Raw genomic sequence first — 57,318 nt, 5'->3', positions numbered from 1 at the left:
TCTTGTAGCCGCCGGCGAGATCCATCGTGAATGGGTGCCAGTTCAGCTTGTCCACGCTCACTGAGCCGTCGGCGTGGGACGTGACGTCGGCCCAGACCAGCTGGCCGACGTCGGACAGCGGGGCGCAGCACTCCTCGTCCTGGTTGGAGATGTAGTTGCCGGCCGAGTACGACACCCACATCCCCTTGCCCCCGACTCCGCCGGAGAGCTTCTCGACGGGCTGAGGTACATGGGGGTGAGCGCCGAAGAGGATGTCGACCTGCCCGCTGTCGGCCAGGGACTGGGCGTAGGAGACCTGCTTGTCGTTGGGCGTGGTCTCGTACTCCTCACCGAGCTGGGAGTGGACGACGACGAGGTCGGCACCCGCCGCACGGGCCGACGTCGCCGCCTTCGTGATGGCGCCGACGTCGTTGAGCGACACCGAGTAGCCGGTGGGATCCTCCAGGCCGTTGAGGTCCATGGTCGTGGAGATCTGGGCGATGGTCACTGTGCGCCCACCCCGCTCAAGCTCGTAGAGCGCGAAGGGCACCGAGGCGTCCTGTCGGCTCCGGTAGGTGCCAGCGTGGCCCAGCCCGTGAGCGTCCAGGGCGTCCAAGGTGGCCACGACCCCCGCCTCTCCCCGATCCGCAGCGTGGTTGGAGGCGGTTGCGCAGCCGTCCCACCCGGATCTCGCCAAGGCGGCCACGACCTCGGCCGAGGTGCCGAAGGAGGGGTAGCCCGAGTAGACCCCGTCCGGAGCGACAGGAACCTCCATCCCACACAGGGCCAGATCCAGGCCCTCGACCCAGGGGGTCTCAGCAGCGATGTTGGCGGTGATGTCCCCTGAGGCCCCCGGGGTGGACTCCATCACCGGCATGTGCATGAGGACGTCCCCGGCGTAGCCCACGGTGAAGTGCACGTCCTGTGAGCCGCCGGTGCTGGCGGAGGCGGACGGAGTCGGCGACTGAGCCGGCACGGAGTGGTCAGTGCTCGTCGCGCAGCCGCTCACCGCGGCGGACGTGATGAGAACGGCGGCGGTCAGGAGGATGGGTCCTCGTGACCTGCGGGCGAGACGTGCCGAGCGTGGCGAAGACGAAGGCAGAGGAGCGGCTGAGTACATGGTGATGAACGTAAGAAGTGGACCTTAATGACGTGTGCACGGTTCGTGCTCGTTCCGGCGGCGCGAGGCGGACGTGTCGAGACGTCGGCGTGAACCGTGGGTGAGAACGGATCTTATGCCGCGTGTCGTATGTGGTGGCGTCGTAGCGCGTACGGCGGAGGTGAGCAGATACGAGGCGGTCGAGAAGATGGATCGAGGTTTCTGCGTCGACTGGAGGCCGTCCGCGACTAGGCTGACCCTGATGAACGCCCCGACCGCCCCGGACGGCGCTGCGCAGTCAGAGCAGGCGCCGCTGCTCAACATCGCCAACGTCCTGACGGTGCTGCGCCTGCTGCTCGTGCCCGTCTTCATCTGGCTCTCCCTGCTGCCAGGGGATCGGGCCAGGCTCGCCGCAGTCGTGGTCTTCGTCGTGGCGGCCTTCACGGATCGCCTGGACGGCCAGCTGGCGCGCTCGTGGGGGCTGGTGACCTCCTTCGGCAAGATCGCCGACCCGATCGCGGACAAGGCGCTGACCCTGTCCGCCTTCGTCCTGCTGAGCGTCAACCACCGGCTGTGGTGGTGGGTCACCATCCTCATCGTCGTGCGCGAGCTCGGCATCACGGTCATGCGCTTCTTCATGCTGCGCCGCGCCGTCATGGCGGCCTCGCGCGGCGGCAAGATCAAGACGACGCTGCAGATGGTGGGGCTGGTCGGGCTGCTCACACCCTGGTCCATGCTCCTGCTGCCCGCGGGCCCGGCCACGTTCCTGACCAAGGCGGCCTACGTCATCGTGGCTGCGGCGCTCATCGTCACGGTGGTGACCGGCCTGGACTATGTCCGCCAGGCGGTGCGGTTGAGCCGTCAGGACGGACGGAGCGACCAGTGACCTCCCCGGGGCGCAAGCCGTGGTGATCGGGGACGTGCAGGGCGCCGAGGGCCGTATCCGCGTGGCGACGGCCCTGCTGCAAGCTGCCGCGGATCGCGGAGTGAGTCTGGCGATCGCCGAGTCATTGACGGGTGGGCAGGTCTCCTCCAGCCTGGTGGAGGTCCCCGGCGCCTCCCGTGTGCTCGTGGGGGCGGTCGTGGCCTACGCCACTCGGATCAAGGCGCAGGTCCTCGGGGTCGATGCTGCGCACCTGGAGCGGACCGGGCCGGTGGACCGCGATGTCGCCCTGCAGATGGCGCACGGAGTGCGCAGGCTCCTCGGGGCCGATCTGGGGCTGGCGACCACTGGAGTGGCCGGACCGGGGCCGGCCGACGGCCATCCGGCGGGAACGGTTCACGTCGCCGTCGCCGCTCCTTGGGGGCACGGACACCGCGAGCTGCACCTGAGCGGTGACCGCTCGCAGATCCGGCGCGCCACCGTGATGGAAGTGTGTGAGCTGGCCATCGGTTTCCTGCGGGAAGAAGGCCGTGAGTCGCAGCCGTGACTGCCTCACATCGACGACCGACCAACTACAGACCACAGACTAAGGCGTATTTCAGATTTCTCTCAGGAATACCGGTAGAGTGGTTCCCAACGTCACCGGAGCCGAAGAGCTGGACCCGCGTGGCGGGAATGAATCCACGACGTGAATGGTTGTGCTAGACGATGAACAACACGACTCACCCCCGCACCACTCGCCCGATCAACAACCGGATGCCGATGCGCCAGGGACCCGGGGCAGGGTACGGTGTGTCCGTGGACACCCCGAAGCATGAGAATGTCGTCCTGCGCCGCGAGATCGGAGAAGTCCTGCGCGGCGTCCGACAGCACCAGGGACGCACGCTGCGTGAGGTCTCCTCTCAGGCCCGCGTCTCCCTGGGGTACCTCTCCGAGGTTGAGCGCGGTCAGAAGGAAGCCTCCTCCGAGCTGCTCGCCTCCATCTGCCAGGCGCTTGACGCCCCCCTGTCCATGGTGCTGCGCGAGGTCTCCGACCGCATCGCCCTGACCGAGGGTGTCATGATTCCAGACACAGTTCCCGATGAGCTCGTGCGTCAGCAGGGGGTCGCCCTGCGGTGACCATCCGCTGATGCTCTGCTTGCGCTGCTCTCGCGGTGCGCAGGCCGTTGCCAGTGAGCCGACCCTCCCGGCGGTGGGGCCACGATGAGTGGACTCGCCGCCGGGTTGCCTGTTGACAAAGGGGGAGTGGTGAAGCACTCGGAGTTCTGGAACGCCGTCGAGACGGTCTTCGGTTCGGCCTACGGCCGGTCGCTGGCGCAGGATCTGGTTCTTCCGGGCCTGGGGGTGACCTGCGTGCAGGCGCTTGACGACGGTGTGGCGCCGGAGCGGGTCTGGAGTCTTCTGTGCGACGAGACTGAGCGCACGGATGCCGAGCGATGGATCTTCCGCTCGGATCCCCGTCGCTGAGCCCAGGCGGTGAGGGCGGGTGCTGGGGCAAGCTCAGGAGTCGCCGACACGCGCGTGACGATGATGTCATGATCGAACAGGTGTTCGGGTACTGTTCTCCACGAACGACGACGACGCCCCCTGAGTCCACAGGGCTGATGATGGGCGGAGATAGATGTCAGTGGTCAGGCATACCGTTGTTGGTGAGCCCCGGAGAGGGGACCTCGCCGAAGTTGACCAGCCATGTCCGCCGCGGCTGCGCGCCGCCCTGAGAACCGAGGTAGAACAATGCCCGCTGCCAGCCAGACCCAGGACCGCTCCAAGGCCCTGGCCACAGCCCTCGCCCAGATCGACAAGAGCTTCGGTAAGGGATCCGTCATGCGTCTGGGGGACGAGTCCCGTCCTCCGGTCTCCGTCATCCCGACGGGGTCGGTCGCCCTCGACGTGGCTCTGGGAGTCGGAGGGCTCCCGAGGGGGCGCATCATCGAGGTCTACGGGCCGGAGTCCTCCGGAAAGACCACCGTCGCCCTGCACGCCGTGGCCAGCGCGCAGAGGGCCGGCGGGAACGCGGCCTTCATTGACGCCGAGCACGCCCTCGACCCGGTCTACGCCAAGGCCCTGGGCGTCGACATCGACAACCTCCTGGTCTCACAGCCGGACACCGGGGAGCAGGCCCTGGAGATCACCGACATGCTGGTGCGCTCGGGCGGCCTGGACATCATCGTCATCGACTCCGTGGCGGCCCTGGTCCCCAAGGCCGAGATCGAGGGGGAGATGGGGGACTCCCACGTCGGCCTCCAGGCCCGCCTCATGAGCCAGGCGCTGCGCAAGATCACCGGTGCACTTTCCTCCACCGGCACCACCGCCATCTTCATCAACCAGCTGCGTGAGAAGATCGGTGTGTTCTTCGGCAACCCGGAGACCACCACCGGTGGGAAGGCCCTGAAGTTCTACGCCTCCGTGCGTCTGGACGTGCGCCGCATCGGCGGCCTCAAGGACGGAGACCAGCCCGTGGGTAACCGCACCCGGGTCAAGGTCGTCAAGAATAAGATGGCGCCGCCCTTCAAGCAGGCCGAGTTCGACATCCTCTACGGCCAGGGCATCTCCCGCGAGGGCAGCCTGCTGGACCTGGGTGTGGACAACGGCGTGGTGCGCAAGTCGGGGGCCTGGTTCACCTACGGGGAGGACCAGCTCGGTCAGGGCAAGGAGAACGCCCGCAACTTCCTCAAGGACAACCCGCAGCTGGCTGCCGAGATCGAGGAGAAGATCCTCGCCGCCCTGGGCATCGGTGAGCCCGGCCGCAAGGCCCGGGAGGCTGAGGAGCTCGCCGCCGCCGAGGCGGCCGTGGCCGCGGCCGCCGTCCCGGTGGACAGCGCTGACACCGCCGCCACGAGCGCGGTCAAGAACGCCCGGGGGCGCGGGAAGAAGGCCGCCACCACCGCTAAGGCCTCCAAGAGCGCGAAGACCCCCAAAGAGGCGTCGGCGGATGAGCCGGACACCATCTTCGGTGAGGACGCCGGCGGGTTCTGATGCCCTGGCTCATCCCTGACACCCACGCGCAGGCGGTCGAGGCGGCGCGGGAGATCGTCCTGCGCCGCCTGGACCGCAGTGCGGCTCCTCGCGCGGCCCTGGCCGAGCTCCTTGAGCGCAAGGAGGTGGACCCCCGTGTGGCCACCGAGGTCCTCGACCGTCTGGAGGCGGCCGGAGTCATTGACGACACCGCCTACGCGGCCCGCCTGGCGCGCACCCGCTTCGCGGAGAAGGGGGCAGCCAGACGGGCCATCGCCGAGGAGCTGCGGCGCAAGGGGCTGGGCGAGGGAGATGTCGCCGAGGCCCTCGAGCAGATCAGCTCCGAGGACGAGGACGTGGCGGCGCTGGCGCTGGCCCGCAAGAAGCTCTCCGCCACCGGCCACCTGCCCTGGGAGGTGCGCCGGCGCCGCACCGCCGCTGTGCTGGGGCGCAAGGGCTACAGCCGGGACGTGACTATGCGAGCCATCGCTGCTGCTCACGCCGAGGAATCGGAATGACGACGGGACTGCTTGTGGGGCGTCAAGAGCCTGAGGCCTGCTTGCCGGCCGACTAGGCTTGGCTCATGACCCAGGTGATTGCGGCCACTGGCGGCCCCCACGCCCCGATCGACCTCCACGCGCTGGCGGCGTCGGCGGGCATCGCCGCCGAGCACGTCATCCCTCACGGCCGTGACGTGGCCAAGATCGACCTGCGCGTGCTGGAATCCAGCCAGCACGTGTGCAGCGGGGGTGCGTATGCCCCTCACTACGTCGTCGTCACTGCGATCACGCCGACGCCTTTCGGGGAGGGCAAGACCACCACGGCCATCGGACTGGCCCAGGGACTCACCCGCCTGGGCGAGCGGGCCGTCCTCACCCTGCGCCAGTCGGCCATGGGCCCCACCTTCGGCATCAAGGGCGGGGCCGGAGGCTCCGGAGGCGCCCGCATCTTGCCGGCCGAGCGGATGAACCTGCATCTGACCGGCGACTTCCACGCCATCACCGCCGCCCACAACCTCCTGTCGGCGATGATCGACAACCACCTGTACCACGGCAACGAGCTCGACATTGACGAACGCACCATCACCTGGCCCCGGGTCCTGGACGTCAACGACCGCGCCCTGCGCCATATCGTCACCGGCCTGGGGTCCAGGATCGACGGCATCACCCGGCAGGCCTCCTTCGACATCACCCCCGCCAGCGAGCTCATGGTCATCATGTCGCTGGCCACGGGCCTGGCCGACCTGCGCAGGCGCCTGGGGCACATCGTCATCGGCCAAAGCCGCAGCGGGGAGTGGATCAGCGCTGAGGACCTCAAGGCAGCCGGGGCCATGTGCGCCGTCCTGCGCGACGCCCTCGAACCCAATCTCCTGCGCACCGGTGAGGGCACGCCCGTCCTGGTCCACACCGGCCCCTTCGGCAACATTGCCACCGGCTGCTCCTCGGTCATCGCCGACCGCGTCGCCGCAGCAGGGGTCGGCGACGGCGGCTACATCCTCACCGAGGCCGGCTTCGGATCCGACATGGGCCTGGAGCGCTTCATCGACCTCAAGTGCGCCGTCTCGGGGATGCACCCGACCATCGCCGTCGTCGTGGTCACCATCAGGGCGCTCAAGGCCCACAGCGGGCGCCACCGACTCGTCAGCGGCAAGGACCTGCCCGAGGAGATGCTCCAGGGGAACGTCGAGGACGTGCGCGCAGGCGCCGCCAACCTGCTCAAGCACCTGCAGATCGTGCGCGGTTTCGGCATCACCCCGGTCGTGGCCGTCAACGTCTTCCCCACCGACCATGACAGCGAGATCGAGGAGGTAACTCGTATCGCCCGCGACGCCGGAGCCCGGGTCGCGGCCTGCCACCCCGTCACCAGGGGAGGCGAGGGCTGCCTCGACCTGGCTGGGACCGTCGTCGAGGCCTGCCAGGAGGCGGGAGAGGTGGCCTGCCCCCGACCCGCCTACGAGCCTCAGGACGACCTGCGCACCAAGATCGCCAAGCTGGCCGAGCTCTACGGCGCCGACGGCGTGGACTACACCCCCGCCGCGAGCAGGCGGCTGGATGACTATGAACGCAGCGGCTTCGGGAACCTGCCCGTCATCGTCGCCAAGACCCCGCTGTCCCTGTCGGCTGAGCCCGGCCTCAAGGGCGTGCCCACCGGGTGGCGCCTGCCAGTGCGCGAGGTGCGCCTGGCCGCGGGGGCCGGCTACGTCTACGCGATCTGCGGCAGCCTGTCGACCATGCCGGGTCTGTCGAGCCACCCCGCCGCCGAACGCATCGACGTCGATCTCGACACCGGGCAGATCATGGGGCTGCGCTGAGAAGTCACGGGCCAGGCCCGGCATATCGCCGGACCCGGCCCGTAGCCGGTCAGGAACAACCCTGCTGCTAGCCCTTCTTGTGCTTGGACGTCTTGAACAGGAGGTTGACCTGCTCGTTGTACTTCGTCAGCGTTGAGGCCGGCACCCGGTTGGCCCACAGGTCGTCCGTCGCAGGTTTCATGATGGCGGCCACGTCCGCGCCGAAGTAGGTCAGTGGGAAGAAGAAGGTGGACTTGTCCTCCAGGTGCTGGGTGAAGGGCTCAGTGGGAAGCCCCGTTTCCTCGAAGACCTTGACGGCCTTCTCCGTGGAGGAGGAGATCGCCGGGAAGACGATTCCGTGAGAGGCCACGATGTCCTGCGCCTCCGCGGTCCCCAGGAAGGCCACCCACTTGGAGGCGTTGTCGATGTTGGCCGACTGCTTGGAGATCGAGTCGCCCAGCCCGTTGAACAAGGAGACCGACTTTCCGTTGGGGCCCACGGGGCTCGCGGCGATCCCGACCTTGACGTCGAGCTTGGCGTAGGTGCCGAACATCCACGAGCCGTTGAAGCACATGGCGACCTTGCCGCTGCCGAGCTGGACATCGGTGCTGGTTGTGGAGGAGAAGGCGCCGCGCGGAGGCATGTAGCCCTTGTCCACCAGGCCGAAGTACCAGTCCATCGTGTCCTGGAAGACCTTCTCGTCGTAGCGGTAGTGGTCACCCCAGGTTTTCTTGTTCGTGTAGAACCAGTCTCCGGCCGAACCGGTGAAGGGACTCCACTGGGTCTGGCCGTCCCCGGTTCCGGCGTCCTGGATACCCAGGCCGTAGACGGCCACGCGGTTCTTATCGAAACCGGGCTCGTCACCGCGCACGCCATTTTTGTCCACGGTCAGGCGGGCGAGGATCTTCTCGAAGGTTCCGCCGTCGGTGGGGTTCCAGGACCAGCCGGCCAGGTCGGCCTCGGACAGGCCCGCCTGAGTGAGCATGTCCCGGTTGTAGAAGACCGCCACGGTGTCCCAGTCCTTGGGGCAGCCGTACTGGTGACCGTCCTCCCCCTTCCACAGGTCGATGAGGCCCTCCTGGAAGGCGGACTCATCGACGCCGGACCAGGCGGCCTGCTTCTCCAGCGGAACCAGGACCTCCAGGTCCTCGAACTGGGCGAACTTGGAGATGTGGTCGGTGAAGGCGTCCGGACCCGTCCCGGCGATGAAGCCGGCCGTCAGCTTGGTCCAGTAGTCGCCCCAGGCGATCTGGGTGATGTTCACCTTGATGCCGGTCTTGGCCTCGAAGGCCTTGGCGCACGCCTCATAGGCGGGCAGCTGGCTGGCGTCCCACATCCAGTACTCGACGGCGCCGGCTCCCGACTTTCTGGAGCCACCGGAGCAGGCGGCCAGGGTCAGGGCGGCCGCTCCCGAGGCCAGTCCGCACAGGAGGCTGCGGCGCGACAGTGAGGAGCGAAGAGGGCTGATCGGTTGAGTCGTCATCTGGTGCCTCACTTGATTCCGGTAAAGCCGATGGAGTTGACGATGCGCCGGGCGAAGGCCATGAACAGCAGGAGCATCGGGAGAGCGGCCACCAGGGTGGCGGCCATGAGCCCGGCCCAGTCGGGACCGGTCTGAGGGGCCTGGGAACGGAAGACGGCCAGAGCCACCGTGAGTACCCGGGAGGAGTCCGTGTAAGAGACCAGCAGGGGCCAGAAGTAGTCGTTCCAGGCCGTGATGTAGGTCAGGATCGCCAGCGTCGAGATCGGGGCCTTGGCCATGGGCAGGATGAGGGTGAAGAACACCCGGACCTTCGAGGCGCCGTCGAGCAGCGCGGCCTCCTCCAGCTCGCGCGGGATATTCATGAAGAACTGTTTGAGGAAGAACACCGCGAAAGGCGTCATGAACATGGTCGGCAGCGCCACCCCCAGGAAGGTGTCAATGAGGTGGAGCTGCTTGACCAGCACGAAGTTGGGCAGCAGCGTGAAGATCGAGGGGACCATGAGGGCACCCAGGAACACGGCGAAGACCGTGTCGCGCCCCTTCCAGCGCAGGCGGGAGAAGGAGTAGGCGGCCATCGCTGAGAAGAAGACCTGCCCCACGGTGACCAGTGTGGAGATGATGACCGAGTTACGCAGGTAGAGCCAGAAGTTGATGGCTGCGCCGCTGCCGCCGTCGGCCAGCGCCTCCTTAGTGGACTGCATGCCGAAGACGCGGGCGAAGCCGCGCAGGTTGATGTCCACCGGCAGCAGGCTGGTGGGGTGGGCGGTGATGCCCGCGTTGGAGGACAGCGCCGTACGCAGCACCCAGTAGAAGGGCAGGAGCGTGAACAGCATGATGAGGATCATCGCCGCCCAGGCCAGGGCCTTGCCGACGGTGAACCGGCGGCCCGGGGTCTCGCGGGACGCCGCAGCGGCCGCCTGGGAGGGCTTGGTGGAGGACACGGGTGCGGTTGTCGTTGTCATGGCTTGTCCTCCTTCAGTCCAGGTCCGTCTCGCCGGCACGGGTCATGCGGTACTGCAGGATCGTGATCGCGGCCAGGACGAGCAGCAGCCCCACAGCCATGGCGGAGGCGTATCCGAACTGGAAGCGCCCGAAGGCCATGTCGTAGATGTAGTACTGCAGCACGCGGGTGGCGTTGACGGGTCCGCCCTGGGTGGCCACCGAGACGGTGTCGAAGACCTGGAAGGAGCCGATCATCGTCATGATGAGCACGAGCGCCAGGATGGGACGCAGCAGCGGGACGGTGATCCGCCAGAACATCCGCCACTCGCTGGCGCCGTCCATCTTGCCCGCCTCGTAGACCGTGTTCGGGATCGACTGCAGGCCCGCGAAGATGAGCAGGGCCGTGTAGCCCACGTGCCGCCACACGTTGATGATGGCGATGGTGGGGATGGCCATCGACGAGGAGAAGAAGTCGACGGCTGAGCCCGTCAGGGGCTCCAGGAGCTGGTTGGTGATGCCCAGCGTGTTGTCCAGGATCCACAGCCACAGCATGGCGGCGACCACGTTGGAGACCAGGTAGGGCGTCAGCACGATGGAGCGTACGAAGGTGGACTGGGTCAGGCGCTGCATGAGGACGGCGATGAGGAGTGCCAGGATCGTCTGCAGACCGATGTTGATGACCACGTACTCCACGGTGACGACGACGGCGTTCCAGAAGATATCGTCCTGGACCATGCGCTTGTAGTTGTCCAGGCCGGTGAACTCCTCAGGAGTCAGGAGGTTGTACTCGGTGAAGGACAGCCAGATGCCTCGGATGAGGGGCCAGATATAGAAGGCGACGAGGCCGATCGTCGCCGGGAGGATGAAGGCGAGGCCGAGCTTGAGGTCGGAGCGTGGCTTGCGCTGCCGACGCGATGGTCGCGCGAGCAGGGTCGAAGTTGACATCGGATCTCCAAATCAACGGTGATGTGGGAAAACGGGGTGAAGACGGACGGGTGGGGTAGGGACGGGTAGAAGAAGAGAGGACGGATCAGCGACTCGGAGGGTCGCCGATCCCTCAGTCGACGGCGCTCACGCGCAGCAGGACGAGGTGGTCGGGGTGCAGCACCGGCAGCGCCAGCCCCGTGGTGGTCAGGTAGGAGCCCGGCAGGGTGACGCCCTGGGCCATCCAGCCCGCCGCCAGACGCAGCTCGGGGTAGGCCGGTGCCGCCAGGCGCACGTGGTAGCGGCGCGAGGGGTCCAGGCCAGGCAGAGGGCGCGGCGCCGTGGGCCAGGCCAGGAGCTGGCCCAGCGAGGCGATCTCGAACAGGGCGTCGGAGCCATCAGGGGCGACGACCCCCTCAATGCGCAGCACGTCGTCGTCGGGCAGGTCCGCATGGACCGTCACCCCCGAGTGCAGCAGGCCGCGCAGCTCCTTGTGCAGCGCGATGATGGAGGCCAGGCGCTCGCGGGTGGGCCCATCGGCCTCGGTGAGGTCCCACTCCACTCCCATGTGGCCCCACAGGGCGGTGCCGGCCCGGAAGTCGAGGTCGAGGTCGCGCAGGGTGGTGTGCGCCCGCCCGGAGCCGACATGGGTGCCCACCATCTCGGGAGGAAGCAGCAGCGTGGTGCCGCGCTGGATGTTCTGACGGTCGTGGGCGTCGATGCAGTCCGAGGCCCACACCCGCTGGGTGCGCTCCATGATCCCCAGGTCGATGCGGCCGCCGCCGCCGGCGCAGGACTCGATCTCCAGGGAGGGGAAGCGCTTATAGAGCGCGTCCAGGAGGCGGTAGACGGCCAGGGTCTGGTCGTGGACGGCGGCCGCCCCCTGGCGCCCCGCGGTGGGGTCGGCGACCTCGTGACCCGTGGCCAGCAGGGGGGAGTTGTGGTCCCACTTGAGGTAGGCGATGCCGAGGCGCTCCACGAGGGTGGAGATGGCGTCGAACAGGTAGTCCCAGGCGCCGGGGGCGGACAGGTCCAGGACCCGCTGGTGGCGGTGCTCGGGCGCTCCGCCGGCGCCGTCGGACAGGATCCACTCCGGATGGGTGCGGGCCAGCTCGGAGTCGACGTTGATCATCTCCGGCTCGAACCACAGGCCGAACTCCATGCCCAGGGCGTGGACGTGCTCCACGAGCGGCTCCAGACCGTCCGGCCAGGCCTCGGGGGAGACCTGCCAGTCGCCCAGTCCCGAGGTGTCGTCGCGGCGGGAGCCGAACCAGCCGTCGTCCAGGACGTAGCGCTCGATACCGACCTGGGCGGCGGCGTCGGCCAGGGCCTTGAGCTTGTCCAGGTCGTGGTCGAAGTAGACGGCCTCCCAGGTGTTGAGCAGCACCGGGCGGGGACGGGTGGGGTGGGACGGGCGCGAGCGCAGCCAGGCGTGGCTGCGGTGGGCCAGGGCGTCCAGGCCCTCGCCCCAGGAGAAGACCGTCCACGCAGAGGTGTAGGTCTGACCGGGGGCCAGTAAGACCTCGCCCGGCAGGAGCAGCTCTCCGGCTCCCAGGAGCTTGCGCCCCGAGGCCGGGTTCATCGCCAGGTGACGGACGTTTCCGGACCAGGCCGCGTGAACGCCGTGGACGCGCCCGCTGCGCCACCCGAAGCCGGTGGGGCCGGCTGCCAGCCAGGTGACGGCGTCGTGCCCCGGGCGTCCCTCCCAGGACTCGCGCAGGCGGGTGCCCGGGGTGAAGGGGGTGCGCACGAGCCGACGCTCCTGGACGTGGTGGCCGGTGGTGTCCAGCAGCTCATCGGCGCTGTCGGGCAGCGGCAGTACCGGCGTGAGCTCACCGACGACGAGGTCGGCCCCCTGATCGCCGCCGGACCCGGAGTGGTCATTGCGGACCCAGGCGCGCAGGCGTACCAGGCCGCAGGGCTCCAGGCGCAGCTCAGTGCCCAGAGTCAGCGCGTGGGCGGTGTCGGTTCCGCTGGAGCGCACAACGAGGGCGGTTCCGGCCGGGGTGTCCTCGGAGCCCTCCTCGTGGGTGAAGGCAGTGGGGTGGGGCGAGAAGGCCGAGCCGTCGGTGCGTGAGAGCACCACGGCGGGGCGGGAGCTCCACCCCAGGTGGGCCAGGGGCAGGATCGGCAGGTCGTTGGTGATCCAGGCGGTGTTGGTTCCCAAGGATGTCTGTGCGGCCAGGGTCGCGTCGGACAGGTCGTCACCGCTGACGTCACCCAGGTCGGGACCCCAGTGGCGCACCACCGGGAAACGGTCGTCGGGCAGGTCGAGGACTACGGAGGTGTCGGCGCATCGCAGATGGAGGGTCATCATTGTCCTTCCGGGGGAGGGGAGGAACCAGAAGCGATTCCTTGTAAGATGAAAATAATTGATGACGCCAGTTTCCGCAAGGGTTTGACCTACAGTGTCGGTACGAATCGGGCGGCGGTCGGCGTCGTCCCAGGTCATGGGCCCAATGGTCCATCTAGCAGTCGGCGACGGCGGGAGCGGGAACAGGACATGGACGGTGGAGGACGCAGCCTCGGCGCTCAGACACTGCTCTCCCTGATCTCAGTGGGTCCCATGAGCCGCGGCGACCTCGCCGAGCGCCTGGGGCTGTCCGCGGCGACGACGACGCGCACGGTGCGCCCCCTCATCGAGGCGGGCCTCATCGAGGAGCAGCCGCCGGTGGAGGCGGGTGGACCGGGACGGCCCACCCGCCTCCTGGCCGTCGTCGCGGGCTCCGCCACCGTCGCGGGCGTCAAGCTCACCGCCGACCGCCTCTACGCCGTCCTGACCGATCCGCTGGGCGAGGTCCTGGCCGGGGAATCCCTGCCGCTGACCGAGACCGACCCCGACTCCGTGACCGCCCTGATCGCCTCAGTGGTGGCGCAGCTGGCTCAGCGCAGCGGTCGACGGCCCGACGCCGTCGGGATCTCCCTGGGGGCGGCCGTCGCCGGGAGACGGACCGTGGTGGTGGCCAGCTTCCTGGGATGGCGTGACGTGCCTCTGGCCGCCATGGTCACCGAGGCCACCGGGCTGCCCTGCGTCGCGGCCAATGACGTGCGCGCCTTCGCCTACGCCGAGGCCAGGTTCGGGGCCGGCCGCGGAAAGGACCCCTTCGCCATGGTCACCCTCGGCGCCGGGATCGGCTGCGGGGTCGTGGTGGCCGGTGAGGTCGTCTCCGGTGCGCAGGGGGCGGCCGGCAGCGTCGGGCACCTGCCGGTGGACCCTTCAGGACCCAGTTGCGAGATCGGGCACCCCGGATGCGCCCGTGCTCTCGCCTCGACCTCCCAAATCCTACGGGCGGCCGCCAAGCACCTGGGGTGTCAGGCCCAGGAGCTGAGCCTCGATCTGCTCCTGAGCCCCGACATGCGTCGCAACGACGGCGTCGACGACGTCCTACGGCGTGCGGCGCTGGCGGTCGGAAGGGTCGTGGGGACTCTCATCGCCTACGTCGACCCCGAGCTCGTCGTCGTCTCCGGGGAGGGGGTCGCCGTGGTGGAGACCTACCGGGAGACCTTTGAGAAGGAGGTGGGAGGTCTGCGGCACTGGGCGGCGGCGCCGGCGCCCGTCCTGCTGCGTCCCTTCGAGTTCGACGAGTGGGCGCGGGGGGCGGCCGCCCTGGCCCTGGATCAGTGGACGGTGGTCGCGGGAGGCCGGTGAGCGACGCCTTGGCTCAGGCTGCCCGCAACGAGGTCAGAAGCGCCTCGCGCAAGAAGTCCTGACCCCGGTTCGCCCCGTCACTGGGAGAGCTGAGGGCCCCGCCCCGGCGTGCATCTGGTCACGACACTGCGCCAGGGCTGGGGCGGGGCCCCAGCGCCACCTACACTGCTCGGCGATGACCACGCTGACCACCTCCGCACCTGTTCTCGATGCCCGAGGCGCCCGGCCGCGCACCTACCACGTGCGTACGCTCGGCTGCCAGATGAACGTCCACGACTCCGAGCACATGGCGGGACTGCTGGAGAGGGCCGGCTACCTGCGCGTCGAGGACGTGCCCGAGGCCGCCGCCCGCGCCACCGACGCCGGTGACGGCGGGGCCGACGTCGTCATCATCAACACCTGCTCCGTGCGTGAGAACGCCGCCACCCGGCTCTTCGGCAACCTGGGCCAGCTCGCCGCCGTCAAACGCGAGCGCCCCGGCATGCAGATCGCCGTGGCCGGGTGCCTGGCCCAGCAGATGGGGGAGGGGATCGTCGAGCGGGCCCCCTGGGTCGACGTCGTCTTCGGCACCCACAACCTCGACGTCCTGCCCGCCCTGCTCGAGCGCGCCCGGCACAACTCCGCGGCCGCCGTCGAGCTCGAGGAGTCCCTCAAGGTCTTCCCCTCCACCCTGCCCACCCGCCGCGAGTCCTCCTATGCCGCCTGGGTCTCCATCGCCGTGGGCTGCAACAACACCTGCACCTTCTGCATCGTGCCCTCCCTGCGCGGCAAGCAGCGCGACCGCCGCCCCGGCGACGTCCTGGCCGAGGTCGAGGCCGTCGCCGCGCAGGGCGCCATCGAGGTGACCCTCCTGGGACAGAACGTCAACTCCTACGGGGTCGGCTTCGGGGACCGCGGCGCCTTCGCCAAGCTGCTGCGGGCGACCGGCGCAGTCGAGGGCATCGAGCGCGTGCGCTTCACCAGCCCCCACCCCGCCGCCTTCACCGACGACGTCATCGAGGCCATGGCCACCACCGAGGCCGTCATGCCCAGCCTGCACATGCCCCTGCAGTCCGGCTCGGACCGGGTGCTGCGCGCCATGCGCCGCTCCTACCGTACCCAGCGCTTCCTGGGCATCCTGGACAAGGTCCGCGCTGTCATGCCCCAGGCCGCCATCACCACCGACATCATCGTCGGCTTCCCCGGTGAGACCGAGGAGGACTTCCAGGCCACCCTCGACGTCGTCGAGCAGGCCCGTTTCGCCTCGGCCTACACCTTCGAGTACTCCCCGCGCCCGGGCACCCCCGCCGCCGACCGTGACGACCAGGTCCCCACCGAGGTCGTCAAGGACCGCTACCGGCGGCTTGACGCGCTCGTGCGCCGCATCGCCCACGAGGAGAACGAGCGCCAGGAGGGACGCGTCGTCGAGGTGCTCGTCGCCGAGGGCGAGGGGCGCCGGGACTCGGTCACCGCCCGCGTCTCCGGGCGCGCCGCCGACAACCGCCTCGTCCACGTCGCCCTGCCCGAGGGCCTGGGTGAGGACGACTACGCCGGCGGGGCCCCGCGCCCCGGCGACATGGTCACCGTGCGCGTCACCCACGGCGCCCCTCACAACCTCATCGCCGACTCCGCCCGCTGCGGACGCGAGCTGGACCCGCTCGCCGCGGCCGCCAACGAGGCCCTCAAGCCCGGTGACCGCCTCTGGCTCGACGACGGCCCAGCCCTGTTCCAGGTGCGACGCACCCGCGCCGGTGACGCCTGGGAGCGCCGCCAGGCCGAGGCCTGCGCCACTCCCGAGCCCGACACCGCCCCGGTGAGCCTGGGTCTGCCCACCCTGCGCGTGGGCGCACCGGTCTGACTGAAACTCGCGTGAGCAATTCTCAGTGGATGACTGCCCTTGTGTTCTGTACCTAGAGGTATGTACAGTTCTGGTATGGGAATCAGGAGGGAGCAGATCCGGGCGGCCGCCGTGCCTCCCGGGGGTACGTCATAGCGAGGTATGTACAGTTCTGGCGTGGACTCGAGAGAGAAGCTGGTTGAGGCGATGGCTGAGCTGATGTGGGAGCGTGGCTACAGCGCCACGAGCCCGCGGGCGGTTCGCGAGCTTTCCGGTGTTGGGCAGGGGAGCATGTACCACTACTTCCCGACCAAGCGGGATCTCGGGCTGGCCGCCCTGAATCACAACTGCCAGGTCCAGCTGGATTCCTGGAAGGCCGCGCTCAAGGACCTCGAGGATCCGCTCGAGATCCTTGCTGCCTATCTCACTCTCCCGCGTGATCCGCTCAAAGGCTGCCGAGTCGGTCGGATGGCCCAGGACAAGGCGGTGGTGGCCGACGACGGTCTTCGTGAGCCGGTCGCCGAGGCCTTTGCCCAGCTTTGCGAGATGCTGGCCGCTGTCATTGATGTGGCCAGGTCGCAGGGACGTCTGCCGGTAGACCTTGAGCCGGACCACCTGGCTCGCACGATGGTCGCCGTTGTTCAGGGCGGTTACGTCCTGGCTATGGCCGAGCAGGACAGGGCCCCGTATGACGCGGCCCGTCAAGGTGCCCTCGAGCTGCTCCGCGTTGCGGCCGGGACCGCCGGTACGGCTCCTGGCGGCGACGGGTCCGCTTCCTCCTGATCCTGACAATCGGCGTCGGTGTCCGCCGGCGCCACCATTCACCGAAGGAGAAGGAACATGACTATTCGTATCGGTATCAACGGCTTCGGACGTATCGGACGCACGTACCTGCGTGCTGCGCTGGCCAGCGCAGCGGACGTCGAGGTCGTTGCCGTCAACGACCTGACCGACGCAGGCACGCTGGCCACGCTCCTGGAGTGGGACTCAGTGGCCGGGCATCTCGACGGCGTCGCTACCGACGGCGACGAACTCGAGGTCGCCGGTCGAACCATCAAGGTCCTCTCCGAGCCGGACCCGGCCAAGATCCCCTGGGGTGAGGTCGGGGCCGACGTCGTCATCGAGTCCACCGGGTTCTTCGTCGACCGGGACAAGGCCGCCCAGCACCTTCGGGGTGGCGCCAAGAAGGTCATCATCTCCGCACCAGCCAAGGGTGACGTCCCCACCTTCGTCCTGGGGGTCAACGACAGTCAGCTGGATGTCTCCGCCGCCGACGTGTTCTCCAACGGATCGTGCACCACGAACTCCCTGGCCCCGCTCGCCAGGGTCCTCCACGACGCCTTTGGGATCGAGAGCGGTCTCATGACGACGATCCACGCCTACACCGGGGACCAGCGGCTTCACGACGCACCTCACAAGGACCTGCGTCGGGCGCGCGCTGCCGCCGCCTCCATCGTTCCCACCTCCTCAGGGGCCGCCCGGGCCATCGGTCTGGTCATCCCCGAGCTCGACGGGCGCCTGACCGGCGCTGCCATGAGGGTTCCGGTCCCGGTCGGCTCGATTACCGACCTCACCGTGGTCACCTCCCGCCCGGCAACGGTTGAGGACGTCAATGCAGCTTTCCGCGAGGCTGCCGATCACGGGCCGCTGGCCGGCTACCTGCAGTACTCCCAGGCGCCGATCGTCTCCCACGACATCGTTGGCAACCCGCACTCCTCGATCTTCGATGCGCCCCTGACCGAGGTGATCGACGGCCAGGTCAAGGTCTTCGGGTGGTACGACAACGAGTGGGGCTTCTCCAACCGCCTCGTGGAGTTCTCCCAGAAGGTCGGTGAACAGCTCTGACGCCGGCGTGCCTTGGATACGGGGCGGTGCGGGCTCAGTGCCGACTCCGGCCGCACCCCGCACCCTCCGCGTCCGACGGTGAGCGATGGGAAAAGGGTCGGGGAGCCGCCTGAGAATTCCGTCTGTTTTGCGCTGACGGTGGAGCGGGCCGGGCTGGGCTGGGGAGCAGCCCGCAGGCCCCGCTAGGCTGGGGGGCATGCCCAGCTTCGACGCCAGCTCTGCTGCCGCCGCCACGGTCCCCCGGCCCGTGGACGTCGACCGTATCCACGAGTGCGTCAAACGACTGGGACTGCGCTACTTCATCGATGACGAGGGTGACATCGGCATTCCCTGGCGCTACGTCACCGTCCACGCCATCTTTCAGGACACCAGGGCCGTCCAGATGCGCGGGATCTGGCACCGCATCGCCGACACCGAGCACCTGAACCAGCTGCGCGCCCTGGTCGAGGACTGGAACACCACCCGCATCGGCCCCAAGGCCTACCTCACCGTCGCCGACGGCGGGGTGGTGCGTCTTCACGGCGAGTACACCTACCCCCTCGAGGCGGGGATGACCGACCGACAGCTCGAGGACTTCGTCTTCGGCGGCTGCCGGCTCATCGTCGCCCTCATGCACGAGGCCGAGGAGCAGTTCCCCGACGAGCTGCGCGGAAGCCTGGAGCCGTGATGCCCAGACTGCAACGCCTCACCGACTTCATCGCACGTCTCCTGGGCAAGGAGTGGGACGTGCGGGCACTGGACCGCCAGCGCACCAGCCCGGCGAGCAGCCACCCGGGCGACTCGCGCGGCCGGCCCGACGAGCCCCCGACCATCTCGCCGTACGTCGCAGGTCCCGTCGGTCCCGCAGACTCAGCCGACTCGACCGACTCAACCACCCCGGCCGACTCCAGCGGACCATCGGAGCCCGCCAGGGCAACCGCCTCGGCGCAGACCTTAGACGCCTCACGCACCTGGTCGAGCACATCAGGCCGGTCGGAGGAGGACCCGGCAGCGGGAGAACAGGGCGCCGACCACCCTTCGGACCTGGATCCGACCGAGGAGGAGCCCCAGGTACTGACCCTGGCTCGGATCGAGTCCATGCTCACCGGCCCCATGGAGTACAACGTCCAGCTGACCGAGGACCGCGAGCACCCCTGCCTCCTGGGCACCTGGGACTCCTTCCCCTTCGTCATCGAGATCCCTGAGGGGCACGACGGCTGGCTCCTGGTCTCCGGGGACTGGGAGGAGGCCGCCCCCGCCTCCCAGAGAGACGAGATCGCCGCCAGCGTCAACGACTGGAACCGGGACAAGTTCTTCCCCACCGTCGGCGTCATCGACACCCCCATCGGTCCGCTGGTGCGCGCCACCTACCTCACGGACCTGTCCGCCGGGGTCACCGACGCTCAGCTGCGCCTCCACCTGGACACGGCGCTGTTCGCCTGCACCCAGGCGCTCAGCCTCGTGGGCCCCCTCCTGCCGGAGATCTGAGCCCTATGAGCCCAACGACGACCGCGAGCGCCCCCTGCCTGCCCAGACTCGTCGTCGTGGGTCCCACCGCCACCGGCAAGTCAGCCCTCGTCCTCGACCTCGCCGAGAAGATACAGGTCGACGAACCGGCGACCCGCGCCGAGATCATCAACGCCGACGCCTCCCTGCTCTACCGCGGCATGGACATCGGCACCGCCAAACCCAGCCCCGCCGAGAGGGCCCGCGTCCCCCACCACCAGATCGACGTCCTCACCGTCAGGGACAGGGCATCCGTGGCGGCCTTCCAGCGCAGCGCCCGCGGAGACATCGACGCCGTCGAGTCACGGGGCAACCTGCCGATCATCGCCGGAGGCTCCGGCCTGTACGTGCGGGCCCTGACCGATGCCCTCGACTTCCCCGGCACCGACCTGGCCGTGCGCACCCGCCTGAGCGAGCGCGCCGAGCAGGAGGGAACCGCCGCCCTGCACGCCGAGCTGGCCCGCCTCGACCCGGTCGCCGCCGAGCGTGTCGAGGCCTCCAACACCCGCAGGATCGTGCGGGCCCTGGAGGTCATCGAGATCACAGGTCGCCCCTTCTCCGCCTGTCTGCCCCGCTACGAGGACATCGCCCCCACCGTCCACATCGCCCTGCGCTGCGAGCGCCGGCTCCTGGATAAGCGCATCAACGAGCGGGCCCGCGCCATGTTCGAACGCGGCCTGGTCGAGGAGGTGGAGGCCCTCATCGACCAGGGCATCCGGGAGGGGGCGACCGCCCCGCGCGCCATCGGCTACGCTCAGGCGCTCGCGGTCATCGACGGGACCATGAGCGTGCCCGAGGCGGTCGACTCCACCGCCCTGGCCACCCGCCAGCTCGCCTCCCGCCAGATCAAGTGGTTCCGTCGCGATCCACGGGTGCACTGGATCGACGTCGCCCTCACCGAGACCGGGGAGTGCACCGACTCCGAGCGCTCCCGGCTTACCCGGCAGGCATGGGAGCTCGTCTGCGCGCCTCGTGGCGTCGCTTAGGCTAGGGGCCATGCCGCACTCGACAGGTCTTCGCGGTCGTGAGCTCATCAAGGGCCACGCGACCCTCAACGACTTCCTCATGCTGGTCGACCCCGGCTGCGAGGTCGCCATCAGCGGCGCCGACATCGCAGCGGTCTGCGACCGCCACAGCGGCATCGGCGCCGACGGCTTCGTGCGCGTCGTGCGGACCACCGCCCTGCCCGGTGGCGGCGCCTTCGCCGCCTCCGTGCCCGAGGCCGAATGGTTCATGGACTACTACCGCGCCGACGGAGCCGTGGCCGAGATGTGCGGCAACGCCGCACGCCTGTTCGCCCACGTCCTGGACAGCGAGGGGCTGCGTCCCATCGCCGACGGCGAGTCCGTCACCATCGGCACACGCGGTGGGGCCCGCACCATCACCCGCCTGGGCGAGCTGTGGACCGTGGACATGGGGCCGGCCCGCCTGGCCAACCCTGAGGAGACCGACGACGAGGGCTGGGACACGGCCGTTGTCGTCCCCGGCCTGGCCGGGCAGCGGGCCGCCCTGAGCGTGGAGATCTCCGGGCCCCACACCGTCGTCGCCCTGGGGGAGGAGAAGGAGCTCGAGGCGGCTGCTTTCGCCGGGCTCACCGACTCCGCGGACCCGGTCGCCTACGACCCCGCCCCCGAGGCCGGCACCAACCTCGAGCTCGTGGTGCCGTTGGGGGAGGAGACCGACCCCGACACCCACTCCCCGGTGGGTGTCGCCCGCATGCGCGTCCTGGAGCGCGGAGTGGGGGAGACTCTCTCCTACGGGGCGGGCTGCTGCGCCGTCGCCGTCGCTTTGCACGCCTGGAGTGGTCCGGGCGCTCCCGAGGACTACCGGCTGCTCGTTGCCGGCGGAGAGATCGGGGTCCACGTGGGCGCCGACCCCCTGGGCGAGGTCAGCAGCGTGCTGCTGACCGGACCGGCCGCGATCACCGGACGGGTCACCGTCGTCTGAGGCCCGACAGACCCGCTGCCATCCACACTGCTCCCGGACGTCGCACCGACGCCGCATCCGAGAAGAGAAACCGACCACCACTATGAGCCAGCCATCCACACGCACCGCCGTCGGTGCCGTCCTGCCGACCGGCCTGATGCTCTTCGCCCTGTTCTTCGGGGCGGGCAACCTCATCTTCCCGCCCCTGCTGGGCGCCGCCTCGGGCAGGTCCTTCATTCCGGTCATGGTGGGTTTCCTCGCCACCGGGGTGCTCATGCCACTCATCACCGTGGTGGCCGTCTCCACCTCCGGTGAGGGAATCCTGGGCCTGGCTCGCAGAGTGGGACCCCGATTCGGCACCGTCATGCCGCTGGCGGTCTACCTGGCGATCGGCCCGCTGTACGCCATCGCCCGTGTCACCACGGTCGCCTACGAGCTGGCGACCCGCCCGGTACTCGAGCTGCTGGGGATTCAGGACTCCCGCCTGGCCCTGCTGGTGCATGTGACGGTGTTCATAGGCGTGTCCTTCAGCATCGCCCGCAGCCCGAGCCGCCTGGCCGACCGCGTCGGGCGCTGGCTCACTCCCGCCCTGCTGGCCCTGCTGGCCCTGCTGTGCGGGGTCACCATCGCGATGTCCCCCAGGATGGAGCGCGAGGCCATCGAGCCCTACGCGAGTGATCCCCTGACCAACGGGCTGACTCAGGGCTACCTCACCATGGACGTCCTGGCGGCCACCGTCTTCGGCATCGTCGTCATCACCTCTCTGCGCGAACGCGGCCTGACCTCCCCCCGAGCCCTGGTGCGCGGCACGGTCCTGTCCGGTGGTATCGCCGCCGTGCTCCTGGGGCTGGTGTACGTCGGCCTGGCCGTCCTGGGGACGCGTACCCGCGGGCAGATCACCGTCGACACTAAGGACGGCACCGCACTGCTGCGCAACGCGGCCTCCTCCACGCTGGGGACCTCGGGCGTCGTCATCTTCGCCGCCATCGTCATCCTGGCCTGCCTGACCACCGCCGTGGGCCTGATGGCCTCCTGGGCCGGCTACGCCTACACCGCCTGGCCGGCCATCTCCTTCAACCGACAGCTCGCCGCCTGCGCGATTGTCTCCTTCACCCTGGCCAACCTGGGCCTGAGCGCCATCCTCAAGATCGCGGGACCGTTGCTGTTCCTGCTCTACCCCCTGGCCATCGCCCTGGTCGCCGTGACACTGGTCGACGCCGTGGCACCGGGACGGCTCAAGGCCGCCTACCTGTGGTGCGTGAGCACAGCCGGGATCCTCGGATCCGTGCCCGCCATCACCGCCGCCGGCTGGGATGGCCCCAGCAGGCTGCTGGCGAGAACCGGCCTGTGGAGCGACTCCACAGGCTGGATCCTGCCGGCGCTCCTCGCCCTGGGGATCGGCATCGTCCTGGACATCCGCTCCGGAGCCTGGTCCACGCCCGCCCCCGGGGAACCACCCAGCCGGGTCCAGCAGGACGTCGAGCACGCCGCCGCCTCACAGCTGTGAACCGCCCGGCACGCGGTAGCCTCTCGCCGTGCCCACGCCTTACCCCCGCGACCCAGCCCAGACGCCGCGTCCGAACCATGAGCGGCTTCTGCCGACACTGCTCATCCCCGCCTTCGTCTCGCTGCTGGCCGTCTCCTCGGTCAATGTCATCCTGCCGGCCCTCTCCCACAGCCTGAGCGCCGGCACCGCCGGGCTCCAGCTCGTCGTGTCCGGCTACGCCCTCGTCTTCGGGGTCGCCCTCGTCCCGGCCGGCCGCGCCGGCGACGTCATGGGGCGGGGGCGGCTCTTCGTCATCGGCATGCTCCTGTTCGGTGCCGGATCCCTCGTCTCGGGCCTGGCTCCCGACGTCGTCACCCTCAACCTGGCCCGGGTCGTCATGGGAGTGGGTTCAGGGCTGCTCAACCCGCAGGTGACCGGCATGATCCAGCAGTACTACACCGGTGAGGCCCGAGGACGCGCCTTCGGTCTCTTCGGCGCCGTCATCGGGGTCTCGGTGGCGCTGGGGCCGGTGCTCAGCGGCGGGTTCATCGGCTGGCTCGGGGACGACTGGGGCTGGCGCGCCTCCTTCCTCATCAACGTTCCCCTCACCCTGGCCGGCGTCTGGGCCGCGCGCCGCTACCTGCCGGCCTCCGCCTGGCACCGGGGAAGCGACACGGAGCAGACGGACCGCGCCGCCGCCGGCGACGCCACCGGGACCACCCGCCGCGGCGGGGTCGATCTCGACCCGGTGGGGATGGGGCTGCTCGCCGTCGGCACGCTGCTCATCATGATCCCCTTCATGGAGGCCTCGGCCGGCACCTGGATCTGGGGCCTGGAAGCCGCCGGCATCGGCGTCATCGGCGCCTGGGTGGCCTGGGAGAAGCGCTACCGGACCAGGGGCGGCGCCCCCATGGTGGACCTCAGCCTGCTGGCCATCCCCTCCTTCGCCTACGGCAGCCTGGCCATCGCCGTGTACTTCCTGGGCTACACCAGCGTGTGGATCATCGTGGCCCAGTACGTCCAGGCCGGTCTGGGCTCCAGTGCCTTGGCCAGCGGACTCATCGGAGTCCCGGCCGCCCTGGCGGGATCGATCGCCGTCGCCGGCCGCCGGGTCATCCGGGTGGGACGGGTCATGGTGCTCGGCGGCATGGTGCTGGGCATGGCCGGGCTGCTGGCGAGCATCGGCATCATGCACATGCACGCGCGCGCGGGGTGGAGCCCCTGGTGGCTGACCCTCACGCTGCTGGTGCTCGGAGTGGGGCAGGGCCTCGTGGTCTCCCCGAACCAGACCCTCTCCCTGGCCGACGTCCCCCTGGAGTACGCCGGGGCCGCGGGCGGCATCCTCCAGACCGGTGAGCGCATCGGCACCTCCATCGGCATCGCCGTCATCACGGGCCTGACCTTCCGAGTCTCGCACTCCTCGGGCTGGGAGGCCGCCGCCCAAGCCGGTCTGCTGGCCGTCGTGGCCGCCATCGTCGTGGCCGCCGGGGTCGCCGTCATCGATCTGCGTCTGGCGAGGCGACGACGCCGGTAGCGGGCCAGGACCATGGCTAGGGCCGCCGCCACGACCGTGAGCGGGCCCCGTCCGGGCGCGGCCCGGCGTCGTGTCAGCCGTGTCAGCGGCGTACTCGCAGGACCCTGAAGCCCTTCGAGGAGGCCATCCGGCTCACGTCCCAGCCCTGGTCCCTCAACCAGGTGGCCAGGGAGTCGGCTCCCAGGTTCTTGAGCACCACCAGCCAGGCCTCGCCGTCGTCGGACAGCAGCGCCAGCCAGTCCTGCAGCAGGGTGTGCAGGGCCTCCTTGCCGATGCGCACCGGAGGGTTGGACCAGATGAGATCCACCGGCATCGAGCCCTGGCGCAGCTCGGCCAGCAGCGCGTCGGCCGGGGCGACACGCACGTTGTCCAGGCCTGCGGCAGCGGTGTTGCGAGCGGTCAGCGCCAGCGAGCGCTCGTTGACATCGGTGGCCAGGACCCGCGCCTGCGGAGCGGCCCCGGCCAGGGCCAGCGTGATCGGCCCCCAGCCGCAGCCCAGGTCGAGGAACGTGCCGGTCTGGGCCGGATCGGGAACGTGATCGAGGAGGACCTGGGTGCCCTTGTCGAGGCGGTCGGCGCTGAAGACGCCCGAGGCCGTGACCACCGTGCGTTCGACGCCGCGGATCGAGAAACGGTGGGTGCGCTCCTCAGCCTCGACGGCGGGGGAGGCGGTGAAGTAGTGCTCGCTCACGCGGGCCAGGCTACCCGGGTGCCCCGACGCGCCGCCCGAGCCGGCGGGTGGCCCCACGCGCCCGCGGGCAGTACCATCGCCCCCATGTGGATCCTTCGTATGCGCTGAAACGGCGGCCGGCGCCGCTCCCCGCCAGAACCATCGCGCCCCATCGGAGGGGCGCAGGCATACGACGAAGGACTTTTTGTGACCCATCATCACTCCAACACCCCCTCCACCCCCGAGGACGCAGCAGACCTCCACGACACCCGTGACGTCCATGACGTCGTCGCCCGGGTCCTGTCCCGGACCGGAACCGCCCTGGCCTCCACCGCCGCCCAGCACGAGCACGCCGATGGCTACAGGGACGGCCTCGACGACGGCGCCCTGGAGCGGGAGGCCCGCGCCGCCCGCCGCCGTGTGGCCGGACTGTCCACCGAGCTGGAGGACGTCAGCGAGGTCGAGTACCGCCAGGTCCGCCTGGAGAAGGTCGTTCTGGTCGGCCTGGAGCTGCCCCGGCCCCACGGCCCGGCCACCGGCGCAGCGGGCGTAAGCGGCCAGGTGCGCGACACCCAGGACGCCGACACCTCCCTGCGCGAGCTGGCCGCCCTGGCCCAGACCGCCGGCAGCGAGGTCCTCGACGCCCTCATCCAGAAGCGCGACCACCCCGACCCCGCCACCTACCTGGGTAGCGGCAAGGCACGCGAGCTGGCCGACGTCGTGGCCGCGGCCGGCGCCGACACGGTGATCGTCGACGGCGAGCTCGCCCCCTCCCAGCGCCGCGCCCTGGAGGACGTCGTCGGCGTCAAGGTCGTCGACCGCACCGCCCTCATCCTGGACATCTTCGCCCAGCACGCCAAGTCCCGTGAGGGCAAGGCCCAGGTCGAGCTCGCCCAGCTCGAGTACCTCCTGCCGCGCCTGCGCGGATGGGGTGAGTCCATGTCCAGGCAGGCCGGAGGCCGCGTGGCCGCCGGTCAGGGCATCGGCTCGCGCGGCCCCGGCGAGACCAAGATCGAGCTCGACCGGCGCCGCATCCGCCAGCGCATGGCCCGCCTGCGCCGCGAGATCCAGGCCATGGCGCCCTCGCGGGAGACCAAGCGTGGCTCACGCCGACGCGGGGCCATCCCCTCGGTGGCGATCGCCGGCTACACCAACGCCGGCAAGTCCTCCCTCATGAACCGCCTCACCGAGGCCGGCATCATGGTTGAGGACGCCCTGTTCGCCACCCTCGACCCCACCGTCCGGCGGGCCGAGACCTCCGAAGGACGCTCCTACACCCTCACCGACACCGTCGGTTTCGTGCGCAACCTGCCCCACGAGCTCATCGAGGCCTTCCGCTCCACCCTGGAGGAGGTCGCCGGGGCCGACCTCGTGCTGCACGTCGTCGACGCCGCCCACCCCGACCCTCTCAGCCAGGTGGCCGCCGTGCGCACCGTCCTGTCCGAGATCCCCGGAGCCCTGGACGTGCCCGAGCTCATCGTCCTGAACAAGACCGATCTCGCCGACGCCGTCACCCTGGCCGCGCTGCGCACCGGCCTGCCCGGGGCGGTCGCGGTCTCGGCCCGCACTGGCGAGGGGGTCGAGGAGCTGCACGTCCGCATCGAGCAGATGCTGCCCCACCCGCAGGTGAGCATCGACGTCGTGGTGCCCTACTCCCGTGGGGACCTCGTCTCCCGGGTCCACGCCGAGGGCGAGATCGACACGATCGACTACGTCGAGACGGGCACTCACGTCGTCGCGCGCGTCGGCGCCGCCCTGGCGGCGGAGATCGAGGGCGCCGCCGCGGGTGCCACCGTCGGCTGAGAGGCGCCGTGACCCCGAGCGAGCCGAGCCGGACGCAGCGGCCTGACACTGACGGCGCCGGTGATCGCAAGGTCCTGGACGCCTTGGACGCCGCGGTGCGCTCCATGGGCGGCAGCCCCCGCCAGGGACAGACCACCATGGCCCAAGAGACTGCCCAGTCCCTGGCCGACGGCACCCACCTCCTGGTGCAGGCCGGCACCGGGACGGGAAAGTCGCTGGGCTACCTGGTGCCCGCCATGGTCCACGCCGTGCAGGCCGGTGCCCGGGTCGTGGTCTCCACCGCCACCCTGGCCCTGCAACGGCAGATCCTCACCAAGGACGCGCCCCTGGCCGCCGACGCCGTCGAGCAGGTCACCGGCACCCGCCCCGAGGTGGCCCTGCTCAAGGGCTGGCAGAACTATCTGTGCCGCCACCGCCTGGACGGCGGCTACCCGCAGGACGAGGACGAGGCCGCGCTCTTCGGCGTCGGGGAGGCCATCGCCCAGCCGGCCGCCGGGCACGGGAGCGACGCGAGCCTGGGCGAGCAGGTGGTCCGCCTGCGCGAGTGGGCGGCCAGGACCGACACCGGTGACCGCGACGACCTCATCCCCGGCGTCTCCCAGCGCGCCTGGGCCCAGGTCTCCGTCTCCCGGGCCGAGTGCCTGGGGCAGTCCTGCCCCCTGAAGTCCGAGTGCTTTCCCGAGCTGGCGCGCGCCGCCGCCTCCCGGGCCGATCTCGTCGTGACCAACCACGCCATGCTCGGCGTGGTCGTGGCCGGCAACCCCGGCGTCCTGCCCGACCACCAGGTCCTCATCGTCGACGAGGCCCACGAGCTGGCCGACCGCATCCGCTCCCAGGGCACCATCGCCCTGTCGGCGGCCGCCGTGGCGCGCACCGCCGCCACCGCCCGCAAGCACGCCTCCGTGCTGGTCAGCGAGCTGGAGTCCGCGGGCCAGACCCTCCAGCTCGCGCTGGCCGAGCTGCCCGACGGCCGCCTGGAGACGCCCCTGCCCACCGCCCTGCACGACGCGCTCGTGCTCCTGACCGGTGCCGCACGCCAGGTAGCCTCCGACGTGCGCGACCAGGCCCGCACCCTGGGGCGTGACCGCTCCAGCGAGGCCGCCGGGGGCCTGGCGGTCGCCCGCACCGCCGTCGCCGACCTGGTCGACGCCCTGGACCGCATGACCTCCGACTCGGTGGCCCAGGGCCGCGACGTCGCCTGGATCGAGCGCCCCCGCATGGGCGCCGAGCCCCCGCGCCTCCTCCTGGCCCCCATCGAGGTCGCCGGGTCGGTGGCCGGCCACCTGCTGAACGGCCGCGCCTGCGTCATGACGTCGGCGACCCTCGCCCTGGGGGACAGCTTCGATCCCATGGCCCGCTCCCTGGGACTGACCCTGGCGGAGCAGCCCTGGAGAGGTCTCGACGTCGGCTCCCCCTTCGACTACCCCCGCCAGGGCATCCTCTACGTGGCCGCCCACCTGCCCCGCCCCGGAGCAGGCATCTCCGAGGCCGCCCTGGATGAGATGCTCGCCCTGGTCGAGGCCTCCGAAGGCGGCATGCTGGGCCTGTTCTCCTCCAGGCGCGCCGCCCAGGAGGCCGCCGAGGTACTGCGCGGAGCCACCGACCTGCCCGTCTACGCCCAGGGCGACGACCAGCTGCCCACCCTGGTGCAGGCCTTCGCCGAGGACGACGCCGCCTGCCTGGTGGGCACCCTCTCACTGTGGCAGGGCGTGGACGTGCCCGGACGCACCTGCCGCCTCGTCGTCATCGACCGCATCCCCTTCCCCCGCCCCGACGACCCGGTCGCCCAGGCCCGCACCGACGCCGTCGTGGCCGCAGGCGGCAACGGCTTCATGAGCGTGTCGGCCACCCACGCGGCCCTGCTCCTGGCCCAGGGGGCCGGGCGCCTCATCCGCCGCAGCCAGGACCGCGGCGTCGTCGCCGTCCTGGACTCGCGCCTGCGCACGGCGCGCTACGGGGGCTTCCTCACCCGCTCCATGCCCGCCCTGTGGCCGACGACGAAGCCCGACGTGGTGCGCGGCGCTCTGAGGCGTCTGGCCGTGCGACCCGATGCCCCGGAGGAGGAGTGAACCTGTCGGCTGGGCCTTTCGGTAGGTGCCCCTCGGGAGGATCTGCACGTAGGCTTGGCGTGAGCGGGTGCTCGCGCCCCTGCGGTCCTGCCCAGCAGATCCCACCGAGGAGAAGAACGTGTCAGACCACATCACCACTACCGCTGAAGGCTCCTACCCCACCAACCGTTCCGGCCGCCCCTCCAAAGTCGCTGTCATCGGTGCCGGGGCCGTCGGCTCCACCCTCGCCTACGCCTGTGTGACCAAGGGCGTTGCCCGCGAGGTCGTGCTGCAGGACATCGTCAAGGAGAAGGTCGAGGCCGAGGCCCTCGACATCGCCCAGGGAATCCAGTTCACCTCCGCCGGCTCCGTCTCGGGATCCGACGACCCCGAGATCTGCCGCGACGCGGACGTCATCGCCATCACCGCCGGCGCCAAGCAGAAGCCCGGCCAGTCCCGCCTCGAGCTGGCCGGCGCCACCGTCGGCATCATGGAGAAGATCCTCCCCAAGCTGGTCGAGGTCGCTCCCAACGCCATCTTCGTCCTCGTGGCCAACCCGGTGGACGTGGTGACCTACTGCGCCAAGAAGATCACCGGCCTGCCCGAGAACCAGGTCTTCGGCTCCGGCACGGTGCTGGACACGGCCCGGATGCGGTACCTCATCTCCCTGGAGACCGGCACGGCCGTCCAGAACATCCACGGCTACATCGCCGGTGAGCATGGCGACTCCGAGGTGCCCCTGTGGTCCTCCACCGAGATCGGCGGCGTGCCGATCACCCAGTGGGGCACCACCCTCGACGGCGGCGTGTTCGACGAGTCCAAGCGTAAGCGCATCGCCCACGACGTGGTCCGCTCCGCCTACCGCATCATCGAGGGCAAGGGCGCCACCAACTACGCCGTCGGCCTGGCCGTGCAGCGCATCATCGGTGCCGTCCTCAACGACGAGCAGCGGGTTCTCACCATCTCCCCGCTGCTGGACAACTGGCACGGCATCTCCGACGTGTGCATGGCCGTCCCCACGATCGTGGGACGTGAGGGCGCCGGGCGTCGCCTCGAGCTCCCTCTAACCGCTGAGGAGGAGGAGCGCCTGATCGCCTCCGCCGACCACCTGCGTGAGGTCGCACGCGGCCTGGGTTACTGAGCCACTGGCCTGAAGCGATGAAGGACCGCCCCGCTGAACCGGGGCGGTCCTTCTGTCATGAAGACCGGGAGTGACTACAGGGCGCGCAGCACCGTGACCACCTTGCCCATGATCGTGGCATGGTCTCCGTCGATCGGGGCGTAGCTGGAGTTGCGGGGGAGCAGCCACTGGTGGCCGTCGCGACGCGAGAGCACCTTGACCGTCGCCGAGGCGCCGTCGACATCCTCGATCATGGCCGCCACGATCTCTCCGTTGGCCGCGTCGGGCTGAGAGCGCACCACCACCCAGTCGCCGTCGCAGATGGCGGCCTCGATCATCGAGTCCCCGTGCACCTCCAGCATGAAGAGCTCGCCCTCGCCGGTCAGGCGGCGGGGCAGGGCCATGACATCGGTGATCTCCTGCTCCGCCAGGATCGGGGTGCCGGCGGCGATCCGCCCCACCAGCGGAACGGCGACCGCGTCCCCGTCCTCGACGCCGGGGACGCTGGGGGAGTCAAGAGAGGAGACGTGAGCGCCATCGGGGGCGGCCGCACGGTCGCTCGGGCCGTTGTCGGCGGAGACGACCTCCATCGCCCGCGGACGATGGGGGTCTCGGCGCACCAGGCCCAGGCGCTCGAGCTTGTCCAGCTGATGCTTGACGGAGGAGGGGCTGGTCAGCCCTACCTGCTCACCGATCTCACGCAGTGAGGGCGGATACCCGTGGGTGGCGATGGCCTCGCGGACGGCCTCATAGACCGCGCGGGCGCGCTTGTCGAGGTCGCTGACGGCCTCCGCGACCGCTGCTGCGCTGGTCGCCTTCGAACCGCCGGTTCCGGCGGGCGGTATCGGGCTCGGTGAGTCGCCCTGGTGTGCTGTGGTGCTCATGGTCCTGGCCCTCCCTGCCGGACGGCCCTCAGGCCCGGGGGCGTCAAGGGCACGGAATAGATGTCGGTGGTCCGTGATCGTCTTGGACATGACCAGCCTACTGGCGAGACGAGCACGATTCAAACACATGTTCGAAGAAGTGCTGGACGTGTCGCCTCTCAGGCGCTAATGTATCGAACAAGCGTTCGTCGAACATGTGTTCAGGAGGTTGCTGTGAGCGCCATTGCCATCCCGCTTCCGTCCCGCCAGGCTTCTCGGGCTCGGACTGATGAGCCCGTTGCCGGGCCGGCTAGCGGCCGGGGCGGTGGGCAGTCCTCCCGTCGGCCCAGGCTGAGGCTGGTCACCGAGGACTTCGTCCCCGAGGCTCCCGTGCGGAGCGGCCTCGAGGGCGCTCCGCGCCCCGGGTCCGCATCCGCTCGTGTCTCAGCGCTGCCGGCAGCGCCGGCAATGCGTCGTCCCGCGGCGCCCGTGGCCCTGCGGGGCCGTCGCACGGAGCTGGAGAGGCTGGCCCCGCAGCACCCGGCGGTGCGGGCCGCCGGGCTGCGACGGAGCGCCCAGCAGGAGGAGGATCGGCGAGGCGGCGCTCAGAGTGTGGGCAAGAGTGAGTCCGTCCCGTCCCGCCCGCGGAAGACGGTGAAGGCGGCGGTACGTTCTCGGGCGGGGCTGCGGCTTCTTCGTGGCGGGCTCGCGGTCATCGTCGCGGCCTTCGTGCTCACCTGCAGCGGACTGGCCATTGGGGCCCTGGTGGGCTTAGTCTCTGCGGCCCCCGCCACAGCGGTTGCACAGGTGCCGGCGGATGCCACCACCACGGTTGTTCGCCCTGGTCAGTCCCTGTGGGACATCGCCGAGGCGAGCGGGACCTCGGACGTCCCCGGGATGGTGGCTCGGATCGCCGAGCTCAACGACCTGAAGGGAACCACCATCCGTGCCGGACAGACGCTTGAGATTCCTGCGGTGTGAGAACCGGTGCGCGGGTCGTACCTCGAGGAGGGCTTGCGAGGCGGCCCACCGGGCGTTTACCCTCCGATGGACTAACCATAGTCCAGTGAGTTCGGAGGTTGTAGGCGTGCACTGCCCCTTCTGCCGTCATGACGGCTCGCGCGTTGTCGACTCCCGGACCGCTGAGGACGGTACCTCGATCCGTCGTCGTCGTGAGTGTCAGCAGTGCGGGCGCCGCTTCACCACTCTGGAGACCGCCAGCCTGTCGGTCCGCAAGCGCTCCGGCGTCGTCGAGCCCTTCAGCCGTGACAAGGTCGTGGTCGGGGTCAGACGCGCCTGCCAGGGACGCCCCGTCTCCGACGATCAGCTCGCGCTGCTGGCGCACCAGGTTGAGGAGGCCATTCGCGCGGGAGGTCAGGCGCTCGTCGACTCCCACGACGTCGGGCTGGCGATCCTGGGGCCCTTACGCGAGCTGGATCAGATCGCCTACCTGCGCTTCGCCTCGGTCTACTCCTCCTTCGACTCCCTGGAGGACTTCGAGAGGGCCATTGCCGAGCTGCGCAGCACCGAGGCCGCCTGCTGACCTGGCCGCACGACGAGGGCCTGCGCGGCGTGAGGAGCCCGTCAGGGGCTTGTGACAAAGGAGGACGTGGCAGACTTAACGTTATGCGCGTCCTCATCGTCTCCGACTGCTACGCGCCCAGGCTGGGCGGCATCGAAACTCAGGTGCGGGATCTCGCCCGCAACCTGAAGCTTGCCGGTCATGAGCCCGCCGTCGTCACCGCCACACCGGTCGGTGACGGTCGTGGCCGCAGTGTTGAGAGGGTCGATGGCTTCCCCGTCTTCCGCACCACTGCGCACCTGCCCAAGGAGCTGCCCGTTCATCCCCGAGCCGGGCGCGAGCTCGATGACCTCCTGTCGCGCCTGCATCCCGACGTCGTTCACGCCCACGTCGGCGTCGTCTCGCCCTTCGCCTGGTCCGGCATCGCCGCGGCCCGGCGAGCGCGGCTCCCGCTGGCCGTCACCTTCCACTGCGTCCTGGGGTCCTGGGCGCACGTGGCCGGAGCGCTGGGTCCCGTCAGCCCCGTGCGGCTGTGGCAGCGCGGCGGCGCCGACCTGACGGCCGTGTCCTCCATGCTCGCCGCCGAGGTCCGTCGCGCCGGCGCTCACGATCCCGTCACTGTTCTGCCCAACGGCATCACCGTCGAGGACTGGCGCCTGGAGCGCCCCGGTCCCCAGGAGCGACGGCCTCACCGGCCAGTCACGGTCGTGGCCTCTCTGCGATGGGTCGAGCGCAAGCGCCCCCTGCAGGTCGTGCGCGCCTTCACCCAGGCGGTCAGAAGTACCCCCGGCACCGATGCGCTCCTCAAGATCTACGGGGACGGTCCACTGCGCGAGCAGCTCGCCCGCGAGGTCGCCGAATCCGGCCTGGCCGACCGCATCGAGCTCGTGGGGCGCGTCGAGCGCACTGAGCTCGCCCAGGCCTTCACGCGCGCAGACATCTACCTGCAGACCTCGCCCGCCGACTCCTTCGGTATCTCCACCCTGGAGGCCCGCAGTGCGGGGCTGGCCGTTGTCGCTCTGCGCTCCAGCGGAGTGCGCGACTTCATCACCGATGGCGTCGATGGTCTCCTCTCCGACGACGACGCGGGCCTGGCCCGCGAGCTCGCCACCCTCCTGGAGGACGACGAGCTGCTCGAGCGCGTCAAGACCCACAACTACGACAACGCCCCCTTGCCCGAGTGGGGCGCCGTGGCGCAGATGAACGTCGAGGCCTACCGGCGCGCCATCGCCTTGGCGGCTGCGTGAGCCGGCATACATGCGCCGGCGTGGAGGTGAGGGCGTTATCGACCCCCGTCAGGCGGTACTGGCGTCGTTGAGCACCTCGGAGAGCCGACGTGCCGCGGCCATGACCACGTGCCCGTGAACCCGGCCGGGTTGACGGCCCATGCGCTCAATGGGGCCGGAGATCGAGATCGCGGCCACCACCTTGCCTCCGGGCCCGCGTACCGGCGCCGAGACGGAGGCGACTCCGGGCTCACGCTCCCCGACCGACTGAGCCCATCCCCGACGTCGGACCGCCGAGAGCATGGTGGCGGTGAAGCGGGCCCCCACCAGACCGCGGTGCAGGCGGTCGGGCTCCTCCCAGGCGAGGAGCACCTGGGCGGCCGAGCCGCCCTGCATGGACATGGTGGCGCCCACGGGAATGGAGTCGCGCAGCCCGATCGGGCGCTCGGCATTGGCCACGCAGATACGCACATCCCCCTGGCGGCGGTAGAGTTGCGCCGACTCGTGGGTCTTGTCGCGCAGGGCCGCCAGCACCGGTCCGGCGGCGGACAGGAGATGGTCCTCTCCCGCGGCGCTGGCCAGCTCGGTGAGCCTGGGGCCCAGGATGAAGCGTCCCTGGGAGTCGCGGGTGACCAGGCGGTGGAACTCCAGGGCGACCGCGATGCGGTGAGCCGTGGGTCGGGCCAGGTGCGTGGTGGACACGAGCTGGGCCAGGGTCGCCGGCCCCGATTCCAGCGCACTCATCACCAGGGCCGCCTTGTCGATGACGCCGACGCCGCTGCTGTCGTTCTCCGGGGAGTTCTCTGAGGGGCTGTCCATAATCTGATACTGGCATTTCAAGGTATGAGATTTCAAGTTAGGGTCCACCTCGGAAGCGGCGCAGTGTGAGCATCCTGTAGGCCAAGGCTCAATGGCCGCGGATGTGGAGCGGCCGCTTCGCGCGGTCTGCGCGGGCCAGCAGCGTCTTCGGGTGCTCCTGAGCGCGGAGCGGATCGGGAACACCTGTTGCTGAGAGGATGAAGTCGATGGGAATGACTCTCGCCGAGAAGGTATGGCGCGATCATGTGGTGTCCAAGGGGAGCGACGGCGCCCCCGACCTGCTGTATATCGACCTCCACCTGGTCCACGAGGTCACCAGCCCCCAGGCTTTCGAGGGGCTGCGCCTGGCCGGACGCACGGTCCGTCGCCCCGACCTGACGATCGCCACGGAGGACCACAACACCCCCACCGTGGACATCGACCTGCCGATCGCCGACGTCACCAGCCGCGCTCAGATCGAGACCCTGCGTGCCAACTGTGCTGAGTTCGGGGTGCGGCTGCACTCCCTGGGGGACGCCGACCAGGGGATCGTTCACGCCGTCGGCCCGCAGCTGGGGCTGACCCAGCCCGGCATGACCGTGGTCTGCGGTGACTCCCACACCTCCACCCACGGCGCCTTCGGGGCCCTCGCCTTCGGTATCGGCACCTCCCAGGTCGAGCACGTCCTGGCCACCCAGACCCTGCCCATCGCCCCCTTCAAGACGATGAGCGTCACCATCGACGGGGACCTGCCCTCGGGCAGCGGGGCCAAGGACATCATCCTGGCCATCATCGCCAAGATCGGCACCAACGGGGCCCAGGGGCACGTCATCGAGTACCGCGGCCGGGCCATCGAGCAGCTCTCGATGGAGGCCCGAATGACGGTCTGCAACATGAGCATCGAGGGCGGGGCCCGGGCCGGCATGATCGCCCCGGACCAGACCACCTTCGACTACCTCAAGGGCCGTCCTCATGCGCCCGTCGGCGAGGACTGGGACGCCGCCGTGGAGTACTGGTCCAGCCTGCGCACCGACCCCGACGCCGTCTTCGACACCGAGGTGGTCCTTCAGGCCGAGGACATCGAGCCCTTCGTCACCTGGGGCACCAATCCCGGGCAGGGCCTGCCGCTGTCCGCGCGGGTCCCCGACCCCGAGGACATCGCCGACGCCACCGAGCGGCTGGCCGCCGAACGAGCCCTGGAGTACATGGACCTCGTTCCGGGAACGCCTCTGCGCGACATCAAGGTCGACACCGTCTTCATCGGCTCGTGCACCAACGGCCGTATCGAGGACCTGCGGGCCGCCGCCGAGGTGGTGCGCGGGCGCAAGAAGGCTGAAGGACTGCGCATGCTCGTGGTACCGGCCTCGGCCCGAGTGCGTCTGCAGGCCGAGGCCGAGGGTCTGGACCGGGTCTTCACGAGCTTCGGCGCCGAGTGGCGCAACGCCGGCTGCTCCATGTGCCTGGCCATGAACCCCGACAAGCTCTCCTCCGGGGAGCGCGCGGCCTCCACCTCCAACCGCAATTTCGAGGGGCGTCAAGGAAAAGGCGGACGGACCCACCTCGTCTCACCCGTCGTCGCCGCGGCCACCGCCGTGCGCGGGGCGCTGTCGGCCCCGGGGGATCTGCCGCCGCGGCCCAAGGCCTCGCAGGACTCGGGCGATATCCCGACGGTCCCGGCGGTTGCGCCGGTCGCTGGCGCGCCTGCGGCGAGCGTCCAGTAGGGGCGCGCGCAGGAGATGAAGGCATACAGGCGAGGACAGGCCCGCTAGGGGCCGAGTAGAGGCAAGGAGCTCACAGACCGTGGACAAGTTCATCCGACACACCGGCATCGGCGCCCCGTTGCGGCGCAGCGCCGTCGACACCGACCAGATCATCCCAGCGGTGTATCTCAAACGCATCACCCGCACGGGCTTCGACGACGCCCTGTTCGCCTCCTGGCGGGCCGGTGAGCCCGACTTCATCCTCAACCAGGAGGCATACAAGCGGGCCTCGGTGCTCGTCGCCGGTCCCGACTTCGGCACGGGCTCCTCACGGGAGCACGCCGTGTGGGCGCTCAAGGACTACGGCTTCAAGGTCGTCCTGGCACCCCGCTTCGCCGACATCTTCCGTGGCAACGCCGGCAAGCAGGGACTGGTGGCCGGCGTGGTCTCCCAGGAGGACTGCGAGCAGCTGTGGAAGATCCTCGAGACCGAGCCGGGCACCGAGGTGACGGTGGACCTGGAGAACCGCACGGTCGAGGCCGGGTCCTTCCGCTGCGCCTTCTCCATCGACGACTACGTGCGCTGGATTCTCATGGAGGGACTCGACGACATCTCCCTGACCCTCACCCAGGAGGACGCCATCCGCGCCTACGAGGAGGCCCGTCCAAGCTTCAAGCCACGCACCCTGCCGGCCAAGCACCTGCCTGCCCAGGAGGTCGTCTCTGCCCGGGCCGCGGATATGCCCCGGCCCTGAGCGGGACCGGGAGGCTCGCAGCCGGCGCGTGAAAGAATTCCTCCTCCGAATTTCATCAGTATTAGCACGGTCTGCCCTACTATTAATTGGGGCTTTCTGTGAGTCGAAGGCCACCTGATACAGCCCTGAAAAAGACCCTGGGAGTCCCTCCAATGCGCTTATGCTGGGACGGCCTCGCGCGCCGGCGCGGGGATGGGTGAGCGGCTCGTGCGCGGCACACCCAGATGACGTCATGGAGGTGTGCATGGTCGACGGTCTGCTCCAGGTCGAGGGCGGTCGCCCGCTGACTGGTGAGATCACCGTCCGCGGAGCCAAGAACCTGGTTCCCAAGGCGATGGTGGCGGCGCTGCTGGGCTCGTCTCCCTCGGTGCTGCGCAATGTCCCGCTCATTCGTGACGTCGACGTGGTCTCGGGGCTGCTGAGCCTGCACGGCGTGAGCATCGACTACGACCAGCGCGAGGGCGTCCTCCAGCTGGACCCATCCAAGGTCGAGTCGGCGCACATGGCCGACATCGACGCGCACGCCGGCTCCTCGCGCATTCCGATCCTCTTCTGCGGTCCGCTCCTGCACCGCCTGGGAGAGGCCTTCATCCCCGACCTGGGCGGGTGCCGTATCGGTGATCGCCCCATCGACTTCCACCTGGAGATCCTGCGTCAGTTCGGCGCCGTGGTGGACAAGCAGGCCCAGGGCATCCGACTGACCGCGCCTCACGGTCTCAACGGCACCGTCATCGAGCTTCCCTACCCCTCAGTCGGAGCCACCGAGCAGACCCTGCTCACTGCTGTGCGCGCTCAAGGACTGACCGAGCTGCGCAATGCCGCCGTCGAGCCCGAGATCATGGACCTGGTCGATGTCCTGCAGAAGATGGGCGCCATCATCTCGGTGGACACCGATCGCACCATCCACGTCGAGGGCGTTGACGAGCTGTGCGGCTACACCCACTCGGCCCTACCGGACCGCATTGAGGCGGCCTCCTGGGCCTCGGCCGCCCTGGCCACTCGCGGGGACGTGTTCGTGCGCGGAGCCCACCAGAGCCACATGACCACCTTCCTCAACACCTTCCGGAAGGTGGGGGGCGCCTTCGACGTCACCGATGCGGGCATCCGCTTCTACCACCCCGGTGGGGACCTGAAGTCGATTGTGGTGGAGACCAACGTCCACCCCGGCTTCATGACCGACTGGCAGCAGCCTCTCGTCGTGGCGCTCACCCAGGCCCAGGGCCTGTCCATCGTCCACGAGACCGTCTACGAGAACCGCTTCGGATTCACTGGCGCCCTTCGCAAGATGGGGGCTACCATCCAGGTCTACCGCGAGTGCCTGGGCGGCACTGAGTGCCGCTTCGGCCAGCGCAACTTCTACCACTCCGCAGTCATCTCCGGGCCCACGCCCCTGACCGGTGCCGACATCGTTGTGCCCGACCTGCGCGGCGGCTTCTCCCATCTCATCGCGGCCCTGGCCGCCGAGGGCACCAGCCAGGTCGAGGGCGTCAACCTCATCGACCGCGGTTATGAGCACTTCATGTCCAAGCTGGAGTCCCTCAACGCCGCCGTCACCCGTCTGGCCTGAGGCAGACCGACGCCGGCCCCTGCCCGTGGGCCCCGTGGACCCGTAAGGCCGGGGCGCACGGGCAGGGGCCGGGCGGGCCGGGCCCGGCTCGGACAGCCTCGTTCAGAGCGCCTCAGCGGATAGAGTTCACCCGTGCCTGCAACACGCCCCATGACCCCGTTCTACCGCTTCGCCGCGCGCGGAGCGATCATCCCGTTCCTCAAGATGGTCTCCCGGCAGAAGGTGACCGGCCTGGAGAACATCCCCCGCGAGGGCGGCTTCATTGCCGTGGCCAACCACTTGACCGACCTCGACTCGCTCACGGCCATGCGAGCCCTGGTCGATGCCGATGTCCCCGTCTACTCGCTGGCCAAGTCCACCCTGTTCAAGGTGCCGGTGCTCGGCTCCATCCTGCGGGCCGGCGGCCAGATCCCGGTCCAGCGGGGCACGCAGAACGCGGCCACGGCCCTCAAGGCCGCCAGTGAGGTCCTGGCCGACGGCGGCGCCATCATGATCTTCCCCGAGGGCACGCTCTCCCGCGACCCCCTCAAGTGGCCGATGGTGGCCAAGACCGGGGCGGCCCGACTCGCCATGACCAGTGGCGCCCCCGTCCTGCCCATGGGGCAGTGGGGTGCTCACGAGATCCTGGACACCTACGGGCGTTCCTTCCACCCCTTCCCCCGCAAGGACGTGCGCGTCACCATCGGTGAGCTCATGGACCTGTCCCGATTCGGCTCGGACACCCAGGACCGCGAGGCCGTGCGCGCCTGCACCGCCGAGATCATGCGGGCCATCACTTCCCTGGTGGAGGAGCTCCGCGGGGAGAAGGCCCCTCGCCCCTTCGACATGCACTACGACGGTGACCCCGGCAAGGGAAGGATCGGCGTGCGCCGCCCCGACCCGCTGCCCGAGGCGGACACTCAGGAGGACGGTCAGTGAACGGCGTCGAACCCGCATTGAGCGCACCGGTGCGCCCGGCCGCGGCCGTCATCGGCTCAGGAGCCTGGGGCACCACCTTCGCCAGTCTCCTGGCCCAGGCCGGCACCCTCACGACGATCTGGGCACGGCGCCAGGAGGTGGCCGAGGAGATCAATGCCGGCACCAACGAGCGCTACGTCCCCGGTCACCGCCTGCCGCAGGGTCTGAAGGCGACCACCGACCTGGCCCAGGCCGTCACGGGGGCGGGCATCGTCGTCGTCGCCGTGCCCTCCCAGGAGGCCCGGGGGGTCCTGGAGCCCCTCCGGGGTGCCCTGGCCGACGACGCCGTGGCCGTCTCCCTCATGAAGGGCATCGAGCTGGGTACCGGGCTGCGGATGAGCGAGGTCCTGGCCGAGGCCCTGGGCATCGACGCCTCCCGCGTCGTGGTCGTCTCCGGCCCCAACCTCGCCGACGAGATCGCTGCGGGCCAGCCCACCGCCACCGTCGTGGCCGCCGCCGACGAGCAGATCGCCGCCCGGATCGCCTCCCTGTGCGCCACCGGCACCTTCCGCCCCTACACCAACACCGACGTCCTGGGCGTCGAGCTGTGCGGGGCGGTCAAGAACGTCATCGCCCTAGCCGTCGGTGCGGCCGCGGGCCGGGGCCTGGGGGACAACTCCAAGGCCACGATCATCACCCGGGGCCTGGTGGAGATCACCCGCCTGGGCCTCAAGCTCGGGGCTCGCCCGGAGACCTTCTCCGGGCTGGCCGGCATGGGGGACCTGGTGGCCACCTGCTCCTCGCCCCTGAGCCGCAACCAGACCTTCGGCCGCCACCTCGGCGAGGGGATGAGCGTGGCCGAGGCCGCTGCGGCCTCCCGGGGCGTGGCCGAGGGCGCCAAGTCGGCCCGCGCCGTCCTGGACCTGGCCCGGGCTCACGGCGTGGACATGCCGATCACCGCCGGAGTCGTCACCGTCGTCGAGGGAGCCGCCAGCGTCGCACAGGTCACTGACGCGCTGCTGGCACGTCCCCGCAAGGCCGAGGGCGTTCACGCTGCACCGTCTCAGGCCTAGCCGCTGTGACTCTTGAGAGCCGCCTTAATTCCGGGTTCGCCATGCGTTATCAGCATGTGGGGCGCCGCGCGGTAGCGTGGGGCCTATGACAGCCCTCCAGGAAACCGGCCCCTCCGTGCCCAGCTCTGACAAGTCCACAGTGCGTGTTGCCGTCGTCTTCGGCGGACGCAGCGGCGAGCACACGATCTCCTGCGCCACCGCCGCCGGTGTCCTGTCAGCCATCGACCGCGACCGCTACGAGGTTCTTCCGGTGGGTATCACGCCCGAGGGCCAATGGCTGCTCGTCGAGGACGATCCGGCCGCCCTCGAGCTCAGCGACAACCGTCCCCCGGTGACCATCACCGCCGAGGGCCTGGGGCGGGGGAGGCTCAGCGCCCCCCTGGGAGGCGGCGAGCTCACGGTACTCGGCCCCACGGGGCCTGAGGTCCTGGGGCGGGTCGACGTCGTCCTGCCGCTGCTGCACGGGCCTTACGGCGAGGACGGAACCATCCAGGGCATGCTGGAGATGATGGGTCTTCCCTACGTCGGCTGCGGGGTGCTGGCCAGCGCCGCGGGCATGGACAAGCAGGTCACCAAGGTGCTCCTGGGGGCCGCGGGCATCGCCACGGCGCCGCACGTCGTCGTCGGCCCCCACGCCTGGAAGCGCGACCCCGAGGCGATCCTGGAGGCCTGCCGGTCCCTGACCTACCCCCTGTTCGTCAAGCCCGCTCGCGCCGGCTCCTCCCTGGGAATCAGCAAGGTCGACCGCCCTGAGGACCTCCCCGAGGCCATTGAGACGGCCCGCGCGGTCGACCCCAAGGTCCTCGTGGAGAGCGGTATCGTCGGACGCGAGGTCGAGGTCGCCGTCCTTCAGGGCCGCGGCGACGACGCCCCCCGGGTGGCTGAGCCCGGCGAGATCGCCATGGACGCCTCCCAGGGCGCCGGCGAGTTCTACGACTACCAGACCAAGTACCTGGCCCACGACGCCGTCGCCATGGTCTGCCCGGCGCGCATCGGCCCTGAGGAACGCGCACTCCTCATGGATACTGCCGCCCGGGCCTTCGAGGCACTCGGCTGCGAGGGACTGGCCCGCGTCGACTTCTTCCTCACCGATGCCGGTGAGGCGGTCGTCAACGAGATCAACACGATGCCCGGATTCACCCCCTTCTCCATGTACCCCTACATGTGGCAGGTCTCCGGGCTGGGCTACACCGAGCTGGTCTCCGAGCTCATCGAGCTGGCCGTGGCCCGCTCCACCGATGTCAACCGCTGAGCAGGCCCCAGCCGGCGCAGAGGCAGCGGGGGAGGATGTGCGGGTCGGTGACCTCAGCGAGGAGGAGCTTCTCGCCGTCGTCACCCCCCTCCTGCCCCGCGGCCCGCAGGCCCCCGTCGGCATCGGGGATGACTGCGCGGTCCTGTCCTTTCCCGACTCGCGCACGGCGGTGAGCACCGACGTCCTGGTCGAGGGGCGCCACTTCCGCACCCAGTGGTCCACGGGCCGCGACGTCGGGGCGAGGGCCGCTGCCCAGAACCTCGCCGACGCCGCCGCCATGGGCGCCAGGCCCGTCGCGCTCGTCGTCGGCCTGGTCATGCCTGCGGCCACCCCGGTCGGCTGGGTGCGGGACTTCGCCCGAGGACTGGCCCAGGGCTGTGAGCCCTGCGGGGCGGGCGTCGTGGGTGGCGATCTCAGCTCCGGTGACTCACTGATCGTGTCCGTCACGGTCCTGGGCGACCTTGAGGGCAGGGCCCCGGTTCTGCGAAGCGGGGCGAGGCCCGGTGACGCCGTCGTGCACGTTGGAACCCTGGGACGCAGCGCGGCGGGACTCGCCCTGCTCAGCGCGGGCACCGACTGTGCATCAGGCGCGAGCGGCGCTCTCCCCTCAGGTCAGGAGCATCCCCGGGCCCAAGCCTGTATCGAGGCCTTCCGCGCCCCCGCCCCGCCCCTGGCCGCGGGTCGAGAGCTGGCACTGGCCGGCGCCACCTCCATGCTGGACGTCTCCGACGGGCTGCTGCGCGACGCCGGTCGGATCGCCCGCGCCAGCGGCGTCGTCATCGAGCTCGATGATCCCGGCGACCTGCCGGACGCGTCCTTCCTCGAGCCGGTGGCCGCGCTCGTGAGCGGCCACGACGGATCAGCCGCTCGCGACCTGGCCCGCAGCTGGTTGCTCACCGGGGGAGAGGACCACGGACTGCTCGCCACCGTCCCAGCAGACGCCTTCGATCGGCTGCCCGCCGGGGCCCGGGTGATCGGCCGGGTCCTGAGCCCGCAGTCCTCACCGGCCCAGGTGCCGGAGCGCCGACCGGGCGTCCTCCTGGCAGGACAACCCGCGCAGGAGCACACCGGGTGGGACCACTTCTCCCACACCTGACGGGCCGTAACCCGTGAGGAATACGGGGCACGACAAAGGCCGCCGACTGCTTGCGCAGCGGCGGCCCCGTGCTCGAAGGACTCGAGGTGATGCGCTCAGATGTTGCGCGTCACCTTCCCGGCCTTGAGGCAGGACGTGCACACGTTGAGGCGCTTGGGGGCGCCATTGACGAGAGCACGCACACGCTGGATGTTGGGGTTCCACCGGCGGTTGGTCCGCACGTGGGAGTGCGAGACGCTCTTGCCGAAGATGGGGCCCTTGCCGCAAACGTCGCACACAGCAGCCACGGTCTCACTCCTGATCTTCAATGCTTCAACGCTCAGGCCGATGCCTGGCGCCAGGTCTTACCGCCCAAGCGCGACGCGCCGGGCAACCCGAACACAATAGCGGACCTGCATGTGGCGTCCCAAGCCGCCTTGGCGTGCGTTCGAGCACATGCCATCACGCTTGAGACCCGGGGAGCAAGTGTGGACTCAGCAGGAAATGTGACGAATATCATTAAGTGATGAACGTGTGCCCTAGCCGGATGTGGTGGTAGCGGCCTGACCAGCGCGCCGAAGTCCCGAATGCCCCTTCGGCTCCCCGCCGCCCCGGGCGTGGTCCTGGTGCGGGCGTCTCGCTCCGGTGGGAGGAATGTGTTCGGACAGGTACTCTGAAACCACATATCAAACCAAAGGCTCGGCCCAGCCATGAACCAGGCTCGCTGAACGCCTGCACATATGCAGATCATGCAATGGAACAGAAGGTGTTCGCAGCGTGAGACACATGGTGTGTTGGTCGTAGCCGGGATGCAGGGGAGGCGAAGATGGCGCAGTCTCAAGGACGCCGCCCCGTTACCCCTGTCTCAGGGGCCCAGGTGCTGCAGGGGGCAGCAGTGCGGCGCTGGATCGCGCTGGCGGAGATCGTTGCCGATCAGACTCGGGACCTGGTGGACGTCCTCAATGTCTTCCCCGTGCCGGATGCGGATACCGGAACCAACGTCCTGCTCACCCTGCGCTCGGCCTCCGACGCCTTCCACCGCCTGGGGCGGGCCGCTGATGCCGCCCAGGTGGCCCGCGCCGCAGCCGACGGCGCGGTCCGGGGAGCCCGCGGGAACTCGGGTCTTCTGGTCTCCCAGGCCCTGGCCGCCTTCGCCGACGTCTGCGCCGAGGCCCCGGATCCCACTGGCCTGCGCCCCGTCGAGCTCGTGCACGTCTACGAGGCCATGGCGGACACCACCTGGGCGGCGGTCTCCCGTCCGGTCTCGGGGACCCTGCTGTCAGTCGCTCGAGACGCGGCCACGGCCGCCCGCTCCGCCCTGGAGGAGGCGACCGCGAGCTCCCCCGCGACCCTGAGCCTCATCGCCGCTGCCGCCGCCTTCGGCGCCCAGGAGTCCGTCGTGGAGACCTCCGGCCTCGGGCACGGCCCGGTGGATGCCGGGGGAGCGGCCTTCATGCTGCTGCTGACCTGCCTGTCGGACACCATCGACGCGATGCAGGATGCGGACCCCACGACGACTGACGCCCCGGAGCTGCGCCAGGGCCAGCAGGACGCTGACGAGCACGCCCCCTACACCGCCGTCGCCCGCCAGATGCTCACCGACCTGGCCGCAGGCGGGGTGCCGCACAGTATCGGTCCCGAGCCCCTGGGCATGTCCACCGGCGAGTTCGAGGTGATGTACCTGCTGGAGGCGACCGCGGTCCAGGCCGGTCAGCTGCGCCAGGACCTGGAGCGCATCGGTGACTCCGTGGGCGTCGTCGGCACCCCGGACGCCCTGGGGGTGGGCCTCTACCAGGTCCACGTCCACACCGACACTCCGCGTGCCGCCCTGCCGCACGCGGGCCGCGCCCGCCAGATCTGCATCCACCACCTCCACCCCACCGCCCTGGTGAGCTCCACCGACGAGCCCCCGTCTCCGTGGGGGGCGCTCGACTCCGACCCCACGGGTCACGTGGTCTCCTTCGAGCGCCTGGCCGCGCGCCGGGCCGAGCGCAAGGCGAAGTCGGTGCGCATGCACCCCTCCCAGGCGGCCGCCCCCCGCCCCGCGCCGGCGCAGGCCCCGCATCTGGCCGTGCGCTCGCGGCAGTCCGGCGTCGGTGTCATCGCCTGCACCCGGGCTCCCGGGCTCATTGAGCAGCTGGCCCGCTCCGACGCCGCCGTCGTCCTCAACCCGGATCGGGAGGGGATCGCCCGAGCCGCCGCGGACCTGGGGGCCTCCCAGGTCATCGTGCTGCCCTGCGACGCCGCCTGCACCGAGGCGGCCCACGACGCCGCCCGCTTCCTCGCGGCCCGCTCCGCGGTCTCCACCGTCCGCCCACCGGCGGGGACCCGTCAGGCGGGCGCCGCTCGCGAGACCGCCCGTGTCGGGGGACAGCCGGAGCGCTATGCGGCCGAGGGCATTCAGCTCCTCGTGTGCGACACCGACGACGAGGCCCGGGTCCTGGCCGCGGCGGTGGCCCTGGCCGGCAGGGGCGAGGAGGCCGAGCTGACCGACCTGGCGCGCCGCGCCTGGAGCGCCGCCGCGGGGCTACGCACCATCGCCCTCGACGGAGCCCAGGCCGACGCCGAGGCCGTGGCTCGCGCCGTGGCCTCGGCGCTGCGGCCCTCCGATGAGCTGCTCACCGTCATCACCGGCCGCAACGCCGGCCGTGACGTCGGCGCCCTGGCCGCCAGCGCGGCGGTAGGGGCCCGGGGGCACGTGGTCGGTGAGGACGTGGAGGTCGCCGTCCATGCGGGTGGACAGGAGCACCCTGACGTCCTCATCGCCATCGAGTAGCCGTCTCTCCGTGCTGCGATGCCCTGAAAGCGCCCGCATCTGCAGGCGCCCTCGGGTCATGAACGGCACCCAGGCTCCTTCGTCATAGGGTGGGGTCGTGTCCGGCTCGTCTGATCGCTCAACCCGCACGCCCCGCCCCGGCAGCGTCGGCCCGCTCGAGCGTCCTGTGACCCGGCTCGTGGGAAAGCGCACGGCCGTCCAGCTCGCCAAGCAGGGGGTGGAGACCGGAGCGGATCTGCTGCGCCTGCTGCCTCGGCGCTACGACACCTGGGGGGAGCTGACCGACATGCGTACCCTCGTCGAGGGCGAGCAGGCCACCGTCCAGGCCCGGGTCGTGCGCGCCTCCTCCCGGCGCACCCGCTCCGGCCGGGTCCCGGCCCTCATGGAGGCCACCGTCACCGACGGCGCCTCCACCATGGACCTCGTCCAGTTCGGTGCTGCGGGGCAGATGCGTGCCCGAGCGGCCCAGCTGGCCCCCGGAACCACCGTCCTGCTCAGCGGTAAGGTGGGACTCCACCGCGGACGCAAGCAGCTGTCCAACCCGCGCCTGTACGTCCTCGACGAGCTCGACGAGGACGAGCGTGAGGCCCTGCTGGCCCGCCCCATGCCCATCTACCCGGGTACGGAGGCCCTCCCGTCCTGGTTGGTGGCCAAGGCGGTGCGCATCGTTTTGGACCAGCTGGAGCCGGGCGACGTCGCCGATCCTCTCCCCGAGGAGCTGCGGCGCGAGGCGGGGCTGGTCGATGCCTACACCGCCTACCGCTGGGTGCACCGGCCCGAGGACTGCCAGCAGTGGAAGGCCGCCCGGAAACGGCTGCGCCACGAGGAGGCCCTCATCTTGCAGGTCGCCCTGGCTCAGCGCCGAGCCCACCATGAGGCGACCCGCACCGCGGTCGCCTGGCCCGTACCGGAGGCGGAGGACTCCCTGAGAGCGGACCTCGACGCCCGCCTGCCATACGACCTGACCGCCGGCCAGGTGCGGGTCGGTCAGGAGATCTCCGCCGACCTGGCCCGCACCGTTCCCATGCAGCGCCTTCTCCAGGGCGACGTGGGGAGTGGCAAGACCCTCGTGGCTCTGCGCGCCATGCTTCAGGTGGTCGGAGGTGGAGGGCAGGCCGCCCTCCTGGCCCCCACCGAGGTCCTCGCCGCCCAGCACCACTCCTCGCTGGAAGCGGTCCTGGGGCCCATGGCCCGCCTCGGGATGCTCGGTGGCGCCGAACGCGCCACCCGCGTCCACCTGCTGACCGGCTCCACCCCCGCCGCTCAGCGCCGTCGGATCCTCGCCGAGCTGGCCGCCGGTGAGCCGGCGATCGTCGTGGGGACCCACGCCCTGCTGTCCGACACGGTGCAGATCCCCTTCCTCGGCCTGGTCGTCGTCGACGAGCAGCACCGCTTCGGCGTCGCCCAGCGTGACGCCCTGCGCGAGCGCGGCGGTCTCACCGACCCGGCCACCGGCCGCAGTCGCACTCCCCACCTCCTGGTCATGACCGCCACCCCGATTCCGCGCACCATCGCCATGACGGTCTTCGGGGACCTGGCCACTTCCGTCCTGGACGAGCTGCCTGCCGGGCGCAGCGCCGTTCCCACCCACCTCGTCCCGTGGTCGCGCACCTCCTGGGTGGAGGGCATCTGGCGGCGCGCGGCCTCCGAGGTCGCCTCCGGAGGACGGGTCTACGTCGTGTGCCCACGGATCGAGGTCGACGACGAGCCTCGACAGGAGCAGGCGGAAGGCACAGCGGCTTTCGACGCTGATGGCGGGTCGGGGGAGGAGCCGCTCGCGGAGGACGGGGACGGCTCGCATCCTGACCGCCCACTGGCCGCCGTCGAGGAGTGGAGGCAGCGACTAGACGATGAGCCGGCCCTGGAGGGCGTCGACGTCGGGATCCTCACCGGGCGCATGAGCAGTGAGGACAAGGCGGCCGCCATGGCTGACTTCGCCTCGGGCGTCACCCCGGTCCTGGTGTCCACCACCGTCGTCGAGGTGGGGGTGGACGTGCCCGAGGCCTCCATGATGGTCATCCTGGACGCCGACCGCTTCGGCCTGTCCCAGCTCCACCAGCTGCGCGGGCGGGTCGGGCGCAGCAGCAGGCCGTCCCTGTGCGTGGCGGTCACCGGTGCGCAGGTCGGCTCCACCGCATTCCACCGGCTCAAGGCCTTCGCCTCCACCACGGACGGATTCGCGCTGGCCGAGGCCGACCTCGAGCTGCGCAGCGAGGGCGACGTCCTGGGGGCCTCGCAGTCGGGTCGCGCCTCCGGGCTGGACCTGCTGCGCGTCACCCGCGACGCCCGCCTCATCGCCACCGCGAGACGTCAGGCCGAGCGGATCGTGGCCGCCGATCCGCAGCTGAGCGGGCACCGGGCCCTGGCCGCGGCGATCGCCGAGCGCCTCGACGAGGAATCCCAGGCCTTCCTCGAAAGAGCGTGAAGCGCCAGGGCAAGAGCCGGGGAGCGCCCCCGGCTCAGGCCGGTTCTGCGAACCAGATCGTGGTCTCGCCGTACCGCTTGTCCGCGAAGCGCTCCAACCCCGCCGGCCAGGTGGGTTCCGGCGAGCGCGTCGAGCGCTCGACGACGACGACGGCGCGCGGCGCCAGCCACGGGTCCTCGCTGCGGACCAGGGGGGTGAGGATCGCGGTGAGCTCCTCCTCGCTCAGCTCGTAGGGCGGGTCGAGCAGCACCAGATCCACCGGGGCGCCCGCCGCGCCGGCCAGGAAGGCGGCCGCCTTCGCGGTCACCGCCGACACCCCGCCCAGGCCCAGTGAGCGGATGTTGCGCTGGCAGGTCTGCGACGCACCGCGCGAGGAGTCCACGAGCGTGACCTCGCCGGCCCCCCGGCTCGCGGCCTCCAGACCCAGGGCCCCGGAACCCGCGCACAGGTCCAGCACCCGGGCGCCGTCGAGTACCCCGTAGTGGTCCAGGCGGGCGAATAGAGCCTCGCGGACGCGCTCGGAGGTGGGGCGCGTCCCGGACCGGGGCACCTCGATCCTGCGTCCGCCCACGGTTCCGGCCACGATCCTCGTCATGGGACAGACCCTACCCGGCCCGCAGCCCGCTTCCCTTGTGGCTGCTGCGCTCAGCCCTCCTCGGCCGGGGCGTGCTGACCGTAGCCGGTGTCCCGGATCTTGCACGCGACCGCCTCGATCTGCTCGTCGGTGAGGATCTTGGGGGTGCCGACGGTGAGCGTGCGCAGGTAGAGCTCGCAGACCCACTCCAGTTCCTGGGCCAGGACGTAGGTGGAGGCCAGGTCCGGCCCGGTCACCACGGAGCCGTGGTTGCTCATGAGGGCCGCGGTGCGTCCCTTGAGGGCCTTGGCGACATTGGTGGCCAGCTCGGGGGAGCCGTAGATGGCGTAGTCGGCCACTCGCACGTCGCTGCCACCGAACATGCAGATGTAGTAGTGCACGGCCGGGAGCGCGCTCACGCCCTCGAGGCTGGCCACGGTAGTGGCCGCATAGGAGTGGGTGTGCACGACCGACATCTGTCCGGTCGCCCGCAGCGCGGTCAGGTGCAGGTCCAGCTCGCTGGCGGGCTTGAGCGGCCCCTCGACCTGCTTGCCGGTGGCGTACTCGACCACGGCGACCAGGTCGGGGCGCATCTCCTGGTAGGGCAGCCCCGAGGGGGTGATGGCGACCAGGTCCCCCTCCCGAACGGACAGGTTGCCGGCGGTGCCGACGACCAGGCCGTCGTCGGACAAGTGGGAGCAGGCATCGGCGATCTGCTGTCGAGCGTCGTTGAGAAGCATGATGGGCTCTTTCCCCGGGGCGTACCGCTGCGCGCCCCGTTGCGTCAGAAGTGGTACCGAGGCATCGTCTCATGTTGGCGCTCTCATGTCTACGATTTCGCGTTTCTGGTTTCATGCTTGACATGACCGTTCGGTCAGGGGCATCCTATGTTTGCGCTCACATCAATGTGGGTCCTGGTCATCGTCGCCCAGTGAAAGGAAACTTGCCATGTCCGCTGCGTCCTACCCCGCCATCGGAATCCGTCCCCTCATTGACGGGCGCCGTCGTGGCGTGAGGGAGTCCCTCGAGGACAAGACCGCTCAGCTGGCCAAGGATGTCGCCGAGCTCATCTCCTCGCACCTGACTTACCCCGACGGCAGCCCGGTGCGCTGCGTGGTCTCCGAGACCGCGATCGGGGGCGTGGCCGAGGCCAACCGCTGCAAGGAGCAGTTCCGCACCGAGAACGTGTGCGCCGACCTGACTGTCACCGCCTCCTGGAACTACATCACCGAGGTCCTCGACCTCGACCCCTCCATCCCGCACGCCATCTGGGGCTTCAACGGCACCGAGCGTCCCGGGGCCGTGACCCTGGCCGCCGCGGCCGCCGCCTACAACATGCTGGGCATCCCCTGCTTCGGCATCTACGGCCACGACGTGCAGGACGCCGACGACTCGGGCCTGACCGACGACGTCGTTGAGAACATCCTGCGCTACGCGCGCGCCGCCCTGGGGGTCGGCCTCATGAAGGGGCGCAGCTACCTCTCGATCGGGACCGTCTCCATGGGGATCGCCGGCTGCCGCGTCCCCGAGCAGTTCTTCGTCGACTACCTGGGCATGCGTGCCGAGTACATCGACATGATCGAGATCGACCGCCGTATCGCCCACGGCATCTACGACCACCAGGAGTACGAGACCGCCCTGGCCTGGGCCCGGGAGCACCTCACCATCGGGGAGAACCGCAACCCTGAGGCCAACCGCTTCACCCAGGAGGAGTACGACGAGCAGTTCGACTACTGCATCAAGATGCTTCTCATCGGCCGCGACCTCATGGAGGGCAACCCCGCCCTGGCCGATCTCGGCTTCGTCGAGGAGGCCGAGGGTCATGACGCCATCGCGGCGGGCTTCCAGGGGCAGCGTCAGTGGACGGACTACAAGCCCAACGGCGACATCCTCGAGACCTTCCTCAACACCACCTTCGACTGGAACGGCAAGCGGCCCGAGAAGGTTTTCGCCACGGAGGGCGATGCCGGCAACGCCGTGGCCATGCTCTTCAACTCCGTCCTGACCCACCGCCCCCAGCTCTTCAGCGACGTGCGCACCTACTGGAGCCCCGAGGCCGTTGAGCGGGTCACCGGCTACAAGCTCGAGGGATGCGCGGAGAACGGTTTCATCGACCTGCGCAACTCCGGGGCCACCACCCTCAACGCCACCGGCCAGGAGAAGGACGCCGGGGGCAACCCCATCATCAAGCACTGGTGGGAGATCACCGAGGCGGACATCGAGGCGGATCTGAAGGCCTCCACCTTCCACGCCGCCACCCGTGAGTACTTCCCAGGAGGCGGATTCTCCACGCACTTCACCACCGCCGGCAACATGCCCGTCACCGCGACCCGCCTGAACTTCGTGGCCGGTCAGGGGCCGGTCCTCCAGATCGCCGAGGGCTGGACCGTGGAGCTACCCGACGACGTGCGTGACCAGGTCGTCAACCGTACCGACCCGACGTGGCCGACGACCTTCTTCGTCCCGCGCCTGACCGGCCAGGGCGCCTTCACCTCCGTCTATGACTGGATGGCCAACTGGGGCGCCAACCACACGGCCACCGGCTACGGACACTTCGGCGCCGACCTCATCACCCTGGCCTCGATGCTGCGCATCCCCGTCTACATGCACAACGTCGAGCGCGAGAGGATCCTGCGCCCCAAGGCCTGGGTGCCCTTCGGTACCGCCGAGCCCGAGAGCGCCGACTTCCGGGCCTGCGCCACCTTCGGTCCTCTCTACCGCTGACGGAGTGCCGCCATGACGAGCACCGGCGAGCACCACGCCCTTGCCCTCGACCTCGGCTCCAGCTCCGTGCGAGCGGTCCTGGGGACCTACCGGCAGGGGGTCATCAGCACCGAGGAGGTCTTCCGCCTCCACCACCAGGCGGTGGACGACCACGGCACCCTCACCTGGGACCTCGAGCGCATCATGGATGGTGTTCGTCGGAGCATCGCCATGGCGACGCAGCGCCTGGGGCGGGCCCCCGACTCCATCGGCATCGACACCTGGGGAGTGGACTACGGCCTGCTCGACGCCCACGGAGAGCTGCTGCGCGCCCCTCGCGCCTACCGGGACCGGCGCATGGCCCGCTGGGCCGCGGACCTGGACCGGGCACTCCCTGCGGAGACGGCTTGGAAAGAGACCGGCATCCTGCCCCAGCAGATCAACACGGTCTACCAGCTCTACGCGGACCTGAGGCAGGAGCCCGACCTCATCGATCGCGTGGATCGCTTCCTGCCCCTGCCCGACCTCGTGGCCCGCCTGCTCGGGGCCCCCGCGCAGGCGGGGCGGGCGATCGCCTCGACCACCGGGCTCGCCTCACCCGGGGCGCGAGAGTGGTCCGCTCGCGTGCTCCAGGCCAGTGGGATTCCCGAGGGGTGGATGCCCCCGCTCGTCGACGACGCCACGGTGGCCGGGACGACCCCGGAGGGGATCACCATCGTACGTCCCGGCGGGCACGACACCGCCTGCGCCGTCCATGCGCTCGGTCTGGCCGGTGACGAGGTGCGCCTGTTCATCTCCTCGGGATCTTGGAGCCTCATCGGGGCGGCGGTTCCCAGCCCCGTCCTGGACGCAGCGGCGCTGCGGGCCGGACTGACCAACGAGGTGCGCACTGACGGAGGCATCCGGCTGCTGCGCAACCTCACCGGCTTCTGGCTGCTCCAGGAGTGCCAGCGAGCCTGGAACGAGCCCGACACCGGTGCACTGGTCGAGGCGGCGGGAGACTGCGCCTCCCTCGGGGTCGTCATCGACCCCGATGATGAGCTCTTCGCCAGTCCCGGTGACATGCCGGACAAGATCGCTCAGTGGTGCCGCAGTCACTACAAGGTGGCTCCCGAGGGGCCGGCGCAGACGGTCCGGCTCATCCTCGAGTCGCTCGCCTGCGCCCACGCCGCCTACGCCCAGGGGCTGCAGGACGTCGTCGGCGACCAGCTGGACCCGGCGGCACCGATCCACCTGGTGGGAGGCGGGGCTCGTAACAGCCTCCTGCCGGCCATGACGGCGGCGGCCTGCCACCGTCGGGTCATCGTGGGCACGCCGGAGGCCAGTGCCCTGGGCAACATCCTCGCCCAGCTCGAGGCCGCCGAGGTCCTCGACCCGAGTGCTCGCGGTGAGGTGCTGCGCCGCAGCATCGGCTCCGTGGAGGTCGAGGCCTCCGGGACCATCGCCGATCCCGGCGCCTTCGACGCCATGCAGGAACGGCTGGGCAACGCCACCGCCGACTGACCGCCAGGCACGTCGAGCGCAACCACACATTGAACTGAACACCCACCACACGAAAGGAGCAACGATGCTCCGCAACATTCCCGCCAACCTGTCACCCGAACTCGTCAAGATCCTGCTCGAGATGGGCCATGGGGATGAGATTCTCCTGGCCGATGCGAACTTCCCCGGGCATCACCTCCACCCCACTACAGTGCGGGCCGACGGCCTGGGGATCCCCGACCTGCTGCGGTCCATCCTCACGCTCATGCCCCTGGACCGCTACAGCAGCTACCAGGTGGCCCTCATGGAGACGGTGGGCGACGACCCTCGGCCTCCGGTGTGGGACGTCTACGAGCAGATCTGGAACGAGGCCGAGAAGGATGCCGGACCGGTGAGCGTCAAGACGATTGAGCGCATGGCCTTCTACGACTACACCCCCAGCGTCTACGCCGTCGTCCTCACCGGGGAGACCGCCCTCTACGGCAATCTCATTCTCAAGAAGGGCGTGCTGTGATGACTGCGATCCGTGAGTCCGTGGCTGAGGAGACCCCTGTCCGGGAGGGGGCGACCAAGCGGGGGTTCCTGTATCCCGGCATGGTGCTGCCCTTCTGTCTGCTGGTCTCCTGCTTCGCGGCGTGGGGAATGGCTGGAGATATGACCGCGCCGCTGGTCAAGGTCTTCCGTTCGGTCTTCTCCATGAACAATGCCCAGTCCTCCTTGGTGCAGTCGGCCTACTACGGAGCCTACTTCTGCCTGGCGATCCCGGCGGCCTTCATCAACAGTCGTCTGGGATACAAGGGAGGGGTCCTCATCGGGCTCGGCCTGGCCGCCGCGGGGGGACTTTTGTTCATCCCTGCGTCCCACGTCATGACCTACTCGATGTTCCTGGCCGCGTTATTCACCCTGGCCTCGGGACTGTCCATTCTGGAGACCAGCGCCAACCCCTTCGTCATGTCGATGGGGCCGGAGCACAATGCCACGCGGCGTCTCAACTTCGCTCAGGCCTTCAACCCCATTGGATCCAACCTTGGGGTGCTGATTGCGACGACGCTCATCCTGCCCTACGTCAATCCCGCGACGGCGGAGCAGCGAGCGTCCATGAGTGAGGCCGAGCTGCTGTCCACCCGCTCCTCCGAGCTGCAGGCCGTCATGGGGCCCTTCGTGGCACTCAGTCTGTTCTACATCGCTCTGGCGGCGTCGATCGCCTTTGTCAAGGTGACTGAGGCGCCTGTGGCCACCTCGGGGCAAGAGACCTCATCTGGTGGACGGCTCACGCGACTGCTGGGCAATAAGCGCTACAGCTTCGGGGTCGTTGCCCAGTTCTTCAACATTGCGGCTCAGACTTGCATCTGGACCTTCACCCTTCACTACGTCACAGATGCTCTGGGGGTGTCGGACAAGGTCGCCGGATACTGGTTGCAGGCGAGTCTCATCGTCTTCCTGGTCTTCCGTTTTCTCATGGTGGGGCTTATGGGACGATTCGATGCCCGCAAGCTCATGATCGTCATGTGCCTGTTCGGTGTCGGTCTGTCGCTGTTCGCTATGGTGAGTGTCAATATCGCTGGAGCCGTTGCAGTGGCGATGATGTCGGCCAGCATCTCGCTGCTGTTCCCCACCATCTACGGTGAGGCGCTCAAGGGATTGGGGGAGGACACTAAGTTCGGGGCCGCCGGTCTGGTCATGGCCATTATCGGTGGCGCTACGATGCCTCTGGTTCAAGGGTGGATCATGGACCGCACCTCAGCGTCGTTCTCCTATGTGACGGTGGGTGTCTGCCTGAGCATCGTCGCCGCCTACGGGTTCTACACGCTGCGTGCGGACCGCGAGGACGCCGCGACGGTCGCCGTGTCTGGAACCTGAGCGTTCGGTCTCAGCAGGGCGGTGCCGAAGACAACCGCGCCGAAAGACCCTGCTGGTACAGGTGGGGGCTGCCTGGAGCACAGGGAGCCCCCACCCGCACTTCATGACGATGTCACCCGGACGACCGACCGGGCGAGGAGTCTCGAATCACCAGCTGTGGGGTCAGGGTGACCTTGCGAGGGGCGCCACCCTCCATGAGCTCATCGGACAGACTCAGTGCAGCCCTTCCCAGGGCGTCGAAGTCCTGCGTGACGCTGGACAGAGACGGGGTTGCCCAGCGCGCCAGGGGGATGTCATCGAAGCCGACGACGGCGACGTCGTCGGGGATCCTCACGCCGGCGGCGAGCAGCTCATGGCACAACCCCAGGGCGATGTCATCGTTGGCGGCGAAGACGGCGTCGGGCAGACCACTGTCGAGCAGGCGCCTGGCGACCTTGGCCCCGGCCTCTCCCGTCCAGGCGTCCGTACCCACCCAGCGGCCGGGAACCCCGGCCTGAGCGCATACCGACTGGTAGGCGGCCAGGCGCTCCGAGGCGTCCTGCCAGGACAGGTCCCCGGTGACGTGCAGCAGGCGGCTGCGCCCCTGAGCCAGAAGGTGCTCCGTTGCCAGCCTGGCCCCCAGGGACTGGTCGATGGAGACGGTGGACAGCTCGGAGAACTCGTGCTGACCCGAGATGATGGCCACGACCGGACCGCGGTGACGCTGGGATGAGAGGATGGCCAGGACGTCGGCGCGCTGAGCCAGGACCACGATGGTCGCCACGCGGTGGCCGTGCAGATGGGCCAGTGCCTGTCGCACGGACTCCGGGTCGCTTCCCTCGGCAGTGGCCAGAACAAAGGTATCCCCCCGCTCGCGCACCGCCCTGGCGATCGCGGAGAAGGTGGAGGCCATCCCGTGCGACAGCCCGGCGGTCAGCAGGATTCCCACGGCCCCGGAGGAGCCCGAGGCCAGTGAGCGGGCGGCGAGGTTCGGCTCGTAACCCAGCGCCTGAACGGCTGCCAGAACCTTCTGACGTGTCTCGGGACGGACCGACGGGTGGTTGTTGAGTACGCGGGAGACGGTCTGAGACGAGACTCCGACTGCCTCGGCCACGTCACTGAGGGTCACGCGTGTGGACACAAGGGAAATATAGCAGCGCCTCCATGGGGCTCCCAGGACGCCCGGCGCGCAGCGGCAGCGTGCTGGCGCGGGTGGTGCGGCGCGCGTCCCGCACCGCGGCGGGCCCAGCCAGTAGCGTGAGCATATGAGCCTGGCCGTCTACCCCGGAAGCTTCGATCCCCTCACCCTGGGGCACGTCGACATCGCCGCCCGTGCGGCCACGCTCTTCGACGTCGTCGTCATCGGGATCGCCCACAACGCCGCCAAGGACGGGCGCCACCTGCTCGACGTCCACGAACGCCTCCGCCTGGCCAGGGAGTCCACCTCCCACCTGCCCAGTGTCGAGGTGGACATCGTCCCCGGGCTCCTGGCCGACTACTGCAGCCGGCGTGGGGCGAGCGCCATCATCAAGGGCCTGCGCAACGGCAGCGACCTGGATACCGAGCTGCCCATGGCCCTGCTCAACCGCGACCTGGGGGCGCCCGAGACGGTCTTCCTGCCCGCGTCCGCCACCTACGCGCACATCTCCTCCTCCCTCGTCAAGGACGTCGCCGGCTATGGCCGGGACGTCTCCGCCCTCGTGCCGCCCGCTGTGGCCCACGCCCTGGAGGTCCACCTGGCCCAGGCCCCCGGGTCTGCAGCCCACGACGGCGTCGACTCAGGACCCGTCCCGCCCGGGACCCCGCCAAGCCGCTTCGTCGGCGCCGACCACACTCGAGAGGACCTACCGTGACGACCAGCCGCGATGCCGGAGACGACCTGCTGCGTATCCTCGATGAGCTCGACGAGCTCATCAGCAACGCCCGATCCATGCCGATGAGCGCCTCGGTGATCGTCAACCGGGAGAACGTCCTGCACCTCATCGATCGGGCTCGTGACGCGGTCCCGACCGCTGTTCGTCGCGCCGAGAAGATCGTCGCCGATGCCGACGCCGTCCTGGCTGAGGGACGGGCCGAGTCCGAACGGCTCGTCCAGTACGCCCAGGAGGAGTCCGAGCGCCTCGTGGCCGGGGAGAACATTGTGCGCATGGCCAATGACCGGGCCGACAGCATCGTGGCCGCGGCGGAGGACAAGGCCGCCTCCCTGCGTCACGGGGCCGATGAGTACTCCGACCGCACCCTGGCCTCCCTGGAGGCCGAGGTCGCCAAGGTCGCCGAGCAGATCCGCGCCGGCCGTGAGGTCCTGGCCGGCCGCCTGGGGGACGGCGCGGGCCAGCCGGTGGAGATCCAGGAGCCCGTCCGCCGCCGTTCGGCCTGGTCCGTGGACCCCTCCGCCCACTGAATCGGTGGCGCCGCCGCCCCACCGGGTACGCTCGCGCCAGACACCTCGTCCATCACCCCGCCCACCAGCCGCCCCGCACCGTGTGCATCACCTGGGCATCACGCGGACATTATGCCGCTGGGGCCCCTCGGCCATCGCTGGATGCGGCGTGGTCAACCCACTGTGGAGGAACCCATGTCAGGACTCGTCGTCGATATCGTCGACCTGCCCCGTGCCACCGGCTCGGTCAAGAACCTGCAGATCCGCACCCCCGCCCCCGCCGACCTGGGCACTGAGGTCATCGGCGTGCCCGAGGGCAGCGACCTCGCCCTCGACGTCACCCTGACCTCCATGGACGACGGCGTCCTGGCGCACGCCGACGCCGACCTGCATGTCCACGGAGAGTGCGTGCGCTGCCTGCGCGACCTCGATGAGGACCGCAGCGTGAGGATCGACGAGCTCTACCTCTTCCCCG

At 69.9% G+C, this 57,318-nt stretch carries 51 protein-coding genes (2 of these 51 running past the window's edge); 39 read left to right on the top strand and 12 right to left on the bottom strand.

The genetic code is table 11. The annotated features are described in order from the left end of the window. A protein-coding gene (locus tag BKH20_RS09345) for a CapA family protein (RefSeq protein ID WP_256693113.1) crosses the window boundary here: on the bottom strand, positions 1-955 show its 5' portion. Its footprint begins 245 nt before the window's first position; 955 of the gene's 1,200 nt are visible here — the first part of the coding sequence; it begins with the start codon at positions 953-955; the stop codon falls past the left edge of the window. A gap of 385 nt (positions 956-1,340) precedes the next feature. Here BKH20_RS09345 and pgsA point away from each other — a divergent pair, with 385 nt between their 5' ends. The 7 genes from pgsA to BKH20_RS09310 all read left to right on the top strand — a co-directional run bounded on the left by pgsA (position 1,341) and on the right by BKH20_RS09310 (position 7,227). Continuing rightward, the gene (gene pgsA / locus BKH20_RS09340; RefSeq protein WP_143224982.1) at positions 1,341-1,964 is read left to right on the top strand and encodes a CDP-diacylglycerol--glycerol-3-phosphate 3-phosphatidyltransferase; all 624 of its coding nucleotides are present in this window, start codon (positions 1,341-1,343) and stop codon (positions 1,962-1,964) included. Positions 1,965-1,986: 22 nt separating this feature from the next. Beyond that, positions 1,987-2,508, top strand: coding sequence for a CinA family protein (locus BKH20_RS09335; protein WP_081381674.1), 522 nt, complete (start codon positions 1,987-1,989; stop codon positions 2,506-2,508). 161 nt (positions 2,509-2,669) lie between these two features. After that, on the top strand, positions 2,670-3,080 hold the full coding sequence (locus BKH20_RS09330) for a helix-turn-helix domain-containing protein (RefSeq protein ID WP_004565236.1): 411 nt from the start codon (positions 2,670-2,672) through the stop codon (positions 3,078-3,080). A 129-nt stretch (positions 3,081-3,209) separates the two neighbouring features. After that, positions 3,210-3,428 (top strand): DUF3046 domain-containing protein, encoded by a 219-nt coding sequence (locus BKH20_RS09325; RefSeq protein WP_070662908.1) that lies wholly within the window; start codon positions 3,210-3,212, stop codon positions 3,426-3,428. 267 nt (positions 3,429-3,695) lie between these two features. Further along, entirely contained in the window at positions 3,696-4,937 is a 1,242-nt protein-coding gene (gene recA, locus BKH20_RS09320; RefSeq protein ID WP_075390825.1) for a recombinase RecA, read from the top strand. Beyond that, positions 4,937-5,434: a regulatory protein RecX gene (locus tag BKH20_RS09315; protein WP_070662895.1), complete on the top strand. Its 498-nt coding sequence runs from the start codon at positions 4,937-4,939 to the stop codon at positions 5,432-5,434. The genes recA and BKH20_RS09315 overlap by 1 nt, the downstream gene beginning before the upstream one ends. A gap of 65 nt (positions 5,435-5,499) precedes the next feature. Beyond that, positions 5,500-7,227: a formate--tetrahydrofolate ligase gene (locus BKH20_RS09310; protein WP_075390824.1), complete on the top strand. Its 1,728-nt coding sequence runs from the start codon at positions 5,500-5,502 to the stop codon at positions 7,225-7,227. Positions 7,228-7,294: 67 nt separating this feature from the next. Here the strand turns inward: BKH20_RS09310 and BKH20_RS09305 are convergent, their stop codons facing one another. From BKH20_RS09305 to BKH20_RS09290, 4 genes are all read right to left on the bottom strand, one after another. After that, positions 7,295-8,689, bottom strand: a complete 1,395-nt coding sequence (locus tag BKH20_RS09305) for an ABC transporter substrate-binding protein (RefSeq protein WP_075390823.1) — start codon at positions 8,687-8,689, stop codon at positions 7,295-7,297. Between the two features lie 8 nt (positions 8,690-8,697). Further along, positions 8,698-9,651: a carbohydrate ABC transporter permease gene (locus BKH20_RS09300; protein ID WP_075390822.1), complete on the bottom strand. Its 954-nt coding sequence runs from the start codon at positions 9,649-9,651 to the stop codon at positions 8,698-8,700. A 13-nt stretch (positions 9,652-9,664) separates the two neighbouring features. Next, a complete protein-coding gene (locus BKH20_RS09295; RefSeq protein ID WP_075390821.1) occupies positions 9,665-10,576 on the bottom strand; it encodes a carbohydrate ABC transporter permease in 912 nt (303 codons plus the stop codon). A 112-nt stretch (positions 10,577-10,688) separates the two neighbouring features. Beyond that, positions 10,689-12,869 (bottom strand): alpha-galactosidase, encoded by a 2,181-nt coding sequence (locus BKH20_RS09290; RefSeq protein WP_075390820.1) that lies wholly within the window; start codon positions 12,867-12,869, stop codon positions 10,689-10,691. A 189-nt stretch (positions 12,870-13,058) separates the two neighbouring features. Here BKH20_RS09290 and BKH20_RS09285 point away from each other — a divergent pair, with 189 nt between their 5' ends. The 10 genes from BKH20_RS09285 (at position 13,059) to BKH20_RS09240 (ending at position 24,296) form a co-directional block, all read left to right on the top strand. Then, complete coding sequence (locus BKH20_RS09285; RefSeq protein WP_070662891.1) at positions 13,059-14,204, top strand: ROK family transcriptional regulator; 1,146 nt, start codon at positions 13,059-13,061, stop codon at positions 14,202-14,204. A 175-nt stretch (positions 14,205-14,379) separates the two neighbouring features. Beyond that, a complete protein-coding gene (miaB, locus tag BKH20_RS09280; protein ID WP_075390819.1) occupies positions 14,380-16,041 on the top strand; it encodes a tRNA (N6-isopentenyl adenosine(37)-C2)-methylthiotransferase MiaB in 1,662 nt (553 codons plus the stop codon). Positions 16,042-16,182: 141 nt separating this feature from the next. Further along, entirely contained in the window at positions 16,183-16,803 is a 621-nt protein-coding gene (locus tag BKH20_RS09275; protein ID WP_075390818.1) for a TetR/AcrR family transcriptional regulator, read from the top strand. Between the two features lie 57 nt (positions 16,804-16,860). Further along, positions 16,861-17,865, top strand: coding sequence for a type I glyceraldehyde-3-phosphate dehydrogenase (gene gap / locus BKH20_RS09270; RefSeq protein ID WP_075390817.1), 1,005 nt, complete (start codon positions 16,861-16,863; stop codon positions 17,863-17,865). 196 nt (positions 17,866-18,061) lie between these two features. Then, positions 18,062-18,532 (top strand): YbjN domain-containing protein, encoded by a 471-nt coding sequence (locus BKH20_RS09265; protein WP_075390816.1) that lies wholly within the window; start codon positions 18,062-18,064, stop codon positions 18,530-18,532. Beyond that, positions 18,532-19,332: a YbjN domain-containing protein gene (locus BKH20_RS09260; RefSeq protein ID WP_075390815.1), complete on the top strand. Its 801-nt coding sequence runs from the start codon at positions 18,532-18,534 to the stop codon at positions 19,330-19,332. Before BKH20_RS09265 ends, BKH20_RS09260 begins: the two co-directional genes overlap by 1 nt. A gap of 5 nt (positions 19,333-19,337) precedes the next feature. Then, positions 19,338-20,336: a tRNA (adenosine(37)-N6)-dimethylallyltransferase MiaA gene (gene miaA / locus BKH20_RS09255; protein WP_075390814.1), complete on the top strand. Its 999-nt coding sequence runs from the start codon at positions 19,338-19,340 to the stop codon at positions 20,334-20,336. Between the two features lie 10 nt (positions 20,337-20,346). Then, positions 20,347-21,297 (top strand): diaminopimelate epimerase, encoded by a 951-nt coding sequence (locus BKH20_RS09250; protein ID WP_075390813.1) that lies wholly within the window; start codon positions 20,347-20,349, stop codon positions 21,295-21,297. Positions 21,298-21,379: 82 nt separating this feature from the next. Continuing rightward, a complete protein-coding gene (gene brnQ / locus BKH20_RS09245; protein ID WP_075390812.1) occupies positions 21,380-22,783 on the top strand; it encodes a branched-chain amino acid transport system II carrier protein in 1,404 nt (467 codons plus the stop codon). Between the two features lie 28 nt (positions 22,784-22,811). Continuing rightward, positions 22,812-24,296 carry an MFS transporter gene (locus BKH20_RS09240; protein ID WP_075390811.1) on the top strand — a complete coding sequence of 495 codons (1,485 nt, stop codon included), beginning with the start codon at positions 22,812-22,814 and terminating at the stop codon, positions 24,294-24,296. Between the two features lie 82 nt (positions 24,297-24,378). Here the strand turns inward: BKH20_RS09240 and BKH20_RS09235 are convergent, their stop codons facing one another. After that, positions 24,379-24,987: a class I SAM-dependent methyltransferase gene (locus tag BKH20_RS09235; RefSeq protein ID WP_075390810.1), complete on the bottom strand. Its 609-nt coding sequence runs from the start codon at positions 24,985-24,987 to the stop codon at positions 24,379-24,381. A 186-nt stretch (positions 24,988-25,173) separates the two neighbouring features. Between BKH20_RS09235 and hflX the strand changes: the two genes are divergently transcribed. From hflX to BKH20_RS09220, 3 genes are all read left to right on the top strand, one after another. Then, the gene (gene hflX, locus BKH20_RS09230; protein WP_075390809.1) at positions 25,174-26,769 is read left to right on the top strand and encodes a GTPase HflX; all 1,596 of its coding nucleotides are present in this window, start codon (positions 25,174-25,176) and stop codon (positions 26,767-26,769) included. A gap of 8 nt (positions 26,770-26,777) precedes the next feature. Continuing rightward, positions 26,778-28,838: an ATP-dependent DNA helicase gene (locus tag BKH20_RS09225; RefSeq protein ID WP_075390808.1), complete on the top strand. Its 2,061-nt coding sequence runs from the start codon at positions 26,778-26,780 to the stop codon at positions 28,836-28,838. A 118-nt stretch (positions 28,839-28,956) separates the two neighbouring features. Then, the gene (locus BKH20_RS09220) at positions 28,957-29,958 is read left to right on the top strand and encodes an L-lactate dehydrogenase (RefSeq protein ID WP_070662872.1); all 1,002 of its coding nucleotides are present in this window, start codon (positions 28,957-28,959) and stop codon (positions 29,956-29,958) included. 74 nt (positions 29,959-30,032) lie between these two features. Here the strand turns inward: BKH20_RS09220 and lexA are convergent, their stop codons facing one another. Next, the gene (gene lexA, locus BKH20_RS09215; RefSeq protein ID WP_075390807.1) at positions 30,033-30,821 is read right to left on the bottom strand and encodes a transcriptional repressor LexA; all 789 of its coding nucleotides are present in this window, start codon (positions 30,819-30,821) and stop codon (positions 30,033-30,035) included. Between the two features lie 213 nt (positions 30,822-31,034). Here lexA and BKH20_RS09210 point away from each other — a divergent pair, with 213 nt between their 5' ends. The 3 genes from BKH20_RS09210 to BKH20_RS09200 all read left to right on the top strand — a co-directional run bounded on the left by BKH20_RS09210 (position 31,035) and on the right by BKH20_RS09200 (position 33,569). Next, entirely contained in the window at positions 31,035-31,781 is a 747-nt protein-coding gene (locus BKH20_RS09210; RefSeq protein ID WP_075390806.1) for a LysM peptidoglycan-binding domain-containing protein, read from the top strand. A gap of 106 nt (positions 31,782-31,887) precedes the next feature. Continuing rightward, complete coding sequence (gene nrdR / locus BKH20_RS09205; RefSeq protein ID WP_075390805.1) at positions 31,888-32,343, top strand: transcriptional regulator NrdR; 456 nt, start codon at positions 31,888-31,890, stop codon at positions 32,341-32,343. Between the two features lie 83 nt (positions 32,344-32,426). After that, positions 32,427-33,569: a glycosyltransferase family 4 protein gene (locus BKH20_RS09200; protein ID WP_075390804.1), complete on the top strand. Its 1,143-nt coding sequence runs from the start codon at positions 32,427-32,429 to the stop codon at positions 33,567-33,569. A gap of 48 nt (positions 33,570-33,617) precedes the next feature. Here BKH20_RS09200 and BKH20_RS09195 read toward each other — a convergent pair whose 3' ends face one another. Beyond that, positions 33,618-34,367, bottom strand: coding sequence for an IclR family transcriptional regulator (locus BKH20_RS09195; protein WP_075390803.1), 750 nt, complete (start codon positions 34,365-34,367; stop codon positions 33,618-33,620). A gap of 206 nt (positions 34,368-34,573) precedes the next feature. Between BKH20_RS09195 and leuC the strand changes: the two genes are divergently transcribed. The 7 genes from leuC to BKH20_RS09160 all read left to right on the top strand — a co-directional run bounded on the left by leuC (position 34,574) and on the right by BKH20_RS09160 (position 42,685). Beyond that, the gene (gene leuC / locus BKH20_RS09190) at positions 34,574-36,067 is read left to right on the top strand and encodes a 3-isopropylmalate dehydratase large subunit (RefSeq protein ID WP_075390802.1); all 1,494 of its coding nucleotides are present in this window, start codon (positions 34,574-34,576) and stop codon (positions 36,065-36,067) included. 79 nt (positions 36,068-36,146) lie between these two features. Continuing rightward, positions 36,147-36,800 carry a 3-isopropylmalate dehydratase small subunit gene (gene leuD / locus BKH20_RS09185; RefSeq protein WP_070662862.1) on the top strand — a complete coding sequence of 218 codons (654 nt, stop codon included), beginning with the start codon at positions 36,147-36,149 and terminating at the stop codon, positions 36,798-36,800. Positions 36,801-37,044: 244 nt separating this feature from the next. Beyond that, positions 37,045-38,367 (top strand): UDP-N-acetylglucosamine 1-carboxyvinyltransferase, encoded by a 1,323-nt coding sequence (gene murA, locus BKH20_RS09180; RefSeq protein ID WP_075390834.1) that lies wholly within the window; start codon positions 37,045-37,047, stop codon positions 38,365-38,367. 150 nt (positions 38,368-38,517) lie between these two features. Beyond that, positions 38,518-39,285 carry a lysophospholipid acyltransferase family protein gene (locus BKH20_RS09175; protein ID WP_070662860.1) on the top strand — a complete coding sequence of 256 codons (768 nt, stop codon included), beginning with the start codon at positions 38,518-38,520 and terminating at the stop codon, positions 39,283-39,285. Then, a complete protein-coding gene (locus BKH20_RS09170; protein ID WP_075390801.1) occupies positions 39,282-40,337 on the top strand; it encodes an NAD(P)H-dependent glycerol-3-phosphate dehydrogenase in 1,056 nt (351 codons plus the stop codon). Before BKH20_RS09175 ends, BKH20_RS09170 begins: the two co-directional genes overlap by 4 nt. Before the next feature lie 85 nt (positions 40,338-40,422). After that, on the top strand, positions 40,423-41,589 hold the full coding sequence (locus tag BKH20_RS09165) for a D-alanine--D-alanine ligase family protein (protein ID WP_075390800.1): 1,167 nt from the start codon (positions 40,423-40,425) through the stop codon (positions 41,587-41,589). Then, positions 41,576-42,685 carry a thiamine-phosphate kinase gene (locus BKH20_RS09160; protein WP_075390799.1) on the top strand — a complete coding sequence of 370 codons (1,110 nt, stop codon included), beginning with the start codon at positions 41,576-41,578 and terminating at the stop codon, positions 42,683-42,685. The genes BKH20_RS09165 and BKH20_RS09160 overlap by 14 nt, the downstream gene beginning before the upstream one ends. Positions 42,686-42,780: 95 nt before the next feature. Here the strand turns inward: BKH20_RS09160 and rpmB are convergent, their stop codons facing one another. Beyond that, positions 42,781-42,972, bottom strand: coding sequence for a 50S ribosomal protein L28 (rpmB, locus tag BKH20_RS09155; RefSeq protein WP_003785965.1), 192 nt, complete (start codon positions 42,970-42,972; stop codon positions 42,781-42,783). Positions 42,973-43,490: 518 nt separating this feature from the next. Between rpmB and BKH20_RS09150 the strand changes: the two genes are divergently transcribed. Together BKH20_RS09150 and BKH20_RS09145 are read left to right on the top strand one after the other, a co-directional pair. Then, a complete protein-coding gene (locus BKH20_RS09150) occupies positions 43,491-45,440 on the top strand; it encodes a DAK2 domain-containing protein (protein ID WP_075390798.1) in 1,950 nt (649 codons plus the stop codon). Positions 45,441-45,606: 166 nt separating this feature from the next. Further along, entirely contained in the window at positions 45,607-47,865 is a 2,259-nt protein-coding gene (locus BKH20_RS09145; RefSeq protein ID WP_075390797.1) for an ATP-dependent DNA helicase RecG, read from the top strand. 34 nt (positions 47,866-47,899) lie between these two features. On the opposite strand, the gene rsmD is transcribed toward BKH20_RS09145, so the two are convergent. Both rsmD and BKH20_RS09135 read right to left on the bottom strand, forming a co-directional pair. Next, positions 47,900-48,460, bottom strand: coding sequence for a 16S rRNA (guanine(966)-N(2))-methyltransferase RsmD (rsmD, locus tag BKH20_RS09140; protein ID WP_075390796.1), 561 nt, complete (start codon positions 48,458-48,460; stop codon positions 47,900-47,902). A gap of 50 nt (positions 48,461-48,510) precedes the next feature. Further along, positions 48,511-49,179: a class II aldolase/adducin family protein gene (locus BKH20_RS09135; RefSeq protein WP_075390795.1), complete on the bottom strand. Its 669-nt coding sequence runs from the start codon at positions 49,177-49,179 to the stop codon at positions 48,511-48,513. Positions 49,180-49,387: 208 nt separating this feature from the next. Here BKH20_RS09135 and BKH20_RS09130 point away from each other — a divergent pair, with 208 nt between their 5' ends. The 4 genes from BKH20_RS09130 (at position 49,388) to fucP (ending at position 54,484) form a co-directional block, all read left to right on the top strand. Beyond that, a complete protein-coding gene (locus BKH20_RS09130) occupies positions 49,388-51,163 on the top strand; it encodes an L-fucose isomerase (protein WP_075390794.1) in 1,776 nt (591 codons plus the stop codon). 12 nt (positions 51,164-51,175) lie between these two features. Next, positions 51,176-52,645, top strand: coding sequence for a rhamnulokinase (locus BKH20_RS09125; protein ID WP_075390793.1), 1,470 nt, complete (start codon positions 51,176-51,178; stop codon positions 52,643-52,645). Positions 52,646-52,709: 64 nt separating this feature from the next. Beyond that, the gene (locus BKH20_RS09120) at positions 52,710-53,138 is read left to right on the top strand and encodes an RbsD/FucU family protein (protein ID WP_003781586.1); all 429 of its coding nucleotides are present in this window, start codon (positions 52,710-52,712) and stop codon (positions 53,136-53,138) included. Beyond that, positions 53,138-54,484: an L-fucose:H+ symporter permease gene (gene fucP / locus BKH20_RS09115; protein ID WP_075390792.1), complete on the top strand. Its 1,347-nt coding sequence runs from the start codon at positions 53,138-53,140 to the stop codon at positions 54,482-54,484. Before BKH20_RS09120 ends, fucP begins: the two co-directional genes overlap by 1 nt. A gap of 112 nt (positions 54,485-54,596) precedes the next feature. On the opposite strand, the gene BKH20_RS09110 is transcribed toward fucP, so the two are convergent. Further along, complete coding sequence (locus BKH20_RS09110; RefSeq protein ID WP_075390791.1) at positions 54,597-55,604, bottom strand: LacI family DNA-binding transcriptional regulator; 1,008 nt, start codon at positions 55,602-55,604, stop codon at positions 54,597-54,599. Positions 55,605-55,728: 124 nt separating this feature from the next. On the opposite strand from BKH20_RS09110, the gene coaD reads away from it, so the two are divergent. The 3 genes from coaD to BKH20_RS09095 form a co-directional block, all read left to right on the top strand. After that, positions 55,729-56,316, top strand: coding sequence for a pantetheine-phosphate adenylyltransferase (coaD, locus tag BKH20_RS09105; RefSeq protein ID WP_075390790.1), 588 nt, complete (start codon positions 55,729-55,731; stop codon positions 56,314-56,316). Then, positions 56,313-56,864 (top strand): ATPase, encoded by a 552-nt coding sequence (locus BKH20_RS09100; protein ID WP_075371779.1) that lies wholly within the window; start codon positions 56,313-56,315, stop codon positions 56,862-56,864. Before coaD ends, BKH20_RS09100 begins: the two co-directional genes overlap by 4 nt. A gap of 174 nt (positions 56,865-57,038) precedes the next feature. Then, a protein-coding gene (locus tag BKH20_RS09095; RefSeq protein ID WP_075390789.1) for a YceD family protein crosses the window boundary here: on the top strand, positions 57,039-57,318 show its 5' end (the start). Its footprint extends 311 nt past the window's final position; only the first 280 of its 591 coding nucleotides appear in the window; the start codon lies at positions 57,039-57,041; its stop codon lies beyond the right edge, outside the window.

The organism is Actinomyces oris, from assembly GCF_001937445.1.
Lineage (GTDB): Bacteria > Actinomycetota > Actinomycetes > Actinomycetales > Actinomycetaceae > Actinomyces > Actinomyces acetigenes.
The sequence above is the reverse complement of the archived record's forward strand: the minus strand, read 5'-3'. Positions and strand labels throughout refer to the sequence as shown.

Coding starts and splice junctions, on each gene's coding strand:
- BKH20_RS09265 (WP_075390816.1), top strand. CDS start 18,062: ATGCCCAGCTTCGACGCCAGCTCTGCTGCCGCCGCCACGGTCCCCCGG.
- BKH20_RS09315 (WP_070662895.1), top strand. CDS start 4,937: ATGCCCTGGCTCATCCCTGACACCCACGCGCAGGCGGTCGAGGCGGCG.
- BKH20_RS09125 (WP_075390793.1), top strand. CDS start 51,176: ATGACGAGCACCGGCGAGCACCACGCCCTTGCCCTCGACCTCGGCTCC.
- BKH20_RS09310 (WP_075390824.1), top strand. CDS start 5,500: ATGACCCAGGTGATTGCGGCCACTGGCGGCCCCCACGCCCCGATCGAC.
- BKH20_RS09120 (WP_003781586.1), top strand. CDS start 52,710: ATGCTCCGCAACATTCCCGCCAACCTGTCACCCGAACTCGTCAAGATC.
- BKH20_RS09330 (WP_004565236.1), top strand. CDS start 2,670: ATGAACAACACGACTCACCCCCGCACCACTCGCCCGATCAACAACCGG.
- leuC (WP_075390802.1), top strand. CDS start 34,574: ATGGGAATGACTCTCGCCGAGAAGGTATGGCGCGATCATGTGGTGTCC.
- BKH20_RS09250 (WP_075390813.1), top strand. CDS start 20,347: ATGCCGCACTCGACAGGTCTTCGCGGTCGTGAGCTCATCAAGGGCCAC.
- lexA (WP_075390807.1), bottom strand. CDS start 30,821: ATGAGCACCACAGCACACCAGGGCGACTCACCGAGCCCGATACCGCCC.
- brnQ (WP_075390812.1), top strand. CDS start 21,380: ATGAGCCAGCCATCCACACGCACCGCCGTCGGTGCCGTCCTGCCGACC.
- BKH20_RS09290 (WP_075390820.1), bottom strand. CDS start 12,869: ATGACCCTCCATCTGCGATGCGCCGACACCTCCGTAGTCCTCGACCTG.
- BKH20_RS09175 (WP_070662860.1), top strand. CDS start 38,518: ATGACCCCGTTCTACCGCTTCGCCGCGCGCGGAGCGATCATCCCGTTC.
- BKH20_RS09160 (WP_075390799.1), top strand. CDS start 41,576: ATGTCAACCGCTGAGCAGGCCCCAGCCGGCGCAGAGGCAGCGGGGGAG.
- BKH20_RS09150 (WP_075390798.1), top strand. CDS start 43,491: ATGGCGCAGTCTCAAGGACGCCGCCCCGTTACCCCTGTCTCAGGGGCC.
- recA (WP_075390825.1), top strand. CDS start 3,696: ATGCCCGCTGCCAGCCAGACCCAGGACCGCTCCAAGGCCCTGGCCACA.
- BKH20_RS09165 (WP_075390800.1), top strand. CDS start 40,423: ATGACAGCCCTCCAGGAAACCGGCCCCTCCGTGCCCAGCTCTGACAAG.
- BKH20_RS09260 (WP_075390815.1), top strand. CDS start 18,532: ATGCCCAGACTGCAACGCCTCACCGACTTCATCGCACGTCTCCTGGGC.
- fucP (WP_075390792.1), top strand. CDS start 53,138: ATGACTGCGATCCGTGAGTCCGTGGCTGAGGAGACCCCTGTCCGGGAG.
- BKH20_RS09200 (WP_075390804.1), top strand. CDS start 32,427: ATGCGCGTCCTCATCGTCTCCGACTGCTACGCGCCCAGGCTGGGCGGC.
- miaB (WP_075390819.1), top strand. CDS start 14,380: ATGACCACGCTGACCACCTCCGCACCTGTTCTCGATGCCCGAGGCGCC.
- BKH20_RS09300 (WP_075390822.1), bottom strand. CDS start 9,651: ATGACAACGACAACCGCACCCGTGTCCTCCACCAAGCCCTCCCAGGCG.
- BKH20_RS09130 (WP_075390794.1), top strand. CDS start 49,388: ATGTCCGCTGCGTCCTACCCCGCCATCGGAATCCGTCCCCTCATTGAC.
- rsmD (WP_075390796.1), bottom strand. CDS start 48,460: ATGACGAGGATCGTGGCCGGAACCGTGGGCGGACGCAGGATCGAGGTG.
- pgsA (WP_143224982.1), top strand. CDS start 1,341: ATGAACGCCCCGACCGCCCCGGACGGCGCTGCGCAGTCAGAGCAGGCG.
- BKH20_RS09135 (WP_075390795.1), bottom strand. CDS start 49,179: ATGCTTCTCAACGACGCTCGACAGCAGATCGCCGATGCCTGCTCCCAC.
- BKH20_RS09195 (WP_075390803.1), bottom strand. CDS start 34,367: ATGGACAGCCCCTCAGAGAACTCCCCGGAGAACGACAGCAGCGGCGTC.
- murA (WP_075390834.1), top strand. CDS start 37,045: ATGGTCGACGGTCTGCTCCAGGTCGAGGGCGGTCGCCCGCTGACTGGT.
- BKH20_RS09295 (WP_075390821.1), bottom strand. CDS start 10,576: ATGTCAACTTCGACCCTGCTCGCGCGACCATCGCGTCGGCAGCGCAAG.
- coaD (WP_075390790.1), top strand. CDS start 55,729: ATGAGCCTGGCCGTCTACCCCGGAAGCTTCGATCCCCTCACCCTGGGG.
- miaA (WP_075390814.1), top strand. CDS start 19,338: ATGAGCCCAACGACGACCGCGAGCGCCCCCTGCCTGCCCAGACTCGTC.
- BKH20_RS09275 (WP_075390818.1), top strand. CDS start 16,183: ATGTACAGTTCTGGCGTGGACTCGAGAGAGAAGCTGGTTGAGGCGATG.
- gap (WP_075390817.1), top strand. CDS start 16,861: ATGACTATTCGTATCGGTATCAACGGCTTCGGACGTATCGGACGCACG.
- BKH20_RS09285 (WP_070662891.1), top strand. CDS start 13,059: ATGGACGGTGGAGGACGCAGCCTCGGCGCTCAGACACTGCTCTCCCTG.
- BKH20_RS09305 (WP_075390823.1), bottom strand. CDS start 8,689: ATGACGACTCAACCGATCAGCCCTCTTCGCTCCTCACTGTCGCGCCGC.